The organism is Blastopirellula marina DSM 3645 (assembly GCF_000153105.1).
Classification (GTDB): Bacteria; Planctomycetota; Planctomycetia; order Pirellulales; family Pirellulaceae; genus Blastopirellula; species Blastopirellula marina.
Genome location: NZ_CH672376.1, coordinates 1,586,814 through 1,627,698, shown reverse-complemented (window position 1 = coordinate 1,627,698; position 40,885 = coordinate 1,586,814). Strand labels below are relative to the sequence as shown.

Here is a 40,885-nt window from a genome sequence, read left to right as displayed (position 1 = left end):
ACCGCATCGCCCAAGCCTGCGCTAAAGTCGATTGTGTTGTAGAGCGCTTGCTTTTCAATAAAGGGGAGCAAAGCGGTTAAGCCGGTCTGGCTACGGTAGGTTTGCGGGCTCGTGCCGCCGAGCCCTGAACCCTCGGCAGCAGCGCTGCGTCCATAGGGAAAGACCAAGTGCGTGTCATGATAGTTGTGCAGTGCTAGTCCAAGCTGCTTCAAATTATTGGAGCAGGACATGCGCCGCGCCGCTTCGCGAGCTTGCTGCACCGCAGGCAGCAACAAAGCGATTAAGACGCCGATAATTGCAATGACGACCAACAGTTCGACCAGCGTAAAGCCGTCCGCACGACGTCGTCGAGGGGATCTGACATCCAGCATGAGATCGGTTCTCCCGAGCGTAAAACATTGGAAAAGAAATTCGTGAAAAGGGGCGAAATGCATGAGAGGGGAATTCCGCCGAGTGTTATTTGGGGTCACTCGACGAGGGATGGGACATGTGATCTTCCAGCAATCGAATCGCGGTGTCGGTTTCGCCGGCAATCAGCAGTCGGCAAAGTTCGCGGTGCTCTACAAGGGTTTGACGGCGATTGCTGCGGACGACGTCAATCGTATCAACCGGCGATAGGTTGAAAATCAACTGCGTCGAGTGGGAATACATTTGAATGAGTCGTGAGTTGCCGGTAAGAGAAACCAGCGACTGGTGGAACATGAAATCCGCTTCGCAAAAGCCCAGTTCGATATCGGCGTCATGTAACCGCTGCATCGTTTCGCACAATTCGATCAGCGGCTGAAACGCGTCTTTTTTCAGTCGTCGTGCGGTGATCAGCTTGATCGCTCCCGACTCGAGAACGCAGCGTGCTTGCATGATCTCTTCCAGCTCGAAATCGCCGAGAATCGGAGCAAAGAAGCCCCCTTTTTCTCCCTGCGTCAACAGTCCGTCATGTTCCAGCAGTACGAGCGCTTCTCGCAAGCCGCCGCGGTGCACTTCCAGTCGTTCCGACCATTCCACTTCAGGCAACCGTGAGCCGGGGGGAATTTGCCCACAGATCAACATGCGCCGTAAAACGTCGTAGCATTTCTGCCGCGCCGAAACGCGGCCGTTGTTGCCGTTGGTTGCTGTCGCCATGGATTTACCTGATCGGTATGGCCGCAAAAGGTTGCGGCAGAATCTGATTTATCGTCGATAAAAAGGGCTTGGAACGCCGCTTTTCGTTCATTTTGGAGCGGGCGTCTCGTCTTCGTATAGCCACTTGACTGGAACGCTGACGATCTTAGTGCCGATCAAGAGCGGGTGCTTTAATTGTTCGGTCAGCCAGTACGAAAGGAGCACGCGGTCGTCGACACAGTGAATCGCCGTATAGCAGAACCAGCCGTTGGGATCGGTTTCGATCGATTTGGCGTGAGTCCACGTAGCGCCTTCATCCGCAGAGATTGCGACATTGAGCGGCGTGCGGCGTTTGACGTTGTCGTTCCAGACCAGCAGCAAGTCGCCGGTCGATGGAATGCGTTTGATCGACGCGGGTGAAACGGGGCTCTTGAAGTTCCACGGCTGGGGATCTGAGAAGGTTTCTCCACCGTCGCTGGAATAACAAACCGCTTGTCGCCCTAAGTTAGAGCGAATCCACATTAAGATGCGACCATCTTTGAGCTCGATGACGCCGGGTTCTTGCGTCACAAATCGGCTGCCGTCGTCGCGCTTGCCGATCACCGTTTGTTGGCTGCGGCGCCAGGTCTTGCCGTTATCGTCCGAGAGGAAGCAGACAATGTCGGCGGCGCCTTGCCATTTTCCGTCACGTACGTGAATCGCGGCCGGCGCGATTAGGCGACCTGATTTGGTTTGAATCACGCGATCGTTGTTGACGACAAAGTAGTTTTCTTCGCCCGGCATGCAGTCGATCGGTTCGCTCCAGGTTTCCGCTTCATCACTGCTGGTTCGCATCCGCATCTTGCAATCTTTGATGGAGTTCTTCACCAGGTAGAACAGTGCGATGCGGCCATCGGCCAGGCGAAGCAGCGACGCCGACATATCGTTCTCTTTCCCTTCGCGAGGGAAGATCGCCGCGTCATTCTCCGACCAGGTTTGACCACCATCGGCCGAAGTGCAGGCCGCCAAATAACCCTGGGCGTCGTCTCCACCGCTCACGCCGGAGAACCGTGAGTAGATGTAAAGGATTTTTCCGTCTTTTAGAGTGACAAACCCGCCTTCGGTGTTCCGCGGGTTGTTAGGGCCCGAGGGGAGCGTGAGCACGGTTTCGGGCGTTTCGGCCAGCGAAACAACGCTGAGGAGGGCGAAAGCGAGGAGAAAAATCGGCAGGATACGCGAGGTCATCGGGATCTCCGTGGATATCAGGCGGACATTTTGGAAGGGACTGAGAGGTTCTTCGCCTGTTCTTTATGTAGTCAGAATACCGCGTATTTTGTCGACATCAATGGTTAGGTCAAAAAAAAACCACGCCTCCTTTTCGGGGGCGTGGGTCCGTTGGAACGCTGTATTTTTCGGATAAATGGGCTAGATTGAGGGTAAGTTCTCCAGAAATAGTCGCACAAAGTTGCCCTGGAATATCGCGTTGAGATCGGTGTCGCTGTATCCGCGATCGGCCAAAATTGTCGACAGAGTTTGCAGATCGGCGATCGAATTCAAATCGTGCGGCGTTTGCTCGGTTCCGAAACCTCCGTCGAGATCGCTGCCGATGCCGACATGCCGAACATTACCGGCAAGTTGGCAGATGTGATCGACATGATCGGCGGCCGCAGAGAGCGAGACGCAACTGGGAGAGCTTTCGCCGCGTACCCAGCCAGGCGTCAGCATCCATGCGTCAAACGCCATGCCGATCACGGCGCCGCGCTCGATCAGCGCCCGAATTTGATCGTCCGAGAATTGGCGATCACCGGGGACCAGTTCGCGGCACATGTTGTGACTTGCGAGGACCGGGCCGGGGAACAGGTCGAGCACTTCAAAGAACGCTGGCTCAGCGCAGTGCGTTAGATCGACAATCATACCGAGTCGCGCGAATTCTTGGAGCAGTTCTCGGCCAGCTGGCGTCACCGGCCCTTGGATGCCGGTGCCGGGCGCATAGGGACCTTGCGCGTAGTGGGAGAGCGAAACGCAGCGCAGTCCATGATTCCACCACAACTCGGCTTGCTGCGGCGTATGAATCGGATCCGCGCCTTCCATCGCCAGGATAACCCCGAGCGGTTCTGCCGAATTCTCTTTTCCGGCGCTAAGATGCTGCTGCAAGTCGTCGGCGGTGCGGAGCAGCTTGATCGTCCCTAATTCGTTCAGCATTTGGTAATAGGCCAATTGGCCCATGCCGATCGCGTGGGCGATCGTCTGGTTTTGAAAATCCAAATCGATTCGCGAAAAGCCGGCGGCGGGATTGACCTCTGGCTTCGAGCGAACCAGTACCGTTCCTAGGCAGACGTGGATGCCGGCCTTTTTCATTTCAGGAAGCGTCACGGTTCCGCGTCCACGCGCGACGTGGTCAGTCATGTGCGCTTCGTGTCCGCGCATGTCGGCCAGCGATTGCGTCAGGTCACGATTCCAATGGAGCGCGTTCCAGGCAAGATCGAGATGAGCGTCGAAGATCGGTCTCACGAGAGGTCCTTCACGGTAGGCTGCGGCAAGGGGGATCGTTGGCGAGTCGCATGGACATTTTTAACCAGTTTGGCGCGCCATGCTTCGGCCTCTTCCGCGGTGTACGAATAAAATCCACGTCCATTAGCGGCGCCGCGAGCGCCGTCGTCAATCATCGATTGAAAGCAAGCTGGCGTTTCCGTCGCTTGACTCAGTTCGGGAAAGAGCCGTCCCATCGCTTGGGCGTAGGCGGGCAAACCGCTGAGATCCATCCAGCGAAAGGGACCAGCGACGTTGGCCCACACCGAGATCGCGTTGACAAACGCACGATCGATCGTGTCGACATCCGCGACATTGTTTTCCAGCAACCAAAACGCCTCGCGGTACATCGCGTAGGCGAGTCGATTGACGATAAAGCCGGGGACGTCGCGCTGGACGATGGTTGGATCTTTGCCCAATTGTCGTCCCAGATTGGCGGCGGAATCGGCGGTCGCGTCATCGGTATGTTCGCCGCGAATAATCTCCAGAAAACGCGTCAAATGGCAAGGCTCGGCCCAGTGCATGCCGATAATTCGCTGCGGAAGCTGGCAATGTGCCTGCAGTAACGATATCGGCAGCGCCGACGTATTGCTGGCGATCGGCGTGCTGTTGGGAAGCAAGCGTTCGAGCGCCGCGATCGTTTCCTGTTTGATGACGGGATCTTCGGGAATGCTTTCAATCACAAAGTCGCAGTCGCCCAGAGGTGACAAATCCGCGGTCAGCTGAAAATGAGAGGGCCAGTTTTCTGGGATCGCTTCGGCGACAGAAGGGTGTCGAGCAAGTTCCTCTAGCGCCGACGCAACATGTGCTCTAGCGGCGGCGAAACTTTCGGGATTGATGTCGTACGCGACGACCTGAAAGTTGTTGGCCAAGAGCGACGTGCAGATGCCGCGGCCCATCAGACCTAGTCCGACGACGCCGACCGTGCGAATATTCATGAAAGCGATTCTTTAAGAGAGATTCAACAGCGGCAGGCTGTCGCGATAGATCATCTGTTCAATTTTTTGTTCGTCGAGTCGCGGCAAGCTCGTCCCTTGAACCAACGAATTCAAATTGCGAATGCCGGCGATCGAGTCGTTGACCGTGGTGAAAGGATAGTCGGTGCCGAACAGCACTTTGTCCCAAACGCCGTATTCTTGCACCAGCATCAGCGATTGATAGAGCTGAAAGGGACGATAGTGAAGCGCGGAAACGTCGGCGTAAACATGTTGGTGCTTGCGAATCACCGCGACGCATTCGCCTTCGTACGGATGGCCGAGATGCGCCAAGATCATCCGCTGCTGTGGATAGCGAGCGGCGACGCGATCTAGGTATCGCGGCAATGTGCAATCAAGCGGCGCTTGAGAGATGAACGTGGTGCCGGTATGCAGCAGCACCGGCAGCCCATGCTGCGACGTATATTGCCAGAGCGGATCGAGCAGTTCGCTGTCGGGACGGAAACCGGCGTACATCGACAAGAGTTTCACTCCCCGCAGGCCAAGCGTCTGGTGTCCATGTTGCAGTTCGTCGTACCAGTGGGGCTGCGTGGGATCAACCGAGAGAAATCCGATGAGCTGCTCGGGGTGCTGCTGGACATATTCGGCGACCGAATGATCATCGACCCACATGCCGCTCAGTTTCGCTTTGCCTCCAAAGACGATCGTGCGAACGTCGTCTGGCGCCGTCGCGCGATAGTCTTCGAATCGGACCGTCAGATCGACTTCAACACCGCTACGAGCCCGAGAAGCTTGGTTGCGAAAATCATCGGTGAAGTGCTGCGGATAGGACCAAACGTGGCTATGGACGTCGATGATCACGATTTCTCCAATGCGTCGCTAAGCAAGTCGAACAGGCGATCGATTTCGGCGATTGATTCCGGATCCAAGCGATAAGCGGTCGGACCGCGGACAATCGTGTTTTGGAAGATCCCTTGTCGGACCAGAAGGTGCTTCTCGATCGCCAAGAATGCGTCGAGGCTATGCTGCGCGGCGACAATGGCCGAGATCGGCAGCGATAGTTCATAAATGCGGCGCTCGTCGCCTGTTTTCAGCGCTCGGTATAGCGCGACGATTCCACGAATCAGATCAGCGCCCGGCATCGTGCCGACAATGCCCCGGCGAAAGCTGTCGACCAGTGCGATGCCCCCGGTTCCTTCAAAGATCGGGGCTTTACCCTCAGTCGCGTCGCGCAAGGCCGAGAGGCGCGGACCAATCGGCGTCGCCTCCGGCTTGAAGAGGATTCGTTCTACTCCGAAGCGATGCAGCAAGTCGGCCTGCAGCGTGATCGACATCGGTTTGCCGACATATCCGCTGGCGTCCTGTACGATGACCGGTAGCGAGATCGCGTGGACGATTCCTTCGTAGTAAGCGAGCAGCTCCTCGTCTAGCGCGCCGATCGAAACGGGCGGAATCGCCATCACCGCGGTGGCGCCGACGCTTTCGGCATGTTGAGCGTTCTCGATCGCAATCTTGGTCGACTCGCCGCCGACGCTAATGACGACTGAGCCGCGACCGGCGACCATTTCACAAGTTCGGGCCGCGAGCAAGCGATATTCGGTTGTCGTCAATCGCAGGACTTCAGAGACCATCGCCATCACGACCCCATCGGCGCCGCACTCCAGCAACCACGCGATCTCGCGCTGTAACGTTGGATAGTCAATCTCGCCCGACTTCAGGTAGGGCGTTTGAAAGACCGGCAAGACGCCTTGGAGCGGGCCTGCGTAACGATTCATGAAAGCATTCCTCGAGTATCAATGTCGGTCATCGCGATCGTCTTTTCCGGCGTTTGCAGATAGACCTGATTTTGCAAATTGACGCAGGGGCAAATGTGATTGGGGATGACGGTGAGACGTTCACCGATCTTCGGCAGCGTATCGCAGTCTGCGAAATCGATCTCACCATGCTCTTCGCTAAGGCGAACGATTTTGCCGCGGGGATATTCCAGAACGTGCCCATGGCCAGAGTCCGGCTGCGTCACGTTGCGATCACTGGTTAGCGTTTTCGTGCCGGCGTCGATCACGCATTTGCCGGGGACGGCGGTGCTGACTACCGTGCAAATGATTGCGACGGCGCACTCAGACAGTTCGCAATACCCGGCGCGAACCGTATTCATGTCGTTGAAGATATTCGTGCCGGGGCGAATCTCGGTTTGCGAGGGAAGCAGATGCGATTGATAAGCAGTCGGCGTCGATCCGCCAGAGACGATGTTGGCCGACAGTCCGTGACTTTCCCATAAAGTGATAACCTCAGCGAGGATCGCGTCGACTTGTCGCAATGGTTCGGCCTGTTCATCCGCCGGTCGCCAAATGTGGCCGGGATAGAAGAAGATACCGTCAAGCCGCAATGAGTTTTCAGACTGGGCGATTTGTTGGGCAAGTTGCAATGCTTCGACAGGCGTCGAGACGCCTGTGCGATTCATGCCGACATTCACGTCCACCAGAATGCCGATTGTCGATCCCGCTTCTTGCGCCGCTGCGGCCAATGCCGAGACGCCGTACGCCGAATCAACTGCAACACGCACCGTATGCTGTTGAGCGAGTTGAGCCAAGCGGCGGCGACGATCAGGATCAATCGCCGGATAGGCGATCAAGATATCGCTGGACTCGAGCGCCATTACTTCGGCTTCGCCCACCTTGGCGACCGTCAGTCCGCTGCTCCCCTGTTTCAATTGCATGCGCGCGAAGTACCGCGATTTGTGCGTTTTCGTATGGGGCCGAACGTGCAGGCCATGCTGATCCGCGTAGCTGTGCAGTTTCTGCAGGTTTTTTTCGACGATTGGCAGGTCGATCACCATCGCGGGGGTGGAGATCAATTCCGCTTTCGCTGATTCAAAGGGGTTTACCACGCGGTCCAGCCTCCATCGACAAGCAGGTTTTGACCCGTGACATAACTAGCGGCGTCGCTGGCCAGAAAGACGAGCGGGCCGATCAGTTCTTCAGGGCGCCCCATGCGTCCCATCGGTGAATGGGAGCAAAGATTTTCGACCATCGCCGCTGGCGCTTTATCAGAAGGGAAGGGGCCGGGGGATAGGCAATTGACGCGAACGCCGTCTTTGGCCCAGTAGATCGCTAGGTGACGCGTCATTTGGATTATGCCTCCCTTTAAGGCGTGATAGGCGACCGGGCTTGCCGGAGCAACGCCAGCGTAGGCGTCGGGATACGAGCCGACGACACCGTACATCGAGCCGAGAAAGATCACGCCGCCTTGGCCCGCGCGAGCGGCGACATGGTCATGCAGCAGACGAGCGAGCAGGAAATATCCGGTCGCGTTTTGCAGTTGCCGCGTAAATTGTTCGGGAGTCGCGGTAGTCCAGTCGGCGGCGGTCGCTTCGTGACCGTTGGCGACCAGCACGTCAATTTTTCCGGCCTGCGTCAGTGCGCTTTGAAAGCCGCTTTCCAGCGAATCGACTTCTTGGTGATCCATCTCGACTGCGCAATGTTTGGCGTCGCCGATCGTCGGCAGTTCGGCGGCGATCGCCGCAGCTTGATCGATGCGCCGACTGCTGACGACGACGCTCGCGCCAGCTTCGGCCAGACCGACCGCCATTGCGGAGCCGAGATAACCGGTGGCGCCGGTCAGCAAGACGGTCCGGTTTTTTAGAGAGAATAAACTAGACATGTTTTGAGACTTCAAGGTGTCGTGGATCGCCAAACGCCGCTGCGCCAGCTGTCGAACGCCGCAACATTGGCGCGGAGGGTCGAGACCCCATCGGCCAGGCTGCAGAGCGGCGGCGATTTTCCTTCCATTGCGTCCAGGAAGGAGTTCGCCTGACGAAGGAAGAGTTCATCGCGTTGCAGCGGCTCGTGTTGGATATCTTTCCAGGGAGCGTCTGGTTCGGATGCAATTCGCCAACGATGCAGGTGCGATTCCCATCGCAGTACGCCGCGTTCGCAAACGATGGTAAAAGTCATCTCATTGGCGGCTTGATGTTGATTGAGCGTATAGTTGGCCATCACGCCGTTGGCATGTCGCGCGAGGGCATGCACGGTATCTTCGACATCCACTCCGTCCAGGACCAAGTGTTCGGCGTCAACGACAATTTTTTGCATGTCGCCGATCAGCCACTCGGCGGCATTAAAGACGTGCGTTAACGCATCTTGGATGGCGCCGCCGCCGCTGGCGTGATCGCGGTAGTAGGTATCGCGATAAGCAGGGCGGTAGGTGGGAAAATTTTGACCGCCGTAGGCGATCAGCTCGAGCGGCTTTCCATATGCGCCAGAAAGTAATGCGTCACGCATCTGACTCAGTAGCGGGTTGGCTCGATAAACGTAGGCGACGCCGATCACCGATTTCAATCGTTCGGCCGCTGTGGTCAGCGCCGCGGCCGAGGCCAAGTCTAGACTCAACGGCTTTTCGATCAAGAGATGCAAACCGTGCTCCAGCAGTTGCAGCGCCTGGGGAACGTGCATCGGCGCTGGAGTCGCGATCACGGCGCCGTCGAATTCGCCCTGCTCCAGGGCTTCTTCCAGCGACGCGTAGCCGCAGGCTGTCGGATAGTCGGCGAGGATGCTGTCGCACACTTCTTTGCGTGGTTCGACAAAGGAGATCGCAGTACGCTCGCTCGCCAAAAAACAGCGAAGGTGGCGAAGTCCGATCGAGCCGACGCCGACGATCAGCAAATGATGCGATGGTTGCGGCATTATCGCGCCTCCTGGTAATGCTTGGCCGAGCCATTCTCTGAGGATGATAGTGCGGGTAGATCGAACGCGACGGCCAGATCGGCTTTGATTTTGTCGAGCGCTTGTTTGACGAACACGATATCGCAGCCGTGGAACAGCATGCGGGCTCCCCGATCGGCGAACTCTTTGGCTTGGGCGATCGAACCGCAGGTCGCCGCCCAGGGTTTGCCTGCATTGCGGCACGCTTGGACGACTTTTTCCTGTGCTTCGAGGACGAGCGGATGGTCAAATTGGCCGGGAATGCCGGACATGATCGAAAAATCGCCGGGGCCCAGCATCACCATGTCGACGCCGGGAACGGCGGCGATGGCATCGACATGCACGAGCGCCTCGGGATCTTCGACCTGTACGATCAGAAACGTTTCTTGATTCGCATTGACCAGGTAGTCATTCAGCGGCGTCAGCAGGAAGGGGACATCGGGGCCGCTGGCGTCGCACCCTCGTTTGCCGAGCGGAGCGAACTTGGCCCATTGAACCAACTCGGCCGCTTCGGCAGCCGAACAGCATCGCGGGTACATGATTCCGCTGGCTCCTGCTTCCAGCATGCGCGCCATGCGCATGAACTCTCCCTTGGCCGGGCGAGCGACTACATCCGCGCCTCCAGCACGGGCAGCGCGAATCAAATTGACGGCCGATTCCATGCTGGTCGCATGATGTTCTAGATCAAGCCAGATAGCGTCAAATCCCATCAGGCCTGCCATTTCGTAAATGTCGGGCGAATTCAAATGTAAAGCGGTTCCAAAAGCTGGAACGTCGTTTTGGATCTTTGCTAAAACCTTACTGCGTCGCATAGGAGTGACTTTTTCGTGAAGGGAACGGGATGCGGAGAATCGCCGCATTTTTTCACAGATAGGCAGGAGCCGTGGGAAGCAATTGCTTGCCGTGGGGAACTATGGGTTCTGTTGTACGTCGCTCTTTCGTAGCTTGGCAAGCAGAGCGAAAGCCGCCGCTTGGCGATACGCAAGTGGCGCCGAATCGATTGGGGGCGATGCGAAATCGATCTCACTCTCGATCCCTCGCCGCGTCAATTCCTTGAGCGCAAGTGCTCGATGAGCAAGATTTTCGGCGGTCGCCAGGCGAACTAGATGGCCGTCGCCGGCAGCGATCGCCAAGAAAGGAAAAACGATGGAATCACGTGATTCTTTCCCCAAAGTACTTTGTAATTTTGCTTGAATCGGCTGCGGTAATTCATTCCCTTGGCCGAGCACGAACGCCGCACGCAACCGCCGAACTTGATCGGAGCTTTCTAACTCACCGAGCAAGGACTGCACCAGTTTGGGCGTCGATGTTTTTTGAACCAATCGCCAAATTGCGAACGCGCGGCCTGGGTCTTCAGGCGAGTCAGCAAACTGCTCGACGATTCGCAGTTCGGCAGCGGATGCGATCGGAGCATTCAGTTTGGCCAGCGATTCTAGAGCGTGGAGCCGATCTTCGGCTGCGAGGTCCAGCAGCACGTCGCGGATCCGTTGGACGTATAACCTTCGGGAGTCTGGCTTCGCCTCGGCCTGGGCGAGTACGCGCCAAACGCCGATGCGATATTGGGGCGTTTCGCAGTCTGCTTGCGGTTGAAAGGCGGCCAGGACCGGCAATTTTTCGTCGAGGTGAATCAGGTATTCCGCCGCATGAACGCTGCTCCACTCTCCTTGAGCTGCGAGGGAGTCGACAAGTATTGCTTTGCATCGCATCGCAGCATTGCGTTGCTCATCGGCGGTTATCGGTTCGGCGACGGTAGCGCTGCAGTCGAATGACGAAAGTGCGAACAGCAGGAGGGTGAAGTGTCGAAGTTGGCGATGCAAAGGACTTTATCCGAGAGATCTGTCGAATAGGTGACTACGACTTGGCCGGCGCTGATGCGAGCGTGCTGCCGGCATTGAAGGAGAGCGGGAGCTGGCGAATCTCGCTAGAATCGATCGGCATTTGCCCGTTTCGCATTTTCGAGAGCAACTCGATCGATTGGTGGCCCATGCCGATTTCATCGATGGTTACTGACGACAAATGATTGGCGAGACCGCCGCCGCGATGCGTTCCACCGAATCCGACGAGCGAGACGTCTTGCGGCACGCGGATTCCTCGCTGGGCGAGCAGCATGTAGAGCGTCTCAGCCAGCGAGTCGAATCCGCAGAAAATCGCCGTAGGAATTTCCGCTTTGCCGAACATCGCATCAATTGCTTGCGAGCATTCTTTTTCGAGCGCGGCGTAATTGGTTGGCTGTCCGGATCCGACGAAGATGTCGACGCGGGCGTCTCCGTTGATCGCTTTGCGGAGACCGCGTTCGTACAAGTCCGTAGCGATTCCGTGAGAACTGCCGAAGAAAGCGACATGCTTATGTCCCATTTCGCGAATCTTCTCGCCCGCTCGCACGCCGACCTCTTCAAACGGAATCGCCAGAAGAGGCGTTTGCACGCCTTGCACGGGACGCGAGCAGCAGACGACCGGAATATTGTTCTTTTGAAGTTGGCGAATATGAAACGCAGGAGTCGCCGGATTGGTCGTAGGGACGATCGCGACGCCTGAGACTCGCAAGTCGATCAGTTGTAAGATGGCGCTGGCCTGTTTGTCGACATCGTTGTTCGAATTGCAGACAACGACCTGGTTATGCATTTCGGCGGCGGCCCGTTCGAAACTTCGCTGCAGCGAAGGATAAAACGCTGTTTCGGTTTCTGGAACGATCAGTGCGAATAAGTCTTGCGATTTGCGCAGCCGCTGCTTCGCTTCGTCATGCACGAAGGTTCCTTTCCCGTGAACTCGCAAGACCAGGCCGTCCCGCTCCAGTGCGGCCAGCGCCTGGCGAACCGTGCTGCGCGCGATCTGCAAGTTCTCGGCTAGGCGGTTCTCTGACGGCAGCGCAGCGCCAGACTTGAGGGCGCCAGATTCGATCTGCGAAACGACGTAATCCCGCAGTTGTTCGTACTTCGGTTGGCCAGTCGCATCTTCTGCGGTGGCTAACTCGGTCATTTCTTTCAGGTTGAGGAGGGTCATTCTCGCACCAAGCTTGTTGAGTGGTATGTACAAGATAATACCAGCTGAAAAATCTTGGTCAATCGGTTGGAAAGAGGAAAAACGACATGGATATTGGGTCTGTTACGAGTTAAACGGGGTGTTTATTCAAGTTTTGGTCGGGACTGGCGTTGGAATCAGTGCAGTTGTCGAGTGCGGCAATCGGTAATTTCTGGAAAATTGGTGCGTACCTATTGCAATCAAGTTTTTGCCTCGATAATTTGGATGCATCGCTTCGGGAATCCGTAGCAAGGCAGCTCGATGGAAGATCGCGGAGTCTCGGATTGACTCTGATCGCTTCAGACAGCGGCTGCGGTTGGCAACGGAGGAGTTTGAGACCGAGGCGAAATCGCAAGAGTGAATAGAGGCAGACGACGTAAATATTTCCCCTCATCATGCAGATGGTCTTATCTAGCCGTTATCCAGGGAGAGCGTTTCATGTCCGCAGTCGTACGAAGCCGACGAGGAAATCGTTGGGCGTTTACGTTGGTTGAGTTGCTGGTGGTGATTGCCATCATCGGCGTTTTGATCGCGTTATTATTGCCCGCCGTGCAGCAGGCACGCGAAGCAGCCAGGCGCATGCAGTGCCGGAATAATTTCAAGCAGACCGCACTTGCTTTGCACATGTATCACGACACGCATGGGGTTTTTCCCCCGGGGGCGATCTATTCGAGCTCTACCGGATGCGGCGGCGGAACTCGGAAGGGATTCTCTTGGTCGGCGTTTATCCTTCCCATGTTGGAAGAGACGGCCCTCTACAATAATCTGGATTTCAAAAAGGATTATTACCTGCAAGTTCTGGCGTCAGGCTCAACTAGCATCTACACCACGAAAGGCAATATCGGCGAAGTGGTTTCCGCCTATATCTGTCCCAGTGATCCTCATGGCGAGCAGCGAGTCGCCAATAGCGGCGTTAACGCCTATGAAGGCGCCAATGGCGCAGATACGGATGATGCTGGGCCGACCAATCTGAGCGGCGTAGCCGACGCAGTTCAGCGTCTGTGCGGTACGGGTGCGACGGAGACGAATTTTCAGTCCGATTTGTCCCTTGCCGGCGGAATTTTGCATGCACATAGCAAGACGTCGTTTGGCAAAATCAAGGACGGAACCAGTAATACGCTGCTGATCGGCGAAAATCAAAACTTTGGCCCAAGCAAGGGCGTGTTGTGGGCGTCGGTCAATCTCGCCGATACGCGGAATGGAATCAATGGCGTTCAGACTGGTCCTGGTTCATCCTATTTTTCTCGATCCTATCCCTTTTCCAGCGCGCATCCCGGCGGATGCCACTTCGCTTTAGCGGACGGTTCCGCGCACTTCGTTTCTCAGAATATTGCGCAAGCAACATTAGAAGCGTTGGCGAATAAAGCGGACGGCAATGTGATCGGCGAGTATTAATCGCTGCTGCTAATTGGAATGCGGCTAATGCATCAGCATAGTCGCACGCGTCGCGGCTCCTTGTATTGTTCAATCCTAAAGTGCGAGAGGTGTTTCGTGTCGAGTGGCAAAATTGCGAAACCGAGTTACGCGAAGCTGGCTTGGGTGAGCTTGACACGGGGTTTCCTGTCGGTCGCCGCTTGCTTAGCGCTGCTAGGTTGCAACGGGAATATGGATACGGGGCCATCGAGATCTCAAGTGACCGGCAGAGTCACCTACCAAGGTAAGCCTGTTCCATTAGGAAACATCGCTTTCATTCCGATGCCTGGCGTCGCCTTGCCGGTCTCGGGAGCGGAAATCGTTGATGGTCGATATGAGGTGACCAATAACGGCGGCGTGCCGATCGGTCAGCATCGTGTTGAAATTAACGGTTGGTCAGCCGACCAGGCGGAAGGAAATGTCGCCGATGTGACGGAGGCGCCGCAAGGGCTTTTGATTCCTGAGAAATACAATGCGAAGTCAGACTTGGTAGTTGATGTGAATCAGAAAGGGACGATGAGTCTCGATTTTGATTTGAAATAGCAGGCGTCGAACTTATCTATTGTTTCTCTCATTTCTGTAGAGTGCGTATTCAATGACTAATTTCAAGTGTCGAATCGCCAGCGAGCGACGAGCATTCACGCTCGTCGAACTGCTGGTCGTCATCGCGATCATCGGTGTTTTAATCGCGTTATTACTGCCGGCCGTACAGCAAGCTCGGGAAGCTGCCAGACGCATTCAATGCGTCAATAATATGAAGCAAGTTGGGTTGGGCTTGCACAACTATCACGATACGTTTTTATCCTTTCCAAAAATCCCGTTTTGGTGGAATGGGAGCGGCTCTGGCAACAGTTCGACCGAAGGGGTGAATGGGTTTGGGGATCGCGTCATGCTTTTGCCATTTCTAGAGCAGGGGGCCGTGCATGATCAGATTCGCCAGGATTTGCCGATTACAAACACGACCGGAGCGCCTTCCAATCTTGACATCGCGCGGATGGCGATGCCGCCGTATGTCTGTCCCAGCGATCCGACCGGCCCGTTAAGCAGTACGGCCGCGCAGTATTTATGGTCCTCGTGGTGTGCTCCGATCACCGGATGCCCGCAAGACGAGGCGATCGGCGTGTCTACGTATAAGGCTCTGGTCGGAGTGGACTACGATCTCTCGTTGTCGACTGACCCTTACCCCGTCGCGATGGGGGATCGGCGGAAAGGGCCTGCCTTGAAGATGCGCGATGTCTTGGACGGAACCTCGAACGTCATTTTTTGGGTTGAGTCGTCCCCCGAATTTCATGCTTGGCCTGGCTGGGCGACCTTTCAAGGGCAAGCTTCTGGTGAGAACCCTCCGAACTATCCCTTCCGCTTTTACGGCGGTGTTGGCAAACGGTCTGCGACGACGCATGGTTGGAAGCAGGGCTTGGGCGCAAGCAGTTTTCATCCCGGCGGCGTCAATATCTTGTCCGTCGATGGAAGCGTCCATTTTTTGCCAGAAACGGTGGATCTTAATATCTATCACGGTCTGATTCATCCAAAAGACGGCTTGCCGGTAAGCGGGTTCAATCTTTAGAGGTCGTCGCCGAATACGCCCAGCTTTGTTTTGAAGAGAGGATGAATCGATGAAGGTTGAAAACCGTTTCGCGCGTCTCGCTTGTCTAATCGTCCTGTCTCTGAGCGTTTCCTTGATCGCGAGCGTTCTGGGTTGCGGCGCAAAAAAAGGGAAGGGGACGCCTGAGACGGCGCCAGTCTATGGAGTCGTCAATTTTCGCGGAGCGCCGCTACCGGAAGGGATTGTGAAATTGCACCCTGACAACGCGACCGCGCATCCGGCGACGGGAATGATCCAAGCGGATGGCAGTTTTGAAGTTACGACCTACTCGCACCATGATGGCGCTGTCCTCGGCAAGCACAAGGTGACGGTCATGGTTCAACCGCATCTCGACGGCAGCAGTCCCGATCCGCCGATCCAAGTTCCGAAGGCCTATCACGACGTAAGCACAACTCCCATCGAAGTGGAGATCATGAACGACTCTAAAAATAGCCTGGTCTTGGAGATCGAAAACTAGCGGCATTGTTCGTTTTGAACGGAGCTGTAGTTACCGAACGTACTCTGGAGAGTAGCCATTTTAAAGCTTCCAGTCATCACGATTGCTATCGTATGTTTATTGCCAATCCTTACGATGGCGGAACCGATCGCGATCCACGATCGTCGTGAGTTGTTTGTCGACGACTATCTGATCGACTCGATCGATGGCGCCGAATTGGTTTTGCATCCGCCGCATGACGAAGGAATTGTCTTTCAGTTCGACAAGCCATGGGAAGGGTTGTTTTGCGGCTATTGCACCATCATTCGGACCGATAAGAAGTTTCAGCTGTACTATCGCGGAATTCCTGTCGCCGGTTCGGATGGTGCGGAAAATGAAGTGACCTGTTACGCCGAATCAAAAGATGGAATTCGTTGGGAACGACCAGCGATCAACAAGTTTGTCGTGCACGGCGTCCAAGAAAACAATGTGATTCTGGCCGACGCCGCGCCGGTAACGCACAACTTCTCGCCTTTTTTGGATACCAATCCCCAAGCCGATCCGAAGCAGCGCTATAAAGCGATCGGCGGCACTTCGGAAAGCAACCTGGTCGGTTACGTTTCGCCTGACGGAATCAACTGGACGAAATTGCAAGACGAGCCGATCATCAAAGACGCCGGCTGGGTGTTTGACTCACAGAACGTCGCTTTTTGGTCCGCAGTCGAGCAGTGCTACGTCGCCTATTACCGTCGCGCATCAGAAAGAGTGCGAGCAATCGCGCGGACCACGTCCAAGGACTTTGTGAACTGGGACGAGCCGGTTCAGATGACCTATAGCAATACCGACAGCGGGACTCCCCGCAATCATCTTTACACCAATCAAACGCATCCGTACTTTCGGGCGCCGCAAATTTATATCGCAACGGCGGCTCGATTCATGCCGGGACGACGTGTGATCACGCCGGAGCAAGCTGCGGAGATCGGCGTTCACCCCAAGTACTTCAACGATTCGGCCGATGCGGTTTTGATGACCTCACGCGGAGGCGAAGTTTACGACTGCACCTTTGATCAGGGCTTCGTCCGACCGGGAACCGCACTTGGGAATTGGGTTTCCCGCACCAACTATCCGGTCTTAAACGTTGTCCAGACCGGGCCAGAAGAGATGTCGTTGTACGTCAATCAAGAGTACGGCCAACCGACGTCGAACATCCATCGTTATTCGCTTCGTCTCGACGGATTCGCTTCCCTGCGAGCTCGCCAGGACAAGGGAACTCTCATTACCAAGCCGTTGACGTTCGTCGGCGACCAATTGGAGCTGAACTTCGCCACGTCGGCAGCTGGCGGAGTGCATGTCGAAATCCAAGACGAACAGGGAACGCCGATTCCCGGTTACTCGCTTACCGATGCGAACCTGGCGATCGGCAACGATCTTCAACGTGTGATCTCTTGGAAAGAGAAGGGGAGTGACGTCAGTGAATTGGCCGGTAAGCCGATTCGCCTGAAGTTTGTTATCGACGACGCCGATCTTTACGCGTTTCAATTCACACCAAAAAATCTTGAGCAGAAACTGGCTGGCGAATAGCGCTCTCCAGTCTAGCTCCCACCTAATTTCCCGCCTTAGCAAAAGTGAGACTCCTATGCTGCAAACAAGTTACTTGGGACTGGCCATCGGCTTGACTCTGATCATGTCGACGACTTTGGTTGGGGCCGAATCGCCAAGCGAGCCGGCCAAGGTCCTCAGCGTCAATAAAATTTGGGACAAAGCTCCTCATAATGCGTTTACCGATCTAGTTCGCTTCAACGATCAATGGTTCTGCGTCTTCCGCGAAGGGGGAGGGCACATTTCCAAAGTTGGTTCGTTGCGGGTCTTGAAATCAACCGACGGCGAGAATTGGGAATCGGCCGCGCTGGTTACTTCCGATGCGGCTGATCTGCGCGATGCGAAGATCTCGGTGACGCCTGATGGAAAGCTTTGCCTAGCCGGCGCTGGCGCATTGCATCAACCGGCTAGTGCCAAGCATCAATCCTATGTCTGGTATTCCGAGGATGGCAGCAAGTGGAGCGACGCGATCGAAGTCGGGGATCCGAACTTTTGGTTATGGCGTTTGACTTGGCATGATGGTGCCGCCTATGGAGTCGGCTATAGCACCGTGGCGCCTAGAGCGGCGCGGCTTTACAAAAGCGAAGATGGCAAGACCTTTAAACAGGTGGGAGAGGATTTCGCGATTCAAGGCTACATGAATGAGACGGGGCTGGTCTTTCAAGAAGATGGGACGGCGCGTTGCTTGATTCGGCGTGACGGCAATCCCAGCGATGCGCTGTTGGGTACGGCGTCGCCGCCCTACACCGATTGGACGTGGAAGAGCGTTGGTGAGTATGTCGGCGGCCCCCAAATGATTCAATTGGCAGATGGGCGATTTATCGTTGGCGGTCGCAAAAAGATCGGCGGAGCCAAGACGGTGCTTTGGCAACTTGATCCGAAAACGGCCAAGCTGACCGAGTTGGCGACGCTTCCTTCCGGCGGCGACACCAGCTATCCCGGGTTGGTTTTTCAGGACGGAAAACTGTGGGTCAGCTACTATTCGTCGCACGAAGGAAAAACGAGCATCTATCTGGCTCGAGTCCAACTGCCGACCACTTAATCATTGCACCAAATAATGGGAACAGCCTGCTCTGCGTTCGTCGCATGGGCAGGCTTTTTTTTCAGAGTTTCGAGCGTCGTCGATCGATGCAACGTTAAGAGGTCAGAACTATGCGGAATGTTGAGGAGTTGCTCTCTCAGTATCGTTGCGATGGAGTGATTCAACTACGTTCCTTCTTTTCGCCGGCAAAGGTGCAGGATGTGCGTGACGAGTTGGATCGCTACGTTCGCAACGACTTGGCTTTGCAACCAGACGATGCTTGTACGAGAGAAGTCGATGGCCGGACGGTCCGTAATCTGTGGAGGCTGGAGCGATACAACGAATATTTTCGTCGTCTGGCCGCCGAAGAAGACTTATTACAAATAGTCGCTCCGCTCCTTGGCGGCGAACCAGTCTTGTTGGGCGTCGAGACGTTCAACAAGCCAGCGCGAATCGGATCGGGCGTTCCTTGGCATCAAGACAACGCATATTTTTGTCAATCGCCGCCTGATGTCCTGACGCTCTGGATTGCGATTGACGCTGTAACGATCGACAACGGCCCGGTTCGATTTGTCAAAGGATCGCATCGGCGGGGAATGCTGCCAACCGTTATGTCTGGCGTACGAGGTAATTCAATCGGTTTGGCTCATCCGCCATCGAAAGAATTGGGAGAAGTGTTTCAGGCGACGCTCGAACCTGGTGACGCGACGCTCCATCATTGCCAGACGATTCACGCTTCGAGTCCCAACACGACCGATCATTCTCGTTTGGCGCTGTTGTTCGTCTATCGCGCGGCGGCGACGCAGACGGACGCCCGGCTTCAATCGAGTTATGCGGCAGCGATCATCGAAACGCCGCCTGCTTAGCGTAATCTACGGAAACGAGGAACGGAGTGAATCTTCTAGACTATTGCGTCATCTTTTTGTATCTGCTGTTGATGCTGGGGGTAGGGCTATACTATGCGCGGAAAAACAAAACGGCCGAGGATTTTCTGCTGGGCGGGCATCAAATGTCGCCGGTTTTTTTGGGGCTGTCTCTCTTTGCGACGCTCGTCAGCACGTTGTCTTATTTGAGTACTCCCGGTGAGGTCATTGCTCACGGTCCGATGATGGCTTGCCAGGTGTTCGCATATCCCGTGATCTACTTAGTGGTTGGCTTTGGTTTAATACCTGCAATCATGCGACAGCCGGTGACGAGCGCTTATGAGTTGCTCGAGAAACGGTTAGGACGCGGCGTTCGCACTGTCGGAGCGACGGTCTTTTTGCTGCTTCGATTTGGTTGGATGGCGACGATCCTGTATGCGACCTGTGAAGTCGTGTTGGCGCCGCTGCTTGGTCTGGATTCGCAGTGGACGCCGCTCTTGTGCGTCGCGCTGGGCGTATTGACCGCCCTCTATTCTTCGATGGGCGGAATCAAAGCGGTGGTGATCACTGACGCGATCCAGTCGATCACGATGCTGATTGGGGCGATTCTCGCGTTGGCGGTGGTGACCTATAGCCTAGGAGGAATCTCGGCCTGGTGGCCGTCGCAATGGCCCGAGCATTGGCAAACGCCCAGTTGGGGATTTGACCCGAGCCAGCGCATCTCGTTCGGCGTGCTGATGGTCTCGACCACGTTGTGGTATGTCTGCACGAACGGTTCCGATCAAATGTCGGTGCAACGATTTCTTTCAACTCGTGACGCCGCCGCGGCCCGCAAGACGTTCGTCGTAGCGCAGCTTACGGATCTGTCGGTCACGGTACTATTGGCGCTGACCGGAGTCGCCGTACTGGGCTATTACCGCGTGAACGCACCAGAACTGGTGGACGCGGCGTCCTTGCAAAGCGGGGGAGATAAGATCTTCCCCCTGTTCGTCATCTCGGCCATGCCTGCCGGGTTAACAGGGCTGGTGTTGGCGGCGATATTCTCGGCCGCGCTGTCGAGTTTGTCTTCAGGCATTAACTCGGCTTGCGCGGTGATCGAGCGGGACTTTATCTCGTTTCTTCCCCGTTCATGGAGTTCAGAAGAAAGGGCCGTCTCGCGCTTGCGGTGGATGACCTGGACTGTCGCGTTGGTCGCGATCGGGCTGAGCATGCTTAATCTACTGATCGAAGGGAATTTACTAGAGCGTTGCTTCAAGATGGTCAATTTGCTGACGGCGCCGCTATTCGTCCTCTTTTTTCTCGCGTTGTTTGTTCCCTGGGCGAACGCCTGGGGAGCATGGCTTGGATTGGCGGCCAGTACGGCAGTTGCGATTGCCGTCGCTTACTCCCATGAGTTGGGGCTGGGCATTGGTTTGAGTTTCGTCTGGATTATGCCGTGTGCTTTGTTGGCTGGAATCACTGTCGGAACTTCCGCGAGCGCCGTGATGCGAACAGCGAGCAGCGAATGAATCGCACCGCGTTTTTGAGGTTTCTTATTCGTAGCATGGTCGAAAGATCGGCATAGGCGTCGGCCGTTGGAGTTGTTCCTATGAATGTCGTTACCAAGGTTTCTCGCGTTCCACGTTCGTTGCAACTCTATCAAAAGGCGTTGGAAATCATTCCTGGCGGCACGCAACTCATCAGTCGCCGTGCCGACCGTTTTGCGCACGGAGTATCTCCTATTTATGCGAGCCGTGCGAAAGGCGCACGGTTCTGGGATGTGGATGGGCATGAGTACATTGACTGGGTGAGCGGCATCGGGTCGATCCTGCTTGGCTATGCGGACGACGTTGTTGACGCCGCCGTGTGCCAACAAATTTCGACAGGAACCATCTACTCGGTCAATCATGAGCTAGAGATCGAACTCGCCGAGGTTCTTTGCGAGGCGATCCCTTGTGCTGAGATGGTGCGTTACTCCAAGACCGGGGGCGAAGCGTGCGCTATGGCGGTGCGAATCGCGCGCGGCGCGACAGGGCGAGATAAGGTTTTGTTCTGCGGCTATCATGGTTGGCACGACTGGTATCTAGCGGCGAATCTTGCCGAAGAGGCGAGTTTGAGCCAACACCTGTTTCCCGGAATCGAGCCGATCGGAGTTCCCCAAGGACTGCGCGGGACGGCGATCCCATTTGTCTATGGCGATCTAGTGGGATTGGGCGAATTGCTAGATGAGCACCGCGGCCAAATCGCGGCCGTCGTAATGGAGCCGCTGCGCTCTGAATTACCACAGGAAGGTTATCTGGCGGCAGTTGCAAAAATGACCCGTGAACACGGCGCGGTCTTTGTGATGGATGAGGTTTCCGCTGGGTTGCGGTTCAGCTCCGGCGGCGCACAGAAATACCTTGGAGTGACGCCTGATGTTGCAGTATTCGCCAAGTCGCTGGCCAATGGTTATCCGATGGCGGCGGTCGTAGGTAAGCGGGAAGTAATGGAAGCTTCCGCTCGCATGTTTATCTCCAGCACCTACTGGAGCGATACAATTGGCCTGCGTGCGGCGCTGACTACCCTGCAAGAGGTTCAGAGTCGGGATGTTCCGGCGCAGCTTTGGAGTTTTGGCGCCAAGCTAAAGAGCGGCTTGAATCAAGCCGGGATGGAATATGGTTTTGACCAGTGTTGTCGCGGCGTGGATGTTCATCCTCATCTCCATTTGGAGATCAACGACGCCGACCTGAAGAGTAAGGTGAACACGCTCTATATCCAAGAGATGGCCAAACGGGGCTGTCATGGCTTTACCTCTTTCTATCTCAATGCGGCTCAGCAAACAAAAGAGCTTGATCAGACGGTGAACGCCGCTCGAGAAACCTTCGCCATCATCCGCAATGGTTTAGAAGATGGAAACCTCGACGCGAAACTGGAATGCGGCGTTCAACAAGAATCGTTTCGGCGCCTGGTGCGATAAGACGCAGCTTCCCGCATTTTTTAGGAATGGAATCGATGGCCATATCGCCCGAGGAGTATACGGAACACGATCAACGAATCTGGGACGAAGAGCTAGAGGAGTTTGTGCCTTCGCGTATTTTCGATGCCCATATCCATCTGTTTGATCGGAGTCATGTTGGACCAGAGCACCCTTGCGGCTGGCTTAATTCTGACTTGGCGACGATCCGAGCTTGGGCGGAACGGCTTTACCCCGGACGAGAGGTTCACTTTCTAGTGCTGGGAACGCCGGTCTATGGAATCGACGTTCAGCAGCATGCGCAATGGCAAATCGAACAAGTTCGCCAAGATCCGCTTTCGCGTGTGAATCGATTGGTGACGCCTGCATGTACTTGCGAGGAGATCTTGTGCGATGTCCAGCAGGCCGGCGTTATCGGGTTAAAACCGTATCGCATTTTCTCGCAAACGGGAGATATTGCGGAATGTCGCATTCAGGAGTTCTTCACGGATGCGCAGTTGTCGCTGGCCGACGAGCACGGCTTGTGGGTGACAATGCACTTGTCGCGATTTAACGGCGCTGCAGATGAAGAAAATCTGCGAGATCTCGAAGAATACACGCTTCGCAGGTATCCCGGCATTAAGTGGATACTTGCCCATTGTGCGCGAAGCTTCACCTACTGGCCGATCCGCCAGGCGATCGAACGGCTGCGGGAGTTGCCCAACATCTGGTATGACGTTTCGGCAGTCACTGATGTGCGACCGCTGATCACGTTGTTTTCTCAAGAAGATACGCGACGGATCCTTTTCGGATCCGACGGCGTCGATGCGACTTATTTTCACGGCCAGTACGCGGCGTTAGGTCGTGCTTGGCAGGCGCTGGACGTTTCCCAACACCGGCTCTCCTTTCCTCATTGCGATGGTCGGCCAATTTTGGCGATCTATGAGCAACTTCTTTCGATGAAACATGCGGCGGAAATCGTCGGTCTGTCAAAGGAAGCAATTTCCGAAATCTTTTGGGGAAATGCCGTCAAGGCACTGGAGATTGAAATTGCCTAATAGGAATAGGACGTTCGGATTTATTTCGCGCCGCGAGAGGCGTCTCACGCGGCTTTTCGATTTTTTAGTGAAGATAGGCGATAGTGATGAGTGAACGTGAATCGCGGTTGGTGGAATTGGGCTTTCCTGTAGAAAGAACGACTCCTGAAGGCTCGTTGGTCGACGCCGTTTCGACGGTCGGAAACCTTCTCTATGCATCGGGTCAGGTCCCTTTTGACGGCGACCAGTTGAAGTACGTGGGCAAAGTTCCGACCGAGGTTTCGTTGGATGACGCGACCCAGGCTGCGGCCTTGTGTACGGCCAACATTTTGCGTGCGGTGCGAAAAGAGATCGGATCGTTAGAAACGATTGAGCGAGTCGTTCGCATCACCGGCTATGTCAACTGCGAAGCCGATTTTACGCAGCAGCACCTGGTCATCAACGGCGCTTCGCAATTGGTGCGTGATGTCTTTGGCGAGGCAGGACGACATGCGCGTACCGCGTTGGGGATGCAGCAACTTCCGCTGGGCGCCAGCGTCGAAGTCGAAATGATCTTGCTGCTGAAGGAATAGCCGCGAAAAAAAGGAGTCAGCGTCAACGCTCGGTTTTCACTTCGCGCTGACGCTGATCCTTGGGGATTGCCGTCAATGTCGGGACGTCCGCTTTCGCTTGGCGACTTGGCTGCCGATTACTTTTCCTTCAGTTGCTTGTCAAAGAATTCGAGCGTACGGTTCCAAGCCAGCTTGGCGGCGGCATCGTCGTAGCGCGGCGTCGTGTCGTTGTGGAAGCCGTGATTGACTTCGGGATAGACGAAAGCCTCGAACGTTTTGTTGTTCTCGGTCAAGGCCTTCTCGAAGCCAGCGGCGCCGTCGAGGATCCGCTTGTCGAGGCCGGCGTTCTGAATTAGCAGCGGCGCTTTGATCTTGGGGACGTCCGCGAGATCAGGCTGCGATCCATAAAAGGGGACGCCGGCGTCGACGACATCCGGAATGCGGATCGCCAGTTGATAAACCATGCCGCCGCCAAAGCAAAAACCGACCACGCCCAACTTGCCGGTTGACGCCGGATTGGCGTCCAACCATTGGGCCGCGGCGACAAAGTCGTTGGTCATTTCCTCACGATCCCGTTTGGCCTGCATGGTGCGGCCGTCGTCGTCGTTGCCGGGATAGCCGCCGAGCGGCGTTAACGCGTCGGGAGCAAACGCCAGAAAACCAGCGACCGCCAAGCGGCGAGCCACATCTTCGATATAGGGATTCAAACCGCGGTTTTCATGGATCACCAAGACCGCCGGGAATTTGTCTCCCTTGCTGGGCTGAGCGAGGAGGCCTTTGATTTTGCCGCCTCCCTTTTTCGACTCGTAGGCGACCATCTCGGTCTTGATGCGCGGATCGTCCGCTTTGACTTCTTCCGCCCAGGCGTAATTCGGCGCCAGACTCGACAACAGCGAATCGACGGTCAGTCCGCCGATTGCGAATGCGCCCAGTTTTTTCACGTATTCACGGCGATTGAGTCGCCCATGTGCGTAGTCGTCGTACAAGTCGAGAACTTCTTGCCGGAACTGCGAAGCTTCTTTGCGCGTCATGATTTTTTTCTTCCCAGCGTGGGGCGTGTTGCGGTGATAACCATTGTGTGCGTGACGTCTACCCATTCTTGCAAGTGAAGCAATCCCTTCCCAGCCTGCACCCCTGAACAGCGGGCAATGCGGCATCGGGGAGGCGTAGGGGCCAAAAATCTAGAAAGTAGGCCAATTCTCAGCGAAATAGCGAGTCTTGGAAGATCTTGGCGCCGGTCCAGAAGGGAATTCGCACTACACAAATAAACCGGCGTTTATGGGATGAATGGCCGCCAATTCCTCCAGCCGGCGGCAAATTCCTCTCCTTCAGGCTGGCCTGGATGGCAACGATCAACGTCGCTCCCCGCTTGCTCGATTTCACTTCGTTCTGAATCTTGTCATTTCGGCTGGCATTGCTCGCGCTGGCCGGCGTTATGGTAATGACTCGATCAGGCTATTCGCTTTCGTGCGGTGCTGCTGACTTCGTTAACGCCGATCGTGGGCATGCGTCCGACTTTGCTGGAACGGTCGAAAGAAGCCCAGGTCGTTTCGCCGATGGCGACCAGCTCGACGTTTCGACTCGCACTTTGCACGCTGGTCGTGCTGGTGTTGATTCCGGTGACGGCTGGCTTTGCCATCACCAACGACGAGGATCATGACGACCTTGCCGATCGCAGCAACGTATTTCAGGATCCGGTTGTGGGGTAAAATCAGCAAGGAGGGGGACCACGATATTCCCTCTAGACCTCTAGAATGGCACGAAGGAAAACTGCGAAGTAGACTGAGAGGACCCCGTCAAGGGTGTCGAGTCTTACTCTCTCGCAGCAGAAGGTTCCCTGTGTCGGAAGTGACCCGTATTCTGAACCAGATCGAAGCCGGTGACGCCGCCGCGGCCAGCGAATTGTTGCCGCTTGTCTATGCCGAATTGCGTAGACTTGCAGGGCATAAGATGCAGCATGAGATCGCAGGCCATACGCTGCAACCGACCGCACTGGTCCATGAAGCTTTTCTGCGACTCGTCGGGGGCAATGGCGCTGACAAGTGGGATAATCGCGGCCACTTTTTCTCGGCGGCGGCCGAATCAATGCGGCGGATCTTGATCGAGAACGCTCGTCGCCGAAAGAGCCTGAAACGCGGCGGCGACCGAGATCGCTACGAGATTCTGGATGATGACGCCGTCATCGACTCTCAAAACGTTGACGAATTGCTGGACCTCGACGCTGCCTTGAGCAAGCTCGCGAACGAAGAGCCGGAACTGGCCAAACTGGTGGAGTTGCGGTACTTCGCCGGTCTCAGCGTCGACCAGTCAGCACAGGTGCTGGGAGTATCGCCGCGAACGGTCAAGCGAAATTGGGCGTTCGCCCGAGCATGGCTCGGACGAGAACTCCATCTTGAGGAGGATGCGTGAAAATTGTGGTGGCCCCCACCGATCGTTGATTTCGCATTGCGCTATACAGGGATGCGACAAATCATCAGCACGCTATGCTTTTGCAGGCAATATGGCAATCGACCAGGAAAAATCGATTTTCTTCGAGGCGCTCGACATTGACTCGTCGAGTGAACGAGACGCTTACGTAGAGCAAGCCTGCGAAGGGGACGCGAATCTTCACGTCGCCGTTGTCAAACTCTTGCGCGAGCATGAGCGACTGAATAATCCGATTGATCAACCGCTCGTTGCTGGTTCGTTGTCGACTGCTCCTTTTGAGGAGCGAGCGTCTCCGTCGCCGATTCGTCATTCGCTTGGCGCGATGATTGGTCCCTATATGCTGATGGAGCAGATCGGCGAAGGGGGATTTGGCTTGGTGTTTGTGGCGAATCAGCAGTCTCCTGTGCGTCGACAGGTCGCGCTGAAAATCATCAAGCCGGGGCTCGAATCGCAAGAGGTGCTCGCTCGCTTTGCCGCCGAGCGTCAGGCGCTTGCAATGATGGACCATGAGAACATTGCCCGCGTGTTTGACGCCGGGGTGACCGATTCGGGGCAGCCTTATTTCGCGATGGAGCTAGTGCGCGGCGTGCCGTTGATTGAGTTCTGCGACAATCACAAGCTTGACGTTTATGAGCGGCTGCAACTTTTCATCTCGATTTGCAACGCCGTACAACATGCTCATCAAAAGGGAATTATTCACCGCGACCTGAAGCCGACCAACGTGCTTGTGACGCTGCAGGATGGGCGTCCTGTTCCGAAGGTGATCGACTTTGGCATCGCCAAAGCGATTGGGTACAAGCTGACCGACAACACAATTTACACTCGGTTTGCGGCGATGATGGGAACGCCTGCGTACATGAGCCCCGAGCAGGCCGAGATGAGCAATGTGGATGTCGACACGCGCAGCGACATTTATTCGCTGGGGGTCTTGTTGTATGAACTGCTGACCGGTTCGACGCCGTTTACGACCGCTCGCTTGAACAGCGTAGGATTTGACGAGCTTCGGCGGATTATCCGCGAAGAGGATCCTCTCCGGCCCAGCATGAGGTTCAGCACGCTGCGAAGTGATCTGGCGACGACCGTTTCGGACAATCGCCGGCTTGAGCCGACAACGCTCCGTTCGTTCATGAAAGGAGATCTTGACTGGATTGTGATCAAATCGCTTGATAAGGATCGCAACCGTCGCTATCCCAGCGCCGCTGCGCTGTCCGAAGACGTCTCTCGATTCCTCCATCAGCAACCGGTCGAAGCTCGTCCCCCATCGACGTTTTATCGCTTTAGCAAATTTGCGCGACGCAACAAAGTCATTCTGTCGACCGCATCGCTGATCGCTGCGGCGTTGATCCTAGGCACAGGCGTCAGCATCTGGCAAGCGCGGGTCGCGTTCGACGCGCTGCACCGAGCGCGCGACGCCGAAGGCAAAGCGAATCAAGCGCGGGAAGACCTGGAGGATTTCACCGAGAAACTTAAGCAGGCAAATGTGTTGCTCGCATCGGGACGCGCTTACGCTGATACCGGCGATTGGTCGAACGCTCACCAGGCCTACGTGGAGGCGGTCCGCTTGCAACCGAGGTACTTCTACGTCTGGATGGAGCGGGGAGCGCTCTACGCTCGATTGGGATTATGGGAAATGGCCGGAGATGACTACTCGAAGGCGCTCGACCTAGGCTGCCCGGTCGACGGGATCGAATTTCTAGGGGTGCCGCAGTTGTTTTTTTATTCCGGCGACCTCGAAGCGTTCCGACAGATCTCGGGGGCGATCAAAAAATCAAATAACGGCTCGGTCGACACAAAAATGCGCAGTCAGTTGGTGGGAGACTTGCCTGCGGAAGCGGCGGCTCAGATCGCCGCAGCAGCGGACCAACTGATCGAAGATCGGCTGTCGCCGCAACCGGGGCCGCGTCGCTCAATTACCAGAATGCCGCTGGGAGCAATGCTGTACATCGCCGGTTGGGCGCACTTGCGCGCCGGTCATCATGACTTGGCGATCGATCGGCTCGAACGATCGTATTCGGACACTCCGAATTGGGGAGGTCGCGGGATAAGCTTTCCTTTGCTGGCGATCGCCTACGACCAAGCAGGCCGCAGCGAAGACGCGCGGCAAGCCTTCGAGCAATCCGAAATCTTGCTTGATGCCTGGCTTAAGGAATCAAACGAGCATCTCCATGGCGCGCCGCCGATGCCGTGGTTTGATTGGATCGAGTACCTCATGCATCATCGCGAAGCCTCGCAGCTTCTGACCGGCGAATCGCCCAACATCGCTGCACAACTCGCCGAGCAAAAAATGAGAGCGAAAGGGGCGATCGAATAGATTCAGACGTCGCATTGCTGTAAATGCCTCCCCGCCTTCTGCGGGAGATGAGCCCTTTGGGGGGCCCGACAACGGACCACGCCGGCCAGGCCGTAAAAGGTCGAAATCGCCGCCCAGTGCATGCATCGTTACGAAGAGATGAAGATTGCATTAGGGTTTTCGGCCGCGAAGATAATTTCGCGAATCTCGTCAGATTTCATGTAAGAGGGAGAGGACGAGCGTTGGATATGGGTGGCGGCGAGGGCGTGTCTGCCTCAATAGGTGGTTTCACCCCAATCCAGCGGCGATATTGTTTGCGTTTCTGTTTCATCCGGCGGCCCCATGAATACAAATACTCCGACTGCTGTTTTAGCCGCTCAGTGGGTTCGTGCGCAGCCGGCGGTTGCGGCGTTTATTACGTCGATGATCCCCGACTTTCATGATGCCGAAGAAATCCTTCAGCAGACGGCGGTAACCGCTACCGAGAAGTTTGCCGAATACGATTCAGAACGCCCCTTTATTGCTTGGGCGATTGGTTTGGCGCGAATTGAAGCGCTCCGCTTTCGTCAATCTCGCGGGCGCGATCGGCACGTGTTTGATAGCGAAATGCTTGACCTGATGGCCGAAGCGGTCGAGCAAGAACACAAACAGGCGGCCGAAGTACGGACGGCGCTGAAGACCTGCCTGCAGAAGACGAGCGGACGTGTTCGACAAGTGCACGAGCTGCATTACGGAAAAGGAATGACGCCGAGGGCGATCGCCCAGCATCTAGCGACAACGGAAAACTCCATTTTCGTCGCGCTGCATCGCGCACGAAATGTACTAAGACAGTGTATCGGTCAGCAACTGAGTAGGAATGAAGCGTGATGGAAAACAGGGATGAGCTGATCTCCAAGTATCTGTTTGGACTTGCGACCGAAGAAGACTTCCGACAGTTGAACGCCTGGCTCGAGCTGTCTTCTGGAAATGTTCAATCATTCGCGCAGGCAATCTACTTGCATCGCACGATGCGCGACCAGTTTCTCGGCGAAGAATACCTGCGATCCGAAGCGATGCAGGCCAAGCTGCGTTCGCCAGAGATTCTCGTCGTCCAGCCGGGCTCCAGCCGTGATATCGCCAACCCGCGTCTTTTTCGCAGGATCGCATCATGGTTGTCGATTGCCTTGGCGTTGATCGTGGGCGTTGGAAGCGTGGCCTGGATGCTGGGGATCTTATCGAATCGTGAAGTTGTTGGCGTCGCTCGGGTGCTGGAGCAACGTGACGCGGTTTTTGCTTCAACCTCGCTAGCTCCGCAACGCTCCGATGTGCTTGTTTCCGGAACCTATTCGCTAACGCAGGGGGAAATGCTCGTTCGATTTGACCGCGGCGCCGTTGCTGTCATGCGCGGTCCGGTCAAGTTTCAGCTGAAATCGCCAGCGGCAATGAAACTGCTGCAAGGAGAGGTCGTCGTGACTTGTCCTTCTCGTCAAAGCCGTGGCTTTCGCGTGTCAATTCCTCACGGAGACGTGGTTGATTTGGGGACAGAGTTTGGCGTAACAGTAGACCAAACCGGGGAGGCCGATGTCTACGTTTTTCAGGGTGAGGTCACCGCGACGTCCGCCGATCGATCCATCTCTTTGCTCGCCGGAAAATCGGCCCGCGTTTCTCAAAGCCAAGGCGTCTATCTCGCTAGGGGCGAGCCGGGCCAGTTCTATCGACAGCGCGACTGGGAGATGCAATCGCTGTTGGAGAAGAGTCAAGGAGATCCCGGCTTTGCGAAAGATGCGGACCTGCTAGTTTGGCTGCCGATGGATCGTCTCCATGGACAGACGACGCCTGTAAATTTGGCGCCCTATCGTCGGCCTCCGGTCGTGGTTCATGCCGCCGAGATCGAGACTGTCAGTGATTCTGGCGCCCAGGAATTAACGGTCGCTAACTCGAACGATTCGCTATCGATGTCGGTACCGGGAGCATTTCGACAATTGACGCTCGCCGCTTGGGTTCGCTTTGGCAAAGAACAAGGCCCTGATCGCGAACATCGTGGAATGATCATGTCCGATTCGTTCCAGAAGCGAGGCGCAATTCACTGGCAGCGCAAAGGGAACGATTTTCGTCTAACGATCGCAATGGGGAAGAATGACGACCACGAAATCTTCCGAGCGCCAACCGGCAGGCTCGAGGTCGACCGCTGGCATCACCTGGCCAGTGTCGTCGATCTGGACGCGAAGCGGGTTACTCATTATCGGAATGGCGCAGAGATCGCTTCTCAACCGATTTCGACAACATTTCAGTCGGTGCTGCTTGACGACTGTACGCTAGGCGCTTGGGCGAACGGTTCGGAACCAGAGTCGGACAACCGTTCCCTGAATGGAGACCTCGATGATGTCTATGTCTGGAAGCGGGCCCTGGATGCCGATCAAATTCGTTCGCTCGCTGCTCGCCGCTCTAACTAGAACCAGATTTGCTGCACTACAGCGGGAAGCATGCGCCCCCATGCTTGGCTCGCCAAGTATGGGGTTTTTTATGCGCGGTGGTGAACTCGATTGCTGCTTTTTGACGGCCCACGGCAAACGCTGGGAAAACAAAAGTCCAGGATTTACCCAACCTTAATGAAAGGATTCGCCTCTCGAATTGGATACATGTGAGACTAAAGTTATCCTGACTTTCGAGGAGATCCAATGCGAGCGTTTGTTCTACTGCTGTTTGCTCTGACGCCTCTTTGGGGCTGTGGAGAGGTTTCGCACTTGCTTGCTGAAACAGAAGCAAAGCGTCCGGAAAGCTCGGCGCGCGCGATCAACGTCGTCGCCACGGACCTTTCTCCCATTGCGGCCGATTCGCGTGCCGCGCGATTGCTCGCGGAACTAACAGACGCGTCGACCGACAAGGTGTTCGTAGTCGCCCATCGCGGCGACTGGCACGCGGCGCCCGAGAATTCGCTGGCCGCGATTCAAAGCTGTATCGATCTTGGCGTTGATATGGTGGAGATCGACGTCCGGATCACGCTGGATGGCCACTATGTGTTGCTGCATGACAAAACCTTGGAGCGCTCGACCAACGGCGTCGGCAAGATTAGCCATCTTACGCTGGAGCAAATTCAAACGCTGAGATTCAAAGATGCGAACGGCGCGTTGACCGATCACAAGATCGCCACGTTGGAAGCAGGGCTGCAATTGGCCCGCGGCAAAATTTTGCTGTACCTGGACAAGTCCGAGTACGACATCCCCGCCGTCTATGCAATCGTCAAAGCATACGGCATGGAAGATTATGTGTTTTTCTACGGCAGTCGCACCGCAGTTGAGCTGAAGTCGCACTGCGGAGATGATTTTGAAGAGATCCGATATCTTCCCAAACTCGATGGCGCGACCCCCCAGGCAAAAGAATATGTCGAATCATTTTCGACACAGAAAAAGCCGTTGGCGTTTGTGACAAGCTTTGACCGTGAAGATTCGCCTGTTCTTTCTCAGTTCGATTCCATTCGTGCAAGGGGCGTTCGCATTTGGGCGAGTCCTTTGTGGGACGAACTGTGTGCAGGGCACACCGACGAGCGAGCGTTGCAAGATCCCGACGGAAATTGGGGTTGGTTGCTCGATCGCGGCGCTACCCTGCTTTGCACCGATCAACCAGCCAAGCTTTTGGACTACCTGCGATCGAAGAATCGACACGACTGATTCTCCGATCGGACCGTTCCTGACCTTACCTCCAATTCATTGAAAAGAAATAAACCATGTTCATTCCACGTTCCAAAACATCAGGGTTCACCCTGGTCGAACTCCTGGTTGTCATCGCAATTATCGGGATCTTGATCGGGCTGTTATTGCCGGCGGTTCAACAGGCCCGCGAGGCCGCTCGGCGGATGCAATGCATGAACAACTTAAAGCAGATGGGTCTTGGCCTGCACAACTATCATGACACCTTTGGCAGTCTTCCCTTGGGCACGTTCACCAATCCCGATCCCTACGCCGCCGATGCGAACGACGGCTGGAGTTGGTCGGTCGCGCTGTTGCCGTTCATTGAACAGCCGGCTCTCTATGACTTCCTAGATCCCCAGGGGCAATTCGGGATCGTCACGGATACCTATGACGCGACCACTGCTCCGATTGATGGAGCCGAAACGGTATTGACCGTTTTTCGCTGTCCTTCCTCGGTGTTGCCTGACCATGTGCCAAGCAGCGTCAGCGTCGATGGGGCTGCAGTGACGGTCGACGCTCAAATCGTGGGATATGCGGTTTCTGACTACAAAGGTTCGTCCGGCTACTATCTTGACGGCCTCTTTATGCGTCACGGCGATGCGATCGTCTGGGGCAACGGCGGCGGCGGGTCGGCGCCGAACGTTCGCTTTCGAGACATCACGGACGGCACGAGTAATACACTGGCCATCGGCGAGTCGTCTTACCCAGGGCGCAACGGGAAGAGCGACTGGCCCGTTTGGGCGGCGTCGGGGCGCTCGGACGAGCAGGTCATCATGAAGACCACCGATCCAATCAACGGAGGCGCCACTTCGACTAATCGCTTCTGGGAAGCGATCGACGACGACTGCGCCATGAGCTTTCATACCGGAGGCGCTCAGTTCGTATTCGCCGATGGTTCCGTCCATTTTCTCAGCGAAAACATGGAATACGACACCTACACCAATCTCGGGAATCGCAACGACGGCCAGGTCTTGGGCGCTTACTAAAACAACGCCAGATCGGTACCGATCTCCAGCAAACGTCCATTCAATCAAAGGAATCAAATTGTGAAAACTTGGTGCGTAGTTTGGTTGCCGCTGGTCTTGTTGGCCGCGGGTTGTAGCAAAAGCGAATTCGAGGTGACCGACGTCCAAGGCGTTTGCGTTTGTAACGGAACGCCGATCCAAGCCGGCTGGATTCAATTTTCACCGATTGCCGAAGACGCAAAAAAGATGCCGGGCAAACCGGCCATCGGCGAAATTCAGGAAGATGGAACGTTCCGGCTTTCGACCTATGCAAAGGGAGACGGAGCGGTTGTTGGCAAGCATCGAATTCGGATCTCGGAACCTTCGATGCCGGAACCTGACGAGATCGCCCAAGGGGCCGCGGTTCCTCAGAAGCATCACTGTAAACTTCCGAAAGAGCTCATCTTGGAGGTCAAGTTAGGCGATGCGAACCACTTTGTGATTGAGTTGGTTCCGAAGTCGAAAGGCAAGGCCAGTCGCCGCCGATCCTACGAAGGTTGAGCTAAACCAGAGCAAAATTAAAGTCGCCCATCCGACGAATCTTCATCGCGGCTGGGCGATCGCTTTTTCGCTGCGACCGGAAGCGGATCAATCCATGTCAGACAATTCTCGAAAGTACCTCGCGTGACGGACTTCTCCAAACGACTATTTCAGAACGTCGATGGGGCGTCGTTGGCGGTCGTTCGTATTCTGTTCGGCGTCGTGATGTTCGCCTGGTCTATTTCTTATCTGGTCTTGAACAAAGTTCATGCGTACTACGTCGAACCAGCTTTTCATTTCAAATATGAAGGTTTCGCGTGGGTGTCTGTCGCCCCCGAATGGTGCATGACGGCGATCTTTTTGCTCATGAGCGGACTGGCGATCTTGATCACGATCGGTTGGTTTTATCGTATCTCGGCCAGCGGCTTCGCATTGCTTTTTCTCTACGTGTTTCTGATCGATAAAACGACATACCAGAACCACTACTATTTTGTCTGTCTGATGAGCGTGCTTATGGCGCTGACGCCTGCCAACAGTACGTATAGTGTCGACGCTTTTCTGGGACGGACGGCCCTGCGCCATCGAGCGCCGCAGTGGTCGCTTTGGCTTCTCCGATTCCAGGTGGGCGTCGTTTATTTTTTTGGAGGCGTCGCGAAAATCAGCCCCGATTGGCTTCGCGGATTTCCGATGAGAGAAATGCTGGCCCAACATAGAACTGACTTTTTATTGGGGCGCTTCGCACAGCAGGAAGGGGCGGTGCAGTTGATCGTTTGGGGCGGTCTGTTTTTTGATTTGTTGATCGTTCCCTGCTTGCTTTGGAAACGAACGCGGAAATTCGCGTTTTGCCTGGTGGTCATTTTTCATGCGACCAATTCGGTCTTGTTTCCGATTGGGATCTTTCCCTGGATCATGATCGCCCTGACGACGATTTTTCTCGAACCCAATTGGCCTCGGCAATTTCGTGTGGGGAAGGGGATCGTTGAACCGCCAGACATCTCTGTCATTCGCGCCGCACCATGGCGGCGAACGGCGCTGTTGACCTTGCTGGCGATTTGGTGCGTTGTTCAAGTGACGTTGCCGCTGCGGCATTGGCTCTATCCAGGCAACGTCAATTGGACCGAACGGGGCCATTATTTCGCCTGGCACATGATGCTGCGCGGCAAGACTTCCGCGATTCGTTTTCACATTTACGATGCGGTTACCGGCCGTCACGGCGTCTTCCCTTTGCAGAACGAACTCAACTCGTATCAGCTAGCCCGAATGTCGCGGGATCCGCAGCTCATTCGGGCATTCTCCCAGCAGATCGAACGGAAGTGTCGAGCCCACGGCTTTGCGGATGTTGAAGTACGAGCTTTCGTGCTCTGCTCACTCAATGGTCGCAGACCTCAGCTTTTGATTTCGCCGAACGTCGATTTAACCTCCGGCGATCTCGACCGCCGAACCGATTGGATCCTGCCGCTAGCCGAGCCTTTGCCGAACAAGTCATGGAACCAACCAATCGCAACCTGGGAGCAGCTCGTGATGGCGGATCCATTGAACCAACTGATGAGCCCGCAAAGTAAATAGATTGCCCAAGAAAACGGCGCATCGTCCGCTTCAGTCGAGGCCCGCTCTAGAGGCTGTTTCAAAACCCTAGCGTTATAAGCTTGCGCCAGGTAACGATTTGCGTTACACCTACCATCGAAAGGAGTTCTTCGATGGCAGGCAGGCGTGGAGTGTTGCTCACCGATGAGCAGTGGGAAATGGTAAGGCCGTTCATTCCTGAGGTCCCGACAACACGTCGTTGTGGCAGGCCTCGGGCGGACGATCGGGCCTGTTTTGAAGGTATTTTGTGGGTGCTTCGCAGCGGAGCCCGCTGGAAGGACTTGCCCGATTGGTATCCCTCGCCAAGCACTTGCTGGCGACGATTGGCCGAATGGGAGGAAGCTGGCGTCTTTGTCGATATGTGGCATGCGTTCATCGACGAACTCGATGAGCAAGGCCGCATCAACTGGGACGAAATTTTTATGGACGGCAGCTTTGCTCCGGCAAAAAAAGGGGCAATTCCAAATTCTTCGCGATATAGTTGGCCGAAATGAATGGAACAAAGAAGCGGCAATCCTTTCCGTAGACCTGCTGGAATCCTTGGTATACATCTTGTCCCCAAAGGTCCGCCTCGAAGTCTTCGTCATAGAATACGCGGACGCTCTCCCGCTTTACCAATTGAGCTAGGGCTTTCGCGTACTCGCGGTCTTCGCCAGCGAAAGAGAATCCGAAATCGTACTTATACACTTGAGGTCCCTGCGGCTACGCGAATGCGTCTTGTGTTGCATGTCACGGTTGGTTTGTGTTTGCCTAGGAATGCATGTTGTCTTGGCTGTTTGCGAGCCTCCGAACTAGTTGCTTGATGAAATCTTTGTATTGAATGTCGTCGTGTACTTTCCCCTTGTCACAAGTGGGGCACGTGATGACTAAATTGCCCGATCGAACGCTTCCAATGTTGGCGTTTTGGCCGCATTCTGGGCACGTCGCATAGAAGACTGCATTAAACATGAGGGGGGGATTGAACGATTGATCGAGGACAGAGAGGCCGGCGGTCATGTGGTCCATTGAAAATTCTGTTTCCCGTCAGTTGGTAATTGGAAATAGGTTGCCCAAGGATAACCATTCCTTTGGGGATCTTCTATGCCCTAGACTTGTGGCGAAGTTCCACCGAGCCGATAAATCTAGTGCGGCTAGAGAATGAGGCGACAGACAGGCTCGCTGGAGCCGGGAAACCCTTGTGGGGATAATAAAAGTCACTCTAAACAGAGGAGATAACTTTTGCTTCTGAACCCTGAGCCTTTTCCAGCAAGCGGCAAGATAGGTAACGGTTCAAAAGTTGTAGTCGTAAGTCGTTGTACTAGAAAGACTTACAAGTCGGGGCGACACGATTTGAACGTGCGACCTCTGCGTCCCGAACGCAGCGCTCTACCAGGCTGAGCCACGCCCCGATTCTACCTGTTCGGATAAATCCCTCAGGTCGAAAGTCCGTTTATAGATGTCCGATGCCTGAGCGTCAATAGCAGGAGGCGACAACGACATGGCCGGTTCGCAGAAAAATTGGGGGCGTAACCCAAATGCGACAAAGGACTTCCGACTTCATGTGTTGAGAGGGTTGGCTTCTGCTAAATCGGTGGCGATGTTTGTCAGGCGGCAATGCGTTGCTGGTCGCTAGGCCGGTGGCGGGTTGTTGGCTTCGTGCGGTTTCCAGTCGACCAATTGCAGCTCGACGTTGTTTCGGCCGCGGAAGTTGTTGATGACCGGTTGGAAGGCGATATCGAGCAGCCCGTCATGTTTGGCGAGCGGTTCGGCCCAGTCTCCTTGGCCGAAGGCGACGCCGCGGATGCGGACTCCGTGATGCTCTAGATGGACCGACAGATGGCGCTCGCCGCCGCCGATCCGTTTCGGTTTGTCGACCAACTTGGCGCCGCTGGCGCACATAATGGGGCGACGGTTTCCTGCACCAAATGGGGCGAGCATTTCGATTTGGGTGATCGTCTTGAACGTCAGTTGGCTGATCGGGGCTTCGGCGTCGATCGCGAGTTCGGCGATTTGCGATTCGTCGGTGACTTCGCTGGCGGCGTATTCGAGGAACTCGGCGCGAAAAGCTTCGATCTTGTCTGGCGAAATCTGTAGGCCCGCCGCGGCCGCATGTCCGCCGCAACCGAGCAAATGATGCTCGCAAGATTTGAGCGCTTCGTGCAGATTCAAGCCGCATGCGCTGCGCGCCGAGCCGACGCCGGGCTTTACGCCTGCTTGATCGAGCGCGATCAGAATGACCGGACGATTGTATTTTTCGGCCAACCGACCGGCGACAATTCCGATCACGCCGACGTGCCAACCATGCCCAGCTAGGACGAGGGCCGGATCGTTGACCGGATCGAACTCTTCTTTGGCTTGCTTTTGAGCGGCGAGATTAATGCTGCGTTCGAGACTGCCGCGGCTGTCGTTCAGCTGATGAATGTACTCGGCCAGCGCTCGGGCGCGTTCGGGCGAATCGGTCGTCAGCAGTTCGATCGCTAGCTGCGCTTGGCCAAGTCGGCCCGCCGCATTCAGGCGAGGGCCGATCATAAACCCGATGTCTTCGCTGGTTAGTTGCTTCTTGTCACCGAGCTTCGCGACTTCCAGCAATGCTTCGATGCCGGGAACGGAATGCTCGCGCAGGCAGTTCAGGCCGTGACGGACGATCAGGCGATTTTCGTCCAAGAGCGGCACAACGTCGGCGACGGTGCCGATCGACGCCAGGCCGACGGCGGTCAGCAGAAAATTGCGCAGCCGGTCGGTGACGCGCCGGGCGTTGCTCGCTTTTTGACAGAGCGCCCAGGCAAGTTTGAAAGCGACGCCGGCGCCGCAAAGTCCGCCGAAGGGATAGTTGGTTCCAGGCAGGCGCGGATGGACAATCGCCGCCGCGTCGGGCAGTCGCTCGGCCATCTCGTGATGGTCGGTAATGATCAGTTCCAGACCCAGCTCTTTTGCGCGGTCCGCTTCTTTGACGCTGGCGATACCGCAGTCGACGGTGATCAGCAGATGGGTTCCACGTTGGACCAGCTTTTCCAACGCTTCGCTGTTTAGGCCGTAGCCTTCGTCAAAGCGGCTGGGAACGTAATAGCCGACGTCGGCGCCAAGCGTTTGCAGGCAGCGATAGAGAATCGCCGATCCGGTGATGCCGTCGGCGTCGTAGTCGCCGTAGATGGTAATGCGGCGTTTGGCTTTGATCGCCGCATCAATACGTTCGACGGCGGCAGTAACGCCGGGAAGCAGGTCCGGGTCGCGCAGGTCCGAGAATTTCGCTTCGAGAAAGCCGCGAATCGCATTGGGATCGCAAATGCCGCGGCTGATGAGAAGCTGGGCGACAACCGGGGGAACTCCAGCCGATTGCTCGAGCTGTCGGATGCGGGCAGCGTCGTGCGGAAAAATGCGCCAGCGCTTTTCCATAGCGGAAAGTTACTCCAGTCCGTGGCGATGCGATTCGAAACGGACGTGAGTCTGACGCATATCGGCCCAAAAATCAACGAACCGCCAGAGATGTGACAGTTCGCAGCGGATCGTCGCGGCAAAATAGTCCGAGACTACTTTTTCTTTTCGTTGTGCCAAGTGTGCTTGCGCAGGCGCGGGCAATATTTCTTGAGCTTTAGCTTTTCGCCGCCCGGCTTGCGTTTCAGGGTGTAGTTGTAGTCGCCCGATTCCTCGCATACGAGAAAGACGGTTTCTGCTTTTTTGCTCTTTTTGGCCATGACGCCGGATCCCTGGACAGCTTCAAGTGGATTAGAGTGATACTCAATCTATGGGTTGGAATCCCGCAATATACCGAATGACATGGGGAGTCGGCTAGTCCCTTTCCGCCGGAAAGCAGATTCATCAATCCGGCTGAGTACTTCACAATTTTGGGAACGTTAGATTCTCGTGGAATATTCGTGAAGGGTAGAAACGAATGTCCTAGTGAGGCTCAACGGCAAGAATGGCCCCTGTTAGGGGGTGTGGCGGCGGTTGGTACCCTCTAAAATTGATTTTGTTGAAGATTTGTTGACTTTCGGCATATTCTTGCCGGCGTCCTCCTTTTCCCTGCGGCAAATCTGCATCCGACTCTTTTCTTTTCTGCGTTCAAGGAATGTTCCCGCGCGAATGTCGCGGAGCGAAGGTAAACGTTTATGGCCACTCCCAATGCTCCCCAGAACGATATCGAACCGGATCATGAAGATGATGTCCGTCCCGCAGTAAGCAGCCGATTTTTGCTGCTGACCGCGGTTCCTTCGTGGCTGGTCAGTCTGGTTGTCCACTTCTTGCTGATTTTGGTGCTGGTCTTGTTGCCGGTCGCGCAAAAGATGAATCAGCAGCGTGAGATCACCGTCGACGACACCGCCGATGCGGAAGAGATCGACGAATTTGTCATGGAAGAATTCGAGCCGATCGATGAAATGAAGCTCGACTTCGACAAGCCGCCAGAGCAAATGGAAGAAGCGGTTATCGCAGAAGAAAACATCGTCTCCGATTTTCAAGAGATGGAAGCGGCGACGCAGCAGCTCGACCTAGTCGACTTTGCGGATCAGACGGCGCCCTTCTCAGACATGATGACCGACAACGCCGGATTGACTGGTAACGGCACTAGCGGCCGCGGTCAGGCGACGCGCACCAAAATGTTGAGCGAAGGGGGCGGAAACGGCGGCAGCGAAGCGGCCGTGGTCAACGGCATCAAATGGATCGCCGACCATCAACTGCCAGATGGGACCTGGAATTTTGATCATCGTCGCGGCGCCAAAAAGCCAGGCGAATCGAAAAACTTTGGCGAGTTTAGCAATTCTCCCCGAGCAGCGACCGCGATGGGCTTGTTGCCGTTTTTAGGCTCAGGCCATACGCATAAAGAGGGCAAGTACAAGAAGCAGGTAAACGCCGGACTGACGGCGCTGGTTCGCTTGATGCAAGTTCGCGGCCGCGAAGGGAGCCTGGTCGACGCCCAGGGGAATATGTATTCGCATGGTCTGGGGTCGATCGCACTATGTGAAGCCTATGCGATGACGCAAGACAAAAACTTGATGGCGCCCGCCCAGGCTTCGCTGAACTATATCGTCGCATGCCAGGATCCGGTCGGGGGCGGATGGCGTTACAAACCGCGCCAGGCCGGCGATACTTCGGTGGTTGGTTGGCAGTTAATGGCGCTGAAGAGCGGCCATATGGGCTACTTAGAGGTTCCGCGTAACACGATTGCCGGCTCGATGAAGTTCCTTGATTCAGTCCAGTCGGACGGCGGCGCCAAGTATGGCTACGCCGATCCCGGCGCCAAGGCGTCGATGACGGCCGTCGGGCTGTTGTGCCGCATGTATCTGGGCTGGAAGAAAGAAAACCCGGCTCTGGAGAAGGGGGTCGACTATCTGGCTGGCCAGGGCCCGTCGTTGGGCGGCGGAGCCAACATGTACTACAACTATTACGCAACGCAGGTGATGCGTCACCATGGCGGCGCCAAATGGGAAGCCTGGAACGTGAAGCAGCGCGACTTCTTGATCAACTCACAGGTCAAAGAGGGGCAGCCCGAAGCCGGTAGCTGGCATTTCACCGGCGGGTTCACCGACAAAGGTGGGCGGCTCTACAACACTTCGCTATCGCTGCTAACGTTGGAAGTTTACTACCGTCACCTGCCGATCTATAAGAACACCGCATCGGAAGAAGACTTTCCGCTGTAAGCAGGTCGTTGGGGATATTGCGTAGCAAATGAGCCGCTTCCTTAGAGAGCGGCTCTTTTTGTTGCGAGTGCAGCAAACGCCAAGCGGAGTCTCATGGGCGCCGCTGGAAAGCATTGGGATTATCGCCAGGCTGGATACGCCCAGAGGC

Annotated in this window: 39 protein-coding genes, 1 tRNA gene and 1 pseudogene (1 of these 41 running past the window's edge); 22 read left to right on the top strand and 19 right to left on the bottom strand. The window is 55.8% G+C overall.

Annotated features, from left to right (window positions below; genetic code table 11):
• From DSM3645_RS08470 to DSM3645_RS08410, 13 genes are all read right to left on the bottom strand, one after another.
• A partial coding sequence (locus DSM3645_RS08470; protein ID WP_002651704.1) for a DUF1559 family PulG-like putative transporter occupies window positions 1-371 on the bottom strand: 371 nt, incomplete at its 3' end.
• Between the two features lie 85 nt (window positions 372-456).
• On the bottom strand, window positions 457-1,119 hold the full coding sequence (locus tag DSM3645_RS08465) for a GntR family transcriptional regulator (RefSeq protein WP_002651703.1): 663 nt from the start codon (window positions 1,117-1,119) through the stop codon (window positions 457-459).
• A gap of 87 nt (window positions 1,120-1,206) precedes the next feature.
• Window positions 1,207-2,322, bottom strand: coding sequence for a sialidase family protein (locus tag DSM3645_RS08460; RefSeq protein ID WP_002651702.1), 1,116 nt, complete (start codon window positions 2,320-2,322; stop codon window positions 1,207-1,209).
• A 180-nt stretch (window positions 2,323-2,502) separates the two neighbouring features.
• Window positions 2,503-3,588 (bottom strand): dipeptidase, encoded by a 1,086-nt coding sequence (locus DSM3645_RS08455; RefSeq protein WP_002651701.1) that lies wholly within the window; start codon window positions 3,586-3,588, stop codon window positions 2,503-2,505.
• On the bottom strand, window positions 3,585-4,544 hold the full coding sequence (locus DSM3645_RS08450) for a 3-hydroxyacyl-CoA dehydrogenase family protein (RefSeq protein WP_002651700.1): 960 nt from the start codon (window positions 4,542-4,544) through the stop codon (window positions 3,585-3,587). Before DSM3645_RS08450 ends, DSM3645_RS08455 begins: the two co-directional genes overlap by 4 nt.
• Window positions 4,545-4,556: 12 nt before the next feature.
• Window positions 4,557-5,402, bottom strand: coding sequence for an amidohydrolase family protein (locus tag DSM3645_RS08445; protein WP_002651699.1), 846 nt, complete (start codon window positions 5,400-5,402; stop codon window positions 4,557-4,559).
• Window positions 5,399-6,316: a dihydrodipicolinate synthase family protein gene (locus tag DSM3645_RS08440; RefSeq protein WP_002651698.1), complete on the bottom strand. Its 918-nt coding sequence runs from the start codon at window positions 6,314-6,316 to the stop codon at window positions 5,399-5,401. Before DSM3645_RS08440 ends, DSM3645_RS08445 begins: the two co-directional genes overlap by 4 nt.
• A complete protein-coding gene (locus tag DSM3645_RS08435) occupies window positions 6,313-7,428 on the bottom strand; it encodes a D-TA family PLP-dependent enzyme (RefSeq protein WP_002651697.1) in 1,116 nt (371 codons plus the stop codon). Before DSM3645_RS08435 ends, DSM3645_RS08440 begins: the two co-directional genes overlap by 4 nt.
• The gene (locus DSM3645_RS08430; protein WP_040351706.1) at window positions 7,422-8,201 is read right to left on the bottom strand and encodes an SDR family oxidoreductase; all 780 of its coding nucleotides are present in this window, start codon (window positions 8,199-8,201) and stop codon (window positions 7,422-7,424) included. The genes DSM3645_RS08435 and DSM3645_RS08430 overlap by 7 nt, the downstream gene beginning before the upstream one ends.
• 11 nt (window positions 8,202-8,212) lie before the next feature.
• Window positions 8,213-9,223 (bottom strand): Gfo/Idh/MocA family protein, encoded by a 1,011-nt coding sequence (locus DSM3645_RS08425; RefSeq protein ID WP_002651695.1) that lies wholly within the window; start codon window positions 9,221-9,223, stop codon window positions 8,213-8,215.
• Window positions 9,223-10,053 (bottom strand): HpcH/HpaI aldolase family protein, encoded by an 831-nt coding sequence (locus tag DSM3645_RS08420; protein WP_002651694.1) that lies wholly within the window; start codon window positions 10,051-10,053, stop codon window positions 9,223-9,225. Before DSM3645_RS08420 ends, DSM3645_RS08425 begins: the two co-directional genes overlap by 1 nt.
• Before the next feature lie 99 nt (window positions 10,054-10,152).
• On the bottom strand, window positions 10,153-11,058 hold the full coding sequence (locus tag DSM3645_RS08415) for a hypothetical protein (protein ID WP_002651693.1): 906 nt from the start codon (window positions 11,056-11,058) through the stop codon (window positions 10,153-10,155).
• Window positions 11,059-11,092: 34 nt separating this feature from the next.
• A complete protein-coding gene (locus DSM3645_RS08410; protein WP_002651692.1) occupies window positions 11,093-12,241 on the bottom strand; it encodes a GntR family transcriptional regulator in 1,149 nt (382 codons plus the stop codon).
• A gap of 456 nt (window positions 12,242-12,697) precedes the next feature.
• Between DSM3645_RS08410 and DSM3645_RS08405 the strand changes: the two genes are divergently transcribed.
• The 11 genes from DSM3645_RS08405 (at window position 12,698) to DSM3645_RS08355 (ending at window position 23,693) form a co-directional block, all read left to right on the top strand.
• Entirely contained in the window at window positions 12,698-13,654 is a 957-nt protein-coding gene (locus tag DSM3645_RS08405; protein WP_002651691.1) for a DUF1559 domain-containing protein, read from the top strand.
• A 237-nt stretch (window positions 13,655-13,891) separates the two neighbouring features.
• Window positions 13,892-14,215, top strand: coding sequence for a hypothetical protein (locus tag DSM3645_RS08400; protein ID WP_131282337.1), 324 nt, complete (start codon window positions 13,892-13,894; stop codon window positions 14,213-14,215).
• A 52-nt stretch (window positions 14,216-14,267) separates the two neighbouring features.
• Window positions 14,268-15,236 carry a DUF1559 domain-containing protein gene (locus DSM3645_RS08395; protein ID WP_002651689.1) on the top strand — a complete coding sequence of 323 codons (969 nt, stop codon included), beginning with the start codon at window positions 14,268-14,270 and terminating at the stop codon, window positions 15,234-15,236.
• 49 nt (window positions 15,237-15,285) lie between these two features.
• Window positions 15,286-15,732, top strand: a complete 447-nt coding sequence (locus tag DSM3645_RS08390) for a hypothetical protein (protein ID WP_002651688.1) — start codon at window positions 15,286-15,288, stop codon at window positions 15,730-15,732.
• A gap of 114 nt (window positions 15,733-15,846) precedes the next feature.
• Window positions 15,847-17,271 (top strand): hypothetical protein, encoded by a 1,425-nt coding sequence (locus DSM3645_RS08385; RefSeq protein WP_002651687.1) that lies wholly within the window; start codon window positions 15,847-15,849, stop codon window positions 17,269-17,271.
• 55 nt (window positions 17,272-17,326) lie between these two features.
• A complete protein-coding gene (locus tag DSM3645_RS08380; RefSeq protein WP_002651686.1) occupies window positions 17,327-18,331 on the top strand; it encodes a hypothetical protein in 1,005 nt (334 codons plus the stop codon).
• A 110-nt stretch (window positions 18,332-18,441) separates the two neighbouring features.
• Window positions 18,442-19,176, top strand: coding sequence for a phytanoyl-CoA dioxygenase family protein (locus tag DSM3645_RS08375; protein WP_002651685.1), 735 nt, complete (start codon window positions 18,442-18,444; stop codon window positions 19,174-19,176).
• A 26-nt stretch (window positions 19,177-19,202) separates the two neighbouring features.
• The gene (locus tag DSM3645_RS08370; RefSeq protein WP_002651684.1) at window positions 19,203-20,681 is read left to right on the top strand and encodes a sodium:solute symporter family transporter; all 1,479 of its coding nucleotides are present in this window, start codon (window positions 19,203-19,205) and stop codon (window positions 20,679-20,681) included.
• An 80-nt stretch (window positions 20,682-20,761) separates the two neighbouring features.
• Window positions 20,762-22,108, top strand: a complete 1,347-nt coding sequence (locus DSM3645_RS08365) for an aspartate aminotransferase family protein (RefSeq protein WP_002651683.1) — start codon at window positions 20,762-20,764, stop codon at window positions 22,106-22,108.
• A gap of 35 nt (window positions 22,109-22,143) precedes the next feature.
• Entirely contained in the window at window positions 22,144-23,142 is a 999-nt protein-coding gene (locus tag DSM3645_RS08360) for an amidohydrolase family protein (protein WP_040351705.1), read from the top strand.
• A gap of 86 nt (window positions 23,143-23,228) precedes the next feature.
• Window positions 23,229-23,693 (top strand): RidA family protein, encoded by a 465-nt coding sequence (locus DSM3645_RS08355; protein WP_002651681.1) that lies wholly within the window; start codon window positions 23,229-23,231, stop codon window positions 23,691-23,693.
• A gap of 116 nt (window positions 23,694-23,809) precedes the next feature.
• Here the strand turns inward: DSM3645_RS08355 and DSM3645_RS08350 are convergent, their stop codons facing one another.
• A complete protein-coding gene (locus DSM3645_RS08350; protein ID WP_002651680.1) occupies window positions 23,810-24,703 on the bottom strand; it encodes a dienelactone hydrolase family protein in 894 nt (297 codons plus the stop codon).
• Between the two features lie 429 nt (window positions 24,704-25,132).
• On the opposite strand from DSM3645_RS08350, the pseudogene DSM3645_RS30875 reads away from it, so the two are divergent.
• The 10 genes and pseudogenes from DSM3645_RS30875 to DSM3645_RS27920 all read left to right on the top strand — a co-directional run.
• Window positions 25,133-25,381, top strand: a pseudogene (locus DSM3645_RS30875) (hypothetical protein); the annotation flags it as partial.
• 130 nt (window positions 25,382-25,511) lie between these two features.
• Window positions 25,512-26,081, top strand: coding sequence for an ECF-type sigma factor (locus DSM3645_RS08340; protein WP_002651678.1), 570 nt, complete (start codon window positions 25,512-25,514; stop codon window positions 26,079-26,081).
• A gap of 91 nt (window positions 26,082-26,172) precedes the next feature.
• Complete coding sequence (locus tag DSM3645_RS08335) at window positions 26,173-28,410, top strand: serine/threonine-protein kinase (RefSeq protein ID WP_002651677.1); 2,238 nt, start codon at window positions 26,173-26,175, stop codon at window positions 28,408-28,410.
• A 321-nt stretch (window positions 28,411-28,731) separates the two neighbouring features.
• Entirely contained in the window at window positions 28,732-29,256 is a 525-nt protein-coding gene (locus DSM3645_RS08330) for a sigma-70 family RNA polymerase sigma factor (RefSeq protein ID WP_002651676.1), read from the top strand.
• A complete protein-coding gene (locus DSM3645_RS08325) occupies window positions 29,256-30,821 on the top strand; it encodes a LamG-like jellyroll fold domain-containing protein (RefSeq protein WP_002651675.1) in 1,566 nt (521 codons plus the stop codon). Before DSM3645_RS08330 ends, DSM3645_RS08325 begins: the two co-directional genes overlap by 1 nt.
• Window positions 30,822-31,046: 225 nt before the next feature.
• Window positions 31,047-32,036, top strand: coding sequence for a glycerophosphodiester phosphodiesterase family protein (locus tag DSM3645_RS08320; protein WP_002651674.1), 990 nt, complete (start codon window positions 31,047-31,049; stop codon window positions 32,034-32,036).
• Between the two features lie 56 nt (window positions 32,037-32,092).
• Window positions 32,093-33,043 (top strand): DUF1559 domain-containing protein, encoded by a 951-nt coding sequence (locus DSM3645_RS08315; RefSeq protein WP_002651673.1) that lies wholly within the window; start codon window positions 32,093-32,095, stop codon window positions 33,041-33,043.
• Window positions 33,044-33,103: 60 nt separating this feature from the next.
• Complete coding sequence (locus tag DSM3645_RS08310) at window positions 33,104-33,562, top strand: hypothetical protein (protein WP_040351704.1); 459 nt, start codon at window positions 33,104-33,106, stop codon at window positions 33,560-33,562.
• A gap of 123 nt (window positions 33,563-33,685) precedes the next feature.
• On the top strand, window positions 33,686-35,107 hold the full coding sequence (locus tag DSM3645_RS08305; protein WP_002651671.1) for an HTTM domain-containing protein: 1,422 nt from the start codon (window positions 33,686-33,688) through the stop codon (window positions 35,105-35,107).
• A gap of 131 nt (window positions 35,108-35,238) precedes the next feature.
• Window positions 35,239-35,619, top strand: coding sequence for a transposase (locus DSM3645_RS27920; protein WP_081444759.1), 381 nt, complete (start codon window positions 35,239-35,241; stop codon window positions 35,617-35,619).
• Here DSM3645_RS27920 and DSM3645_RS31790 read toward each other — a convergent pair.
• The 4 genes from DSM3645_RS31790 to rpmG all read right to left on the bottom strand — a co-directional run bounded on the left by DSM3645_RS31790 (window position 35,546) and on the right by rpmG (window position 38,796).
• Complete coding sequence (locus tag DSM3645_RS31790; protein WP_081444758.1) at window positions 35,546-35,812, bottom strand: TIR domain-containing protein; 267 nt, start codon at window positions 35,810-35,812, stop codon at window positions 35,546-35,548. The genes DSM3645_RS27920 and DSM3645_RS31790 overlap by 74 nt on opposite strands.
• Before the next feature lie 627 nt (window positions 35,813-36,439).
• Window positions 36,440-36,513, bottom strand: a tRNA-Pro gene (locus tag DSM3645_RS08290).
• 220 nt (window positions 36,514-36,733) lie between these two features.
• Window positions 36,734-38,497, bottom strand: coding sequence for a single-stranded-DNA-specific exonuclease RecJ (gene recJ / locus DSM3645_RS08285; protein WP_002651668.1), 1,764 nt, complete (start codon window positions 38,495-38,497; stop codon window positions 36,734-36,736).
• Between the two features lie 134 nt (window positions 38,498-38,631).
• Window positions 38,632-38,796, bottom strand: coding sequence for a 50S ribosomal protein L33 (gene rpmG / locus DSM3645_RS08280; RefSeq protein WP_002651666.1), 165 nt, complete (start codon window positions 38,794-38,796; stop codon window positions 38,632-38,634).
• Between the two features lie 414 nt (window positions 38,797-39,210).
• Here rpmG and DSM3645_RS08275 point away from each other — a divergent pair, with 414 nt between their 5' ends.
• On the top strand, window positions 39,211-40,737 hold the full coding sequence (locus DSM3645_RS08275) for a prenyltransferase/squalene oxidase repeat-containing protein (protein ID WP_002651665.1): 1,527 nt from the start codon (window positions 39,211-39,213) through the stop codon (window positions 40,735-40,737).
• Window positions 40,738-40,856: 119 nt separating this feature from the next.
• On the opposite strand, the gene DSM3645_RS08270 is transcribed toward DSM3645_RS08275, so the two are convergent.
• Window positions 40,857-40,885, bottom strand: partial view of a hypothetical protein gene (locus DSM3645_RS08270; protein ID WP_002651664.1) — the 3' portion only. Its footprint extends 1,594 nt past the window's final position; 29 of the gene's 1,623 nt are visible here — the last part of the coding sequence; its start codon lies off the right edge, out of view; its stop codon occupies window positions 40,857-40,859.

Coding starts and splice junctions, on each gene's coding strand:
- DSM3645_RS08465 (WP_002651703.1), bottom strand. CDS start 1,119: ATGGCGACAGCAACCAACGGCAACAACGGCCGCGTTTCGGCGCGGCAG.
- DSM3645_RS08460 (WP_002651702.1), bottom strand. CDS start 2,322: ATGACCTCGCGTATCCTGCCGATTTTTCTCCTCGCTTTCGCCCTCCTC.
- DSM3645_RS08450 (WP_002651700.1), bottom strand. CDS start 4,544: ATGAATATTCGCACGGTCGGCGTCGTCGGACTAGGTCTGATGGGCCGC.
- DSM3645_RS08440 (WP_002651698.1), bottom strand. CDS start 6,316: ATGAATCGTTACGCAGGCCCGCTCCAAGGCGTCTTGCCGGTCTTTCAA.
- DSM3645_RS08430 (WP_040351706.1), bottom strand. CDS start 8,201: ATGTCTAGTTTATTCTCTCTAAAAAACCGGACCGTCTTGCTGACCGGC.
- DSM3645_RS08425 (WP_002651695.1), bottom strand. CDS start 9,223: ATGCCGCAACCATCGCATCATTTGCTGATCGTCGGCGTCGGCTCGATC.
- DSM3645_RS08420 (WP_002651694.1), bottom strand. CDS start 10,053: ATGCGACGCAGTAAGGTTTTAGCAAAGATCCAAAACGACGTTCCAGCT.
- DSM3645_RS08410 (WP_002651692.1), bottom strand. CDS start 12,241: ATGACCCTCCTCAACCTGAAAGAAATGACCGAGTTAGCCACCGCAGAA.
- DSM3645_RS08405 (WP_002651691.1), top strand. CDS start 12,698: ATGTCCGCAGTCGTACGAAGCCGACGAGGAAATCGTTGGGCGTTTACG.
- DSM3645_RS08395 (WP_002651689.1), top strand. CDS start 14,268: ATGACTAATTTCAAGTGTCGAATCGCCAGCGAGCGACGAGCATTCACG.
- DSM3645_RS08390 (WP_002651688.1), top strand. CDS start 15,286: ATGAAGGTTGAAAACCGTTTCGCGCGTCTCGCTTGTCTAATCGTCCTG.
- DSM3645_RS08385 (WP_002651687.1), top strand. CDS start 15,847: ATGGCGGAACCGATCGCGATCCACGATCGTCGTGAGTTGTTTGTCGAC.
- DSM3645_RS08380 (WP_002651686.1), top strand. CDS start 17,327: ATGCTGCAAACAAGTTACTTGGGACTGGCCATCGGCTTGACTCTGATC.
- DSM3645_RS08375 (WP_002651685.1), top strand. CDS start 18,442: ATGCGGAATGTTGAGGAGTTGCTCTCTCAGTATCGTTGCGATGGAGTG.
- DSM3645_RS08365 (WP_002651683.1), top strand. CDS start 20,762: ATGAATGTCGTTACCAAGGTTTCTCGCGTTCCACGTTCGTTGCAACTC.
- DSM3645_RS08360 (WP_040351705.1), top strand. CDS start 22,144: ATGGCCATATCGCCCGAGGAGTATACGGAACACGATCAACGAATCTGG.
- DSM3645_RS08355 (WP_002651681.1), top strand. CDS start 23,229: ATGAGTGAACGTGAATCGCGGTTGGTGGAATTGGGCTTTCCTGTAGAA.
- DSM3645_RS08350 (WP_002651680.1), bottom strand. CDS start 24,703: ATGACGCGCAAAGAAGCTTCGCAGTTCCGGCAAGAAGTTCTCGACTTG.
- DSM3645_RS08335 (WP_002651677.1), top strand. CDS start 26,173: ATGGCAATCGACCAGGAAAAATCGATTTTCTTCGAGGCGCTCGACATT.
- DSM3645_RS08330 (WP_002651676.1), top strand. CDS start 28,732: ATGAATACAAATACTCCGACTGCTGTTTTAGCCGCTCAGTGGGTTCGT.
- DSM3645_RS08325 (WP_002651675.1), top strand. CDS start 29,256: ATGGAAAACAGGGATGAGCTGATCTCCAAGTATCTGTTTGGACTTGCG.
- DSM3645_RS08320 (WP_002651674.1), top strand. CDS start 31,047: ATGCGAGCGTTTGTTCTACTGCTGTTTGCTCTGACGCCTCTTTGGGGC.
- DSM3645_RS08315 (WP_002651673.1), top strand. CDS start 32,093: ATGTTCATTCCACGTTCCAAAACATCAGGGTTCACCCTGGTCGAACTC.
- DSM3645_RS27920 (WP_081444759.1), top strand. CDS start 35,239: ATGGCAGGCAGGCGTGGAGTGTTGCTCACCGATGAGCAGTGGGAAATG.
- recJ (WP_002651668.1), bottom strand. CDS start 38,497: ATGGAAAAGCGCTGGCGCATTTTTCCGCACGACGCTGCCCGCATCCGA.
- rpmG (WP_002651666.1), bottom strand. CDS start 38,796: ATGGCCAAAAAGAGCAAAAAAGCAGAAACCGTCTTTCTCGTATGCGAG.
- DSM3645_RS08275 (WP_002651665.1), top strand. CDS start 39,211: ATGGCCACTCCCAATGCTCCCCAGAACGATATCGAACCGGATCATGAA.